The 55,337-nt window shown below is 37.4% G+C and carries 56 protein-coding genes, 2 tRNA genes and 2 rRNA genes; 59 read left to right on the top strand and 1 reads right to left on the bottom strand.

Annotation, left to right across the window (positions count from 1 at the left end):
• The 11 genes from rrf to rsmI form a co-directional block, all read left to right on the top strand.
• A 5S ribosomal RNA gene (rrf, locus tag F7888_RS19140) occupies positions 1-109 on the top strand; the annotation flags it as partial.
• A gap of 992 nt (positions 110-1,101) precedes the next feature.
• Entirely contained in the window at positions 1,102-1,305 is a 204-nt protein-coding gene (locus F7888_RS19135) for a sigma factor G inhibitor Gin (protein ID WP_225228896.1), read from the top strand.
• Between the two features lie 101 nt (positions 1,306-1,406).
• On the top strand, positions 1,407-2,837 hold the full coding sequence (locus F7888_RS19130) for an aminotransferase class I/II-fold pyridoxal phosphate-dependent enzyme (protein ID WP_191782381.1): 1,431 nt from the start codon (positions 1,407-1,409) through the stop codon (positions 2,835-2,837).
• Between the two features lie 22 nt (positions 2,838-2,859).
• The gene (gene tmk / locus F7888_RS19125; protein WP_191782346.1) at positions 2,860-3,480 is read left to right on the top strand and encodes a dTMP kinase; all 621 of its coding nucleotides are present in this window, start codon (positions 2,860-2,862) and stop codon (positions 3,478-3,480) included.
• Positions 3,481-3,758: 278 nt separating this feature from the next.
• The gene (locus F7888_RS19120; RefSeq protein ID WP_191782344.1) at positions 3,759-4,088 is read left to right on the top strand and encodes a cyclic-di-AMP receptor; all 330 of its coding nucleotides are present in this window, start codon (positions 3,759-3,761) and stop codon (positions 4,086-4,088) included.
• A gap of 24 nt (positions 4,089-4,112) precedes the next feature.
• Positions 4,113-4,553: a YaaR family protein gene (locus tag F7888_RS19115; RefSeq protein WP_191782342.1), complete on the top strand. Its 441-nt coding sequence runs from the start codon at positions 4,113-4,115 to the stop codon at positions 4,551-4,553.
• Positions 4,554-4,572: 19 nt separating this feature from the next.
• On the top strand, positions 4,573-5,571 hold the full coding sequence (gene holB / locus F7888_RS19110) for a DNA polymerase III subunit delta' (RefSeq protein WP_191782378.1): 999 nt from the start codon (positions 4,573-4,575) through the stop codon (positions 5,569-5,571).
• 3 nt (positions 5,572-5,574) lie between these two features.
• Positions 5,575-6,402 carry a competence/sporulation regulator complex protein RicT gene (gene ricT, locus F7888_RS19105; RefSeq protein ID WP_191782341.1) on the top strand — a complete coding sequence of 276 codons (828 nt, stop codon included), beginning with the start codon at positions 5,575-5,577 and terminating at the stop codon, positions 6,400-6,402.
• Between the two features lie 13 nt (positions 6,403-6,415).
• On the top strand, positions 6,416-6,775 hold the full coding sequence (gene yabA, locus F7888_RS19100) for a DNA replication initiation control protein YabA (RefSeq protein WP_191782339.1): 360 nt from the start codon (positions 6,416-6,418) through the stop codon (positions 6,773-6,775).
• 96 nt (positions 6,776-6,871) lie between these two features.
• Positions 6,872-7,615, top strand: coding sequence for a tRNA1(Val) (adenine(37)-N6)-methyltransferase (locus tag F7888_RS19095; protein ID WP_191782337.1), 744 nt, complete (start codon positions 6,872-6,874; stop codon positions 7,613-7,615).
• Positions 7,616-7,636: 21 nt separating this feature from the next.
• Positions 7,637-8,515 (top strand): 16S rRNA (cytidine(1402)-2'-O)-methyltransferase, encoded by an 879-nt coding sequence (gene rsmI / locus F7888_RS19090; RefSeq protein ID WP_191782334.1) that lies wholly within the window; start codon positions 7,637-7,639, stop codon positions 8,513-8,515.
• A gap of 61 nt (positions 8,516-8,576) precedes the next feature.
• On the opposite strand, the gene F7888_RS19085 is transcribed toward rsmI, so the two are convergent.
• Complete coding sequence (locus tag F7888_RS19085; RefSeq protein ID WP_191782331.1) at positions 8,577-8,864, bottom strand: AbrB/MazE/SpoVT family DNA-binding domain-containing protein; 288 nt, start codon at positions 8,862-8,864, stop codon at positions 8,577-8,579.
• A gap of 602 nt (positions 8,865-9,466) precedes the next feature.
• On the opposite strand from F7888_RS19085, the gene metG reads away from it, so the two are divergent.
• The 48 genes from metG to F7888_RS18845 form a co-directional block, all read left to right on the top strand.
• Positions 9,467-11,443, top strand: coding sequence for a methionine--tRNA ligase (metG, locus tag F7888_RS19080; RefSeq protein WP_191782329.1), 1,977 nt, complete (start codon positions 9,467-9,469; stop codon positions 11,441-11,443).
• Between the two features lie 77 nt (positions 11,444-11,520).
• The gene (locus F7888_RS19075; protein ID WP_191782326.1) at positions 11,521-12,288 is read left to right on the top strand and encodes a TatD family hydrolase; all 768 of its coding nucleotides are present in this window, start codon (positions 11,521-11,523) and stop codon (positions 12,286-12,288) included.
• A 225-nt stretch (positions 12,289-12,513) separates the two neighbouring features.
• Positions 12,514-13,710, top strand: a complete 1,197-nt coding sequence (locus F7888_RS19070) for a ubiquitin-like domain-containing protein (protein ID WP_318246323.1) — start codon at positions 12,514-12,516, stop codon at positions 13,708-13,710.
• A 119-nt stretch (positions 13,711-13,829) separates the two neighbouring features.
• Entirely contained in the window at positions 13,830-14,381 is a 552-nt protein-coding gene (gene rnmV / locus F7888_RS19065) for a ribonuclease M5 (RefSeq protein WP_191782324.1), read from the top strand.
• 5 nt (positions 14,382-14,386) lie between these two features.
• Complete coding sequence (rsmA, locus tag F7888_RS19060) at positions 14,387-15,262, top strand: 16S rRNA (adenine(1518)-N(6)/adenine(1519)-N(6))-dimethyltransferase RsmA (RefSeq protein WP_191782322.1); 876 nt, start codon at positions 14,387-14,389, stop codon at positions 15,260-15,262.
• A 159-nt stretch (positions 15,263-15,421) separates the two neighbouring features.
• Positions 15,422-16,306 carry a sporulation peptidase YabG gene (yabG, locus tag F7888_RS19055; protein WP_191782320.1) on the top strand — a complete coding sequence of 295 codons (885 nt, stop codon included), beginning with the start codon at positions 15,422-15,424 and terminating at the stop codon, positions 16,304-16,306.
• Between the two features lie 231 nt (positions 16,307-16,537).
• Entirely contained in the window at positions 16,538-16,807 is a 270-nt protein-coding gene (gene veg, locus F7888_RS19050; protein ID WP_090859560.1) for a biofilm formation stimulator Veg, read from the top strand.
• 126 nt (positions 16,808-16,933) lie between these two features.
• Complete coding sequence (locus F7888_RS19045; protein WP_191782317.1) at positions 16,934-17,122, top strand: small, acid-soluble spore protein, alpha/beta type; 189 nt, start codon at positions 16,934-16,936, stop codon at positions 17,120-17,122.
• Positions 17,123-17,343: 221 nt separating this feature from the next.
• The gene (gene ispE / locus F7888_RS19040) at positions 17,344-18,213 is read left to right on the top strand and encodes a 4-(cytidine 5'-diphospho)-2-C-methyl-D-erythritol kinase (RefSeq protein ID WP_191782316.1); all 870 of its coding nucleotides are present in this window, start codon (positions 17,344-17,346) and stop codon (positions 18,211-18,213) included.
• 61 nt (positions 18,214-18,274) lie between these two features.
• Complete coding sequence (gene purR / locus F7888_RS19035) at positions 18,275-19,150, top strand: pur operon repressor (protein ID WP_191782313.1); 876 nt, start codon at positions 18,275-18,277, stop codon at positions 19,148-19,150.
• A complete protein-coding gene (locus F7888_RS19030) occupies positions 19,147-19,521 on the top strand; it encodes a RidA family protein (protein ID WP_191782311.1) in 375 nt (124 codons plus the stop codon). The genes purR and F7888_RS19030 overlap by 4 nt, the downstream gene beginning before the upstream one ends.
• Before the next feature lie 146 nt (positions 19,522-19,667).
• Positions 19,668-19,958: a septation regulator SpoVG gene (gene spoVG, locus F7888_RS19025; RefSeq protein ID WP_026562422.1), complete on the top strand. Its 291-nt coding sequence runs from the start codon at positions 19,668-19,670 to the stop codon at positions 19,956-19,958.
• Positions 19,959-20,179: 221 nt separating this feature from the next.
• Complete coding sequence (gene glmU, locus F7888_RS19020) at positions 20,180-21,553, top strand: bifunctional UDP-N-acetylglucosamine diphosphorylase/glucosamine-1-phosphate N-acetyltransferase GlmU (RefSeq protein WP_191782308.1); 1,374 nt, start codon at positions 20,180-20,182, stop codon at positions 21,551-21,553.
• A 27-nt stretch (positions 21,554-21,580) separates the two neighbouring features.
• Entirely contained in the window at positions 21,581-22,534 is a 954-nt protein-coding gene (locus F7888_RS19015; protein WP_191782306.1) for a ribose-phosphate diphosphokinase, read from the top strand.
• A gap of 81 nt (positions 22,535-22,615) precedes the next feature.
• The gene (locus F7888_RS19010) at positions 22,616-23,251 is read left to right on the top strand and encodes a 50S ribosomal protein L25/general stress protein Ctc (protein ID WP_191782303.1); all 636 of its coding nucleotides are present in this window, start codon (positions 22,616-22,618) and stop codon (positions 23,249-23,251) included.
• Between the two features lie 103 nt (positions 23,252-23,354).
• On the top strand, positions 23,355-23,915 hold the full coding sequence (gene pth / locus F7888_RS19005; protein ID WP_191782301.1) for an aminoacyl-tRNA hydrolase: 561 nt from the start codon (positions 23,355-23,357) through the stop codon (positions 23,913-23,915).
• A gap of 143 nt (positions 23,916-24,058) precedes the next feature.
• Positions 24,059-24,289: an anti-sigma-F factor Fin family protein gene (locus F7888_RS19000; protein ID WP_191782298.1), complete on the top strand. Its 231-nt coding sequence runs from the start codon at positions 24,059-24,061 to the stop codon at positions 24,287-24,289.
• Between the two features lie 155 nt (positions 24,290-24,444).
• Positions 24,445-27,918, top strand: a complete 3,474-nt coding sequence (gene mfd / locus F7888_RS18995) for a transcription-repair coupling factor (protein ID WP_191782372.1) — start codon at positions 24,445-24,447, stop codon at positions 27,916-27,918.
• Positions 27,919-28,142: 224 nt separating this feature from the next.
• A complete protein-coding gene (gene spoVT, locus F7888_RS18990; RefSeq protein WP_191782295.1) occupies positions 28,143-28,679 on the top strand; it encodes a stage V sporulation protein T in 537 nt (178 codons plus the stop codon).
• Positions 28,680-28,765: 86 nt separating this feature from the next.
• On the top strand, positions 28,766-30,376 hold the full coding sequence (locus F7888_RS18985; protein ID WP_225228893.1) for a putative polysaccharide biosynthesis protein: 1,611 nt from the start codon (positions 28,766-28,768) through the stop codon (positions 30,374-30,376).
• A 10-nt stretch (positions 30,377-30,386) separates the two neighbouring features.
• Complete coding sequence (gene yabN, locus F7888_RS18980; protein WP_191782293.1) at positions 30,387-31,856, top strand: bifunctional methyltransferase/pyrophosphohydrolase YabN; 1,470 nt, start codon at positions 30,387-30,389, stop codon at positions 31,854-31,856.
• A 36-nt stretch (positions 31,857-31,892) separates the two neighbouring features.
• A complete protein-coding gene (locus tag F7888_RS18975; protein WP_191782291.1) occupies positions 31,893-32,153 on the top strand; it encodes an RNA-binding S4 domain-containing protein in 261 nt (86 codons plus the stop codon).
• 121 nt (positions 32,154-32,274) lie between these two features.
• A complete protein-coding gene (gene yabP, locus F7888_RS18970; RefSeq protein ID WP_191782288.1) occupies positions 32,275-32,580 on the top strand; it encodes a sporulation protein YabP in 306 nt (101 codons plus the stop codon).
• Positions 32,577-33,212 (top strand): spore cortex biosynthesis protein YabQ, encoded by a 636-nt coding sequence (yabQ, locus tag F7888_RS18965; protein WP_191782286.1) that lies wholly within the window; start codon positions 32,577-32,579, stop codon positions 33,210-33,212. Before yabP ends, yabQ begins: the two co-directional genes overlap by 4 nt.
• A gap of 15 nt (positions 33,213-33,227) precedes the next feature.
• Positions 33,228-33,611 carry an FtsB family cell division protein gene (locus F7888_RS18960; RefSeq protein WP_191782283.1) on the top strand — a complete coding sequence of 128 codons (384 nt, stop codon included), beginning with the start codon at positions 33,228-33,230 and terminating at the stop codon, positions 33,609-33,611.
• A 71-nt stretch (positions 33,612-33,682) separates the two neighbouring features.
• Positions 33,683-34,108: a S1 domain-containing RNA-binding protein gene (locus tag F7888_RS18955; protein WP_191782281.1), complete on the top strand. Its 426-nt coding sequence runs from the start codon at positions 33,683-33,685 to the stop codon at positions 34,106-34,108.
• A 380-nt stretch (positions 34,109-34,488) separates the two neighbouring features.
• Positions 34,489-34,565: transfer RNA gene (locus tag F7888_RS18950), tRNA-Met, on the top strand.
• A 21-nt stretch (positions 34,566-34,586) separates the two neighbouring features.
• Positions 34,587-34,658 (top strand) — tRNA-Glu (locus tag F7888_RS18945).
• Between the two features lie 278 nt (positions 34,659-34,936).
• Positions 34,937-37,414 carry a stage II sporulation protein E gene (gene spoIIE / locus F7888_RS18940; RefSeq protein WP_191782279.1) on the top strand — a complete coding sequence of 826 codons (2,478 nt, stop codon included), beginning with the start codon at positions 34,937-34,939 and terminating at the stop codon, positions 37,412-37,414.
• A gap of 91 nt (positions 37,415-37,505) precedes the next feature.
• Complete coding sequence (locus tag F7888_RS18935; RefSeq protein WP_191782277.1) at positions 37,506-38,243, top strand: VWA domain-containing protein; 738 nt, start codon at positions 37,506-37,508, stop codon at positions 38,241-38,243.
• Complete coding sequence (locus F7888_RS18930; protein WP_191782274.1) at positions 38,209-39,207, top strand: protein kinase domain-containing protein; 999 nt, start codon at positions 38,209-38,211, stop codon at positions 39,205-39,207. Before F7888_RS18935 ends, F7888_RS18930 begins: the two co-directional genes overlap by 35 nt.
• Positions 39,208-39,327: 120 nt before the next feature.
• Complete coding sequence (tilS, locus tag F7888_RS18925) at positions 39,328-40,737, top strand: tRNA lysidine(34) synthetase TilS (RefSeq protein ID WP_225228892.1); 1,410 nt, start codon at positions 39,328-39,330, stop codon at positions 40,735-40,737.
• The gene (hpt, locus tag F7888_RS18920; protein WP_191782363.1) at positions 40,737-41,279 is read left to right on the top strand and encodes a hypoxanthine phosphoribosyltransferase; all 543 of its coding nucleotides are present in this window, start codon (positions 40,737-40,739) and stop codon (positions 41,277-41,279) included. Before tilS ends, hpt begins: the two co-directional genes overlap by 1 nt.
• Before the next feature lie 117 nt (positions 41,280-41,396).
• Positions 41,397-43,343 carry an ATP-dependent zinc metalloprotease FtsH gene (gene ftsH, locus F7888_RS18915; RefSeq protein ID WP_191782271.1) on the top strand — a complete coding sequence of 649 codons (1,947 nt, stop codon included), beginning with the start codon at positions 41,397-41,399 and terminating at the stop codon, positions 43,341-43,343.
• Positions 43,344-43,450: 107 nt separating this feature from the next.
• Entirely contained in the window at positions 43,451-44,233 is a 783-nt protein-coding gene (locus F7888_RS18910; protein ID WP_191782269.1) for a type III pantothenate kinase, read from the top strand.
• Positions 44,234-44,278: 45 nt separating this feature from the next.
• Positions 44,279-45,157 (top strand): Hsp33 family molecular chaperone HslO, encoded by an 879-nt coding sequence (gene hslO, locus F7888_RS18905; protein ID WP_191782267.1) that lies wholly within the window; start codon positions 44,279-44,281, stop codon positions 45,155-45,157.
• Between the two features lie 21 nt (positions 45,158-45,178).
• Complete coding sequence (locus F7888_RS18900; protein WP_191782265.1) at positions 45,179-46,087, top strand: peptidyl-prolyl cis-trans isomerase; 909 nt, start codon at positions 45,179-45,181, stop codon at positions 46,085-46,087.
• 113 nt (positions 46,088-46,200) lie between these two features.
• Positions 46,201-47,127 (top strand): cysteine synthase A, encoded by a 927-nt coding sequence (cysK, locus tag F7888_RS18895; RefSeq protein ID WP_191782262.1) that lies wholly within the window; start codon positions 46,201-46,203, stop codon positions 47,125-47,127.
• Between the two features lie 161 nt (positions 47,128-47,288).
• Entirely contained in the window at positions 47,289-48,695 is a 1,407-nt protein-coding gene (gene trpE, locus F7888_RS18890; protein ID WP_191782260.1) for an anthranilate synthase component I, read from the top strand.
• Between the two features lie 35 nt (positions 48,696-48,730).
• The gene (gene pabA / locus F7888_RS18885; RefSeq protein WP_191782258.1) at positions 48,731-49,330 is read left to right on the top strand and encodes an aminodeoxychorismate/anthranilate synthase component II; all 600 of its coding nucleotides are present in this window, start codon (positions 48,731-48,733) and stop codon (positions 49,328-49,330) included.
• Entirely contained in the window at positions 49,315-50,193 is an 879-nt protein-coding gene (pabC, locus tag F7888_RS18880; RefSeq protein WP_191782257.1) for an aminodeoxychorismate lyase, read from the top strand. Before pabA ends, pabC begins: the two co-directional genes overlap by 16 nt.
• Positions 50,183-51,040: a dihydropteroate synthase gene (folP, locus tag F7888_RS18875; RefSeq protein WP_225228890.1), complete on the top strand. Its 858-nt coding sequence runs from the start codon at positions 50,183-50,185 to the stop codon at positions 51,038-51,040. The genes pabC and folP overlap by 11 nt, the downstream gene beginning before the upstream one ends.
• Complete coding sequence (gene folB, locus F7888_RS18870) at positions 51,033-51,392, top strand: dihydroneopterin aldolase (protein WP_191782359.1); 360 nt, start codon at positions 51,033-51,035, stop codon at positions 51,390-51,392. Before folP ends, folB begins: the two co-directional genes overlap by 8 nt.
• A gap of 2 nt (positions 51,393-51,394) precedes the next feature.
• On the top strand, positions 51,395-51,919 hold the full coding sequence (gene folK, locus F7888_RS18865) for a 2-amino-4-hydroxy-6-hydroxymethyldihydropteridine diphosphokinase (RefSeq protein ID WP_412096017.1): 525 nt from the start codon (positions 51,395-51,397) through the stop codon (positions 51,917-51,919).
• Positions 51,871-52,083: a helix-turn-helix domain-containing protein gene (locus tag F7888_RS18860; protein ID WP_191782253.1), complete on the top strand. Its 213-nt coding sequence runs from the start codon at positions 51,871-51,873 to the stop codon at positions 52,081-52,083. Before folK ends, F7888_RS18860 begins: the two co-directional genes overlap by 49 nt.
• Before the next feature lie 23 nt (positions 52,084-52,106).
• A complete protein-coding gene (dusB, locus tag F7888_RS18855; RefSeq protein ID WP_191782251.1) occupies positions 52,107-53,108 on the top strand; it encodes a tRNA dihydrouridine synthase DusB in 1,002 nt (333 codons plus the stop codon).
• A gap of 148 nt (positions 53,109-53,256) precedes the next feature.
• Complete coding sequence (lysS, locus tag F7888_RS18850; protein WP_191782249.1) at positions 53,257-54,741, top strand: lysine--tRNA ligase; 1,485 nt, start codon at positions 53,257-53,259, stop codon at positions 54,739-54,741.
• Positions 54,742-55,244: 503 nt separating this feature from the next.
• Positions 55,245-55,337, top strand: a 16S ribosomal RNA gene (locus F7888_RS18845); the annotation flags it as partial.

Here is a 55,337-nt window from a genome sequence, read left to right as displayed (position 1 = left end):
ATTTTGGCGAAGAGGTCACACCCGTTCCCATACCGAACACGGAAGTTAAGCTCTTCAGCGCCGATGGTAGTTGGGGGACTCCCCCTGTGAGAGTAGGACGTCGCTAGGCAAAATAAAAGATCAGTTCCTTTTGGAGCTGGTCTTTTTTGTGTTTTAGATTATTGTCATTTAAGGATATTAAAAGGACAAAACAAGTGCAAATCCCGAGCAAAGTGTCCTGTTAGTGCATCCAATGGGACAAAACAGGAGCAAAGACCAATTGAACTGTCCAATTAGAGCATCCAATAGGACAAAGCAAGTGCAAATCCTGAGCAAAGTGTCCTGTTAGTGCATCCAATGGGACAAAACTAGAATAAAGAACAGCTGAAGTGTCCTGTTGAGGCATCCAATAAGACAAAACAAGAGCAAACCCCGAGCGACCTGTCCTATTGGTCCATCCAATGGGACAAAACAAGAACAAAGACCAATTGAACTGTCCAATTAGAGCATCCAATAGGACAAAGCAAGTGCAAATCCTGAGCAAAGTGTCCTGTTAGTGCATCCAATAGGACAAAACAAGAAAAAAGAACAAGCAAAGTGTCCTGTTGAGACATCTAATAAGACAAAACAAGTGCAAAAGCCTGGCGAAGTGTCCTGTTGGGGCATCTAATAAGACATAACAAGAGAAAATTCCAATTGAAGTGTCCTGTTGACGCATCCAATAAGACAAAGCAAGAGCAAATCCCAAGGGAAGTGTCCTGTTAGGGCATCCAATAAGACAAAACAAGAGCAAATCCAATTGAACTGTCCTATTAGAGCATCCCATAGAACAAAACAAGAGCAAATTCCAATCGACCTGTCCTGTTAACACATCCAATAAGACAAAACACAACCACCCAGCCATCGACCTGTCCCTATTAGCTCACACAAAGTGTCAAAAATAGATTAACCACTCAAACGAAAGAAAAATTATAAAAAATAATAAACTAACATAAAAACAGGCTCAAATTCAACCGACTTATCATAGTTTAAAAGTGATACAAAAAAATAATTGTAGATTAAATTAGAAATTGTGTATACATTTGATACTTATGGGAATGCTGATAATGGAGGTGGAGGCAATTGAGTTCACTCATTACTGAAAGAAATATTGGGGAAACGTGTGTAATATGTGAAGAACAAAAGCAAAGAGGGATTCATTTATACACAAAATTTATTTGCACAGATTGCGAGAAAGATATGATTCAAACGGAAACAAATGACCCGAAATACCTTTATTATCTAAAGAAATTAAGAAGTGTAACGACACCTGAGATATATTCATAGAAATAGGGATCCTTTATAGGGTCCTATTTTTATAGAAAAAAAAGCATAACAATGGTAGATTAATGTTGTACTAACATAAAAAAACTAAGGGACAATCAATGATGAATCAAAAACAAACACCACTATATGATAAACTTATGACACACCAAAAAAGCAATCCAATGTCACTCCATGTCCCAGGGCATCACAATGGACAAGTCTTCCCTCAAGAGAAGACGAGCGGCTTTGAAGAGATATTAAAATTAGATGTAACTGAATTAACCGGAATGGATGATCTTCATGATCCAAGTGGGGTTATTAAAGAAGCCGAGCAATTAACGTCTGAACTCTATGGAGTTGAGAAGAGCTATTTTTTAGTAAACGGTTCAACTGTCGGCAATTTAGCGATGATCCTTGCTACTTGTGAAGAGAATGATGTTGTTTTAGTTCAAAGAAATTCACATAAATCCATTTTGCACGGATTGCAACTGGCATCTGTTAGACCAGTTTTCTTAAGTCCAGAATATGATGAAGTGGCACAAGTAGCTGTTGGCCTATCTATAGAAACTGTAAAATCAGCCATAGAAACACATCCTAATGCAAAAGCAATTATACTTACAAATCCTAATTACTATGGAATGACGATTGATTTAAAGGAAATTATTAAGCTTGCTCATTCTTTATCAATCCCCGTTTTGGTTGATGAAGCACATGGAGCTCATTTCATTCTTGAGAGTTTTCCAATTTCTGCAGTTGAAGCTGGTGCTGATATTGTGGTTAACTCAGCTCATAAGACGCTACCTGCGATGACAATGGGGGCTTATCTTCATTTTAATAGTAAATTAGTAGATCTAAGTCGATTAAACGTCTATCTTCAAATGCTCCAATCGAGTAGTCCATCTTATCCCATTATGGCATCCTTAGATATTGCAAGGTACTACTTAGCACTGATGCAGGAGACAGGGACGAGAGAATTACTCAATGAAATCAATTGGCTTAAAACATCATTAAATGAAATTCCACAAATTAATGTTGTACAAGCACATAAGAATTCAATTGATATTGATCCACTGAAGGTGACGATTCAATCCAACTTCGGTTTGAACGGATTTGAATTACAAGCTCTGTTAGAAAAACAAGGTCTTTTCACAGAAATGGCTGACCCAAATAATGTATTAATGGTTCTCCCTTTAATAAAGGATAGAATCTTTGGGGAAAATTTGATTACAAAGATTAGGGCGATAGTAGAACCATTACCTTGTGTGGACTCTTCACGGAGTTCGTCCTATATTGAAACGGATAAACTAACCGAATTGGGTCTATCTTATAAGCAAATAAAAGGTTACAATAAAAAAGCTGTGCCTTTAAATGAATCAATTGGCTACATGTCAGCTGAAATGATTATTCCCTACCCTCCAGGAATTCCTGTGTTAATGGCTGGAGAGTATATAACGGAAAAACATATGAATATCCTAACAACCTACATAGAAGCAGGTACTCGTTTTCAAGGTAATAAGTTAATTAATCGAACAATTCATATTATAGAATGTTAATACATACATGGGGGCTTTATACATGAAAAATCTTTTTATTGTATTTGAAGGAATTGATGGTTCTGGAACGTCAACGCAATCAAACCTACTTAGAAATTATTATTTGAAAAAGGGTGATCATGCTGTTTTAACATTTGAACCTTCAAGTGGACCAGTAGGACACTTAATTCGTGAAGGACTGAAGAAGCGTGTTGTTTTTAGTGAAAATGAAACACATTTTGATCAACAACTAGCTTATTTATTTGCGGCTGATCGACATGATCATTTGTATAATGATGTTGATGGAGTTTATAAGCTTTTGGGAGATAAGAAGCATGTGATATGTACGCGATATTACTTTTCTTCTCTTGCTTATCACTGCTCAACTGAAGAAGATTTTGCCTTTGTAGGGAATTTGAATTCGAAATTTCCAAATCCTGATTTAGTGATTTATATTGATAATCCGATTGAGATTTCTCTTGAACGCCTACAGCAAAGAACAGTTCAGGATGTGTATGAGAATAAAGAAAAGCTTCTTGCTGTTAAAGAGAATTATAAGAAGATTTTTTCTAAGTATCCGGATAAATTATTAGTTGTTAAAGGGGATAAGCCTGTAAAGGAAATTCACCAAGAAATCATAACGTATATAGAAGCAAATTTTTAAACTAGCTTGCTTATAAAAGCCGTAGTCTGAATACACTCCGCATCCTGTGGGGTAACCAGTGAGTCTCCTCATCCATCGATAGAGGAGATTTTTTTTGTTGTATGACCAAATTAGGTCTTTCGATGGCCGAAATGAAGCTATTTTTTTTGCGTTTTACTTTAAGCTGCTTTTTTTCTTGCTATAATAGAGAGTAAACACATCTCTTGATCTGGTATTTTCCAGAAAACGTAAAATGAAGTTTCCGAGAAAGAATGATAAAATATAAGGAGGCACATAGGATGAAACTAATTATGGCAGTTGTTCAGGACAAAGACAGTAATCGTTTATCCCAAGCATTAGTAGAGCATAACTTTCGAGCAACAAAGTTAGCAAGTACGGGAGGATTTCTACGTTCAGGTAATACAACATTTATGATTGGTGTTGAAGATATTCGTGTAGAGAAAGCCTTGCAAATAATTAATGATAATTGTAAGCACCGTGATCAATTAGTTGCACCTGTCTCTCCAATGGGAGGAAATGCAGACTCCTATGTCCCATATCCAGTAGAAGTAGAAGTGGGTGGGGCAACTGTATTTGTGCTTCCGATTGAACAGTTTCATCAATTTTAGTAAGATAAAAAGGACAGATGAGATATGAAGATAAGTCAAGATGTTAGAATGTCTGTCAATAACGATAGAAGTAACACAATTGTAAGATCTCAAAGCAGTCATTCATTTGGTGTGCAGTTTGCAAAGAATGAACAGAAGCTTCATATAGAACAATTAAATAAATTTATGTCTAATATTGAGAGTGCGGGTCAAAGGCTTGCAAAATCAAGGACATTTAAGGATCTAGCCACATATAAAAAGCTAGTAAAGGATTTTATTCATGAGGCTGTCGAATTTGGATTTGAATTAAAACAATCTCATGATTGGAATTATAATGGCAACTCTAGAACACTCCACCTGGTTGAGAAGGTTGATCAGGAGCTGTTAACTTTAACTAAGGATCTTGTTGACCAAGAAAAGGATTCAATAAATATATTAGATAAGATCGGAGAAATTAAGGGCTTGCTGATTGATTTATACAAGTAAGGTCGAAAGTGTGATTGATGTGCAAAAAACATGGGAAGAGTTATACCAGCAGCAACCAATTGTCATGAAGATGATTGAAAATAGTTTTCGAAAAAAGCGTGTGGCTCATGCGTACATCCTAGAAGGTGCAAAGGGTACTGGTAAGAAAGCAATAAGCCTAAGCTTTGCAAAAGCGTACTTTTGCTTGGAGCCTGAGGATGGTATTAGACCTTGTCTCATGTGTAATAATTGTCGTAGGATTGATTCTGGAAATCATCCTGATCTTCATTTGATTGAGCCAGATGGGTTATCCATTAAAAAAGGGCAAATTCAAGAGCTGCAGGAAGAGTTTTCTAAGACAGGTGTTGAGTCAAATCGAAAGCTCTACATTATTGAACATGCTGACAGAATGACGACTAATGCCGCAAATAGTTTGTTAAAGTTTTTAGAAGAACCAAATAGTCAAACGGTAGCACTCCTAATAACAGAGCAGGTGCACCGTATGCTTGATACCATTCAATCTAGGTGTCAATCACTTTCATTTAAGCCTTTATCTGCAAACATTGTTAAGAATTATTTGATAAAGGAAAAGGCCGTATCTGGCGGCCTAGCATCTATTGTATCTCAAGTGACCAATGATTTAGATGAGGCATACCAAATGAGTCAAGATGAATGGTTTGGACAGTCTAGGGCGATAGTGTTACAATTAAATGAAGTATTAAACACACGTCCAGTTGATGCACTTTTCCTTATTCAGGATAAGTGGCTGCCCCATTTTAAAGAAAAGGCACAATTAGACTTAGGATTAAGCTTATTATTACTTTTATATAGAGATTTAATACAGATCCAAATCGGTGATGAAGATAATGTTGTTTATACTGATCAAATAGATGTATTAAGACAACGCGCACTTCAAACCTCTTCTAGTCGTGTTAGTCAACAAATAGCATTCATTCTTGAGGCTAAGAAACGTCTAAACACCAACATGAATCCACACTTATTAATGGAACAACTGGTATTGAAATTACAGGAGGGGTAAAGCTTGTATGATGTAGTTGGTGTCCGCTTTAAAAAAGCTGGAAAAATCTATTATTTTGATCCAAATGGCTTAACCATTCCTGATGGAGAGTTTGTCATTGTTGAAACTGTTCGAGGGATTGAATTTGGTAAAGTTGTTATAAATAAGAAGCAGGTCGAAGAAAATGATATCGTGCTACCCTTGAAAAAGGTAGTTAGAATCGCAGAACAAAAGGATAAATTAATTGTAAGTGAGAATAAACAAGCAGCTAAGGAAGCGTATGATGTTTGTTTTCAAAAAGTAATAGAACACAATCTAGATATGAAGCTAGTTGATGTAGAATATACATTTGATCGAAACAAAGTCATTTTCTATTTCACAGCTGACGGAAGAGTAGATTTTAGAGAGTTAGTAAAGGATTTAGCAGCCATTTTCCGTACACGTATTGAATTAAGGCAAATAGGTGTAAGGGATGAAGCGAAGATGCTTGGCGGTATTGGCCCATGCGGAAGAATGCTATGCTGTTCAACATTCTTAGGTGATTTTGAGCCAGTTTCTATTAAAATGGCGAAGGATCAAAACCTTTCGTTAAATCCAACAAAAATTTCTGGTCTTTGTGGTCGTTTAATGTGCTGTCTGAAGTATGAGAATGATGAATATGAAACTGCGAAAGAACAATTACCTGATTTAGGTGAAATGCTTCAAACGCCAAGTGGACTTGGAAAAGTAGTAGGATTAAATATTCTAGAGAGAGTACTTCAAGTTGAGTTAGTGGATCGTGAACGTGTAATTGAATACACATGGGATGAGCTACTCAGAGAAGGAGCTGTTTCGATACAAGCCACAGATTAACGAGGTGGATATCGTGGACAAAAAGGACATATTTGAATCTGTTATAAGTATGGAAGAACAAATTGGCCATTTATATCGCCAATTAGGAGATTTAAAACAGCACCTAGGTGAATTGCTTGAAGAAAATCATAATTTAATGGTTGAGAATGATCATTTACGTCGTAGACTAGAAGAACCCATTGTCGAGACGAAGAAAAAAGAAAAGACAGATCATGGGACTAGTGATTCGAAGCAACAACTCGATATCGGTGAGGGCTATGATAATTTAGCCAGACTGTATCAAGAAGGATTTCATATTTGCAATGTGCACTATGGAAGTGTTCGAAAAGATGGAGATTGTTTATTTTGCTTATCCTTCTTAAATAAGAAGTAGGTCTTCCAGTTTTGGAGGACTTTTTTTTGTGTGTTAAGGTGTATACTAAAGAGAATAATACATCATTAAATGTTTGGAATAGAAAGGAATACTTATATGGTAGAAATACAAAATGGGGAGCGGCTAGATCATTTATTAGCTGAGGATCTCAAAATTATACAAAGCCCCTCCGTATTTGCTTTTTCGTTAGATACGGTATTATTAGCTAAGTTTGCATATGTTCCCATTCAAAAGGGAAAAGTGATTGATTTATGTACAGGAAATGGGGTCATCCCGTTATTATTAAGCCTGCGATCTAAGTCAGAGATTACTGGTGTTGAAATCCAAGAGAAAATCTATGATATGGCACAAAGGAGTGTTCAATATAATCAGTTAGAAGATCGCATTCAATTGATTCATGGAGATTTGAAGGACATGCCTTCTAGACTTGGACACGGGAAATTTGATGTGGTTACATGCAATCCTCCCTATTTTCAAACGCCAGGGAAGGATGAAATGAATAAGAACGAGCACTTAGCCATTGCAAGGCATGAAATCTATTGTACCTTAGAGGATGTCATTCGAGTGAGCAGTCAACTCGTGAAACAAGGTGGCAAGGTGGCACTTGTTCATCGACCAGGTCGACTATTAGATATTTTGACATTAATGAGAGCTCATCGCTTAGAGCCAAAACGGATGAGATTTGTTTATCCTAAAGAAGGTAAGGAAGCAAATACACTTTTAATTGAAGGAATTAAAGATGGAAAACCAGATTTAAAAATCCTCCCCCCACTGATTGTATATAATCAAAATAATGAATACACGGCAGAAGTAAATGACATTCTTTATGATGGCAAATAACGAAAGAGAGGAGAGATTTCGATGTGGCAACAGAAGAGTTTTCAAGGAAACGCTGACGTTGGTACCCTATATTTAGTACCAACACCAATAGGTAACTTAGATGATATGACGTTTCGTGCAATTAAGACATTAAAAGAAGCTGATATTATTGCAGCAGAGGATACAAGACATTCAAAAAAGCTCTGTAATTATTTCGAAATCACGACACCTATTATTAGTTACCATGATCATAATAAAGAAGTAAGTGGAGACAAGATTATTGGGTTATTAAAAGAAGGAAAGAACATTGCTCTGGTAAGTGATGCAGGTCTCCCAACCATTTCTGATCCAGGCTATGAGCTTGTCGTCCAGGCAGTATCAGAGAAATTATTTGTTGTTCCATTACCTGGAGCTAATGCAGCTTTAACAGCGATGATTGCATCAGGATTACGTACACAACCCTTCTATTTTTATGGCTTTTTAGATCGTCAAAAGAAAGAAAAAAAGCTACAATTGGAAGGTTTAAAACGAATTGAAGCAACTTTAATCTTTTATGAAGCACCACATCGCCTCAAAGAAACACTTCAGGTGATGAGAGAGATTCTAGGGAACCGTCAGATTTCAATTTCTAGAGAGCTTACAAAGAAATTTGAAGAATTTATACGTGGGGACTTAGACCGTGTTATAGAATGGTCAAAAAGTGATCAAATCAGAGGTGAATTTTGTCTGATTGTTGAAGGGGCCAATTCATCAGATTTAGAGGCTGAAGAAGATGAAAGCTGGTGGATTCAATTTTCAATCGAGGAGCATGTCAATCATTACATAACTAATAAGGAATTCTCTGTGAAGGATGCAATCAAGGAAGTATCGAAGGACCGTCAATTACCGAAGCGGGAAATCTATAATACTTATCATAAATAATGAACAATAAAAATGAGGCTATCTCCTAAATTGTTAGGTGATAGCCTCAAGTATATTTAAATTAGTTATTTACTTTTTCTAAGTTATTATTAAGCTCTTGAAGGATTTGTTCTGCACCTTCACGACTTAACACAATTTTACCACCAGCAAGTGTGATGTTTGAATCAGACACTTCACCAGTAATGTGGCAAGTCATATTTGGCTTGTATTTCTTTAAGATGATTTTTTCATCATCAACATAAATTTCAAGTGCATCTTTCTCTGCGATTCCTAATGTGCGTCGTAATTCGATTGGAATAACAACACGTCCTAATTCATCAACTTTACGTACAATACCAGTAGATTTCATTAAAAAGTTCCCCTCTCTCGACCTATAAACTATTTATTTTCATTTCATTCATTAATTCGTCATTATTCGACAAAAAACTTATAGATTAATAATAACAAGGTTTCCAATAAACGTCAATAACTAATTACAAATGTTTGAAGTTATATAAAAAACTGTATGTCTATATCCACAAAACGCTGTTATGACAATATTTTTTATATGATAAATCGCGAGAAATAATATATTAATATAATTTAAATTATAGTTGAATGCTATATGTAATTCGACAAATAGTGCACAATAATTCGACATGTGTACAATCTGAATTTATTACATATACATCCATATATAGAAATAACAGCTATTATTGTTAATAAACTGTTATGTAAACATAACAATGGTTCGTATGAAATCGTTATTTTTTAAGGGTCGTATCATTGCATATCTCCCTTTTTTTAGGTATATTTTGTTGGTAGAAGAGGAATAGATGAATTTGTGAAGAATTTATTTTATGATAGTTAAGGTACATATACTAAGATGATTTTTTTCATGCTGTAGAATAGCAGGTTTGATTTTTGATGCTTTTCTTCTATAGATATGAAGGTGAAAGAGGAGGTTTATGAATGGAAAATAAAACGTTTTATATTACAACACCGATTTATTATCCAAGTGGTAAATTACATATTGGACATGCGTATACTACTGTCGCAGGAGACGCGTTAGCTCGTTATAAGAGATTACGTGGTTATGATGTCATGTACTTAACTGGTACAGATGAACACGGACAAAAAATTCAACGTAAGGCTGAGGAACAAGGAATCACACCACAAAGCTATGTTGATGAGATCGTTGCTGGTATCCAAGAACTATGGTCGAAAATGGACATTTCGTATGATGATTTTATTCGTACAACAGAAGATCGACACAAGAATGTGGTCGAAAAGATCTTCAAGCAATTATTAGATCAAGGTGATATTTATTTAGATCAATATGAAGGCTGGTATTCTGTGCCAGACGAAACCTTCTATACCGAGCTTCAGTTAGTAGACGCAATTATGGAGAATGGAAAGATTGTTGGAGGTAAGAGCCCTGACAGTGGCCATCCAGTTGAATTGGTAAAAGAAGAGTCTTATTTCTTCAGAATGGGGAAATATGTAGACAGATTGCTACAGTATTATGAAGAAAATCCTGATTTCATTCAACCAGAATCTAGGAAGAATGAAATGATTAATAACTTTATCAAACCAGGGTTAGAGGATCTGGCAGTTTCAAGAACAACCTTCAATTGGGGAGTAAAGGTACCTGGAGATCCAAAGCATGTTATCTATGTATGGATTGATGCTCTTTCTAATTATATTACAGCTTTAGGATATGGATCAGATAATGATGCAGCTTATTTAAAATATTGGCCAGCAGATGTCCATCTTGTTGGGAAGGAAATTGTTCGTTTCCACACGATTTATTGGCCAATTATGTTGATGGCACTAGACATCCCATTACCTAAAAAAGTATTTGCACACGGCTGGCTTTTGATGAAGGATGGAAAAATGTCTAAGTCAAAAGGTAATGTTGTCGATCCTGTGACATTAATTGATCGTTATGGATTAGATGCTCTTCGCTATTATTTATTAAGAGAAGTTCCATTTGGTTCAGATGGTGTATTTACACCTGAAAGCTTTGTAGAGCGTATTAACTTTGATTTAGCAAATGATCTTGGGAATTTATTAAACCGTACGATTGCTATGATTGATAAGTATTTTGATGGTAAGGTTCCTACTTATAAGGGGGAAGTTACTGAGTTTGATCAATCATTAGTTTCTTTAATAAAGGATAGCCAAGATAAGTATGAGGAAGCTCTTGATAATCTTGAGTTTTCTGTTGCACTAACAGTCTTATGGCAAATGATAAGTAGAACGAACAAATACATTGATGAAACACAGCCTTGGGTTCTTGCAAAGGATGAGGCCAACAAAGATGCATTGGCATCAGTTATGTCTCATTTAGCTGAATCATTACGATTTGCGGCAGTGATGCTTCAACCGTTCTTAACAACAACGCCTGCTCAAATCTTTACACAATTAGGATTGACGGATGAATCTTATCAATCCTGGGATAGCTTGAAGGAATTCGGTTTGAAGGCAGAAGGAGTTACTGTATCAAAGGGTAATCCAATCTTCCCAAGATTAGAAATGGATGTAGAAATTGAGTTCATTAAATCGCAAATGCAGGGTTCAGCACCGAAGGAAGAGGAAAAAAAGGTTGAGGTTCCAACAGTAGATGAGATCTCCATCGATGAATTTATGAAAGTAGATTTACGAGTGGCAGAAGTTCTACATGCAGAGCCTGTGAAGAAAACCGACAAATTAATGAAAATTCAACTTGATTTAGGCTATGAAAAACGCCAGGTTGTATCAGGGATTGCTAAGTTTTATTCTCCAGAGGATTTAGTTGGTAGAAAAGTCATATGTGTGACAAATTTAAAGCCGGTTAAACTAAGAGGAGAGCTATCCCAAGGAATGATTCTAGCGGGTAGTGAAGATGGAATGTTATCACTTGCGACTGTGGATCAAAACCTTCCAAATGGGTCAAAGGTTAAATAAATAGTAGGAAAAGAAGAATGGGACAGAGGAATCTGTTCCTTTCTCTTTTATCGTTATAGAATATGAAGGAGGAAGCCATGTTAATCGATACACATGCACATTTAAATGCACTGCAGTATGAAGAAGATGTTGAAGAGGTAATTGAACGTGCTTTAGCTGAAGGGGTTTCACGAATTGTAGTTGTGGGATTTGATCGTGATACCATTACAAAAGCGATGGAGCTCATTGATCAATATGACTTTATTTATGCAACAATTGGATGGCATCCTGTTGATGCAATTGATATGACAGATGAAGATTTAGAATGGATTGAGAAGCTCTCAGAGCACCCGAAGGTTGTTGGAATTGGTGAAATGGGACTTGATTATTACTGGGATAAATCACCTAAGGATGTTCAGAAAGAAGTATTTAGGAAACAAATTGCGTTAGCGAAAAAAGTGAAATTACCCATTATTATTCATAATCGAGATGCAACTGCTGATATTGTGGAAATCCTAAAGGAGGAAAATGCAGCAGAAGTGGGAGGAATTATGCATTGCTTTACTGGTAGCTATGAGGTGGCTAAACAATGTATGGATATGAATTTCTATATTTCGTTTGGCGGACCAGTGACGTTTAAGAATGCTAAACAACCGAAAGAAGTGGCCAAGCAAATTCCACTAGATCGACTATTAATTGAAACAGATTGTCCTTATTTAACCCCTCATCCATTTAGAGGAAAACGAAATGAACCTGCTTATGTGAAGTACATTGCAGAGCAAATTGCAGAGTTGAAAGAGGTTACATTTGAGGAAATTGCCGAAAAAACATCCGACAATGCAAAGAAAATTTTCGACATTAGCTGATAAATTTTTTTGTTAAATCTTGGAGAAACTTGTCCGATAGGTGAAAATTAGAAAATGTTCTACAAACCTCTTCTCATACATATATTTCTTTGTCGACAAGTTCTCCTTTCTTTTTTTAAAGAAGGTTTGCATAATTAGGATTACGGTCCAGGGTGAAGAGGAGGGGTTGACAGCGAGAAGGAATGTTTATATAATCTCTCCGAGGAGAAGGAGGCGTTTTTCATCGTGTTAAAAAACATGAAAAAGCTGTTATCCGAGTCAATGAAAAAGAAGAGATTCATAGTCTCAGTTAGTAGTTTACTAGCATTTGCAGCTGCAGGCACGGCCTATGGCGCATATGAAGTATCAAAAGAAACCGTAAAGGTATCATTGGATGGAGAAGAACAGGTAATAAGGACGCACGCAAAAACGGTTCAAGAGGTTCTAAATGAATTTAACGTTGAACTGCGTGAAGAAGACCATTTATCCCATGAACTAGAAGATAAAATTAAGCAGGACATGACCATTGTTTGGGAAGCAGCTGTTCCAGTGACCATTGAAATTGGTGAAGATGAGGAACGGGTATGGACAACATTGGATACAGTTCAAGAGTTGCTTGCATTTAAAGAAATCGAGCTTAATGAGCACGACATCATTTCACCTGAAGTAGACACAGATATAACGAAGGATTTAACTGTATCTATTGAGAAAGCATTTGAGTTAACAATGGATGTTGGCGGAGAAGAAAAAAAGGTTTGGTCCACTTCGACTACGGTCGCTGACTTTTTAAAAAATCAAAATATCACACTTGGAAAATTGGATCGTGTAGAACCAGAAATGGATCAAGAGATTGCAGAAGATAGTGTAGTAAAAGTCATTCGTGTAGAAAAAGTCACCGATGTAGTGGAAGAACCAATCTCCTACGCAGTTGTAACGAAGAAAGACGATTCTCTTGAAAAAGGGAAGCAACAGGTGGTTAATGCTGGTAAAGAAGGTAAGCTTGAAAAGCATTATGAAGTAGTTCTTGAGAACGGTAAGGAAGTTTCAAGAGAATTACTTAAGAAAGAAACAGTCTCAGAAAGCGTGAACCGCGTTGTAGCTGTTGGCACAAAAGTGATCCAAAAGCAAGTATCAAGAAGCAATGACTCTGTTTCTAAAGAGTTCTATGTATCTTCTACTGCCTATACAGCCAATTGTACGGGGTGTTCAGGTACGACTAGTACTGGAATAAATCTAAAGGCAAATCCGAATTCAAAGGTTATTGCTGTTGACCCTAGTGTGATTCCTTTAGGAACGAAGGTATATGTAGAAGGCTACGGATATGCAATAGCAGGTGACACGGGTTCAAGTATTAAAGGCAATAAGATTGATGTATTCTTTGCTGATAAATCCCAAGCCTATCGTTGGGGTACAAAAAAGGTGAAAATTAAAATCTTAAACTAGAATGACGATACAGGAGATTTTTATCTCCTGTTTTTTTACGTTATAATAAAGGGAAATTTTGCTTCTATACTAATAGACGTATTCACCTGGTTAAAAGTTTCACTTTATTGGAGGAAAAAATGTTAATTAAAGAGATAATTGTTGTAGAAGGAAAAGATGATACAGTAGCTATAAAAAGAGCTGTGAATGCAGATACGATAGAAACAAATGGTTCAGCTGTTAATCAGGAAACACTTGAGAAGATTAAATTAGCGATGCAGGTGAGAGGTGTTATTATATTCACAGACCCAGATTATCCTGGAGAGAGAATTCGACATATTGTTTCTGAAGCCGTACCAGGTTGTAAGCATGCATTCTTACCCAAATCAGAAGCCATCCCGAAAAAAGGAAAAGGACTTGGTGTGGAGCATGCGTCTGTAGAAGCGATTAGAGAGGCATTGAAATCGGTCCAGCAGGAAATGGAGGAAATCTCAACTGAAATCAGTTTTGAGGATCTTGTTGATGCTGGATTAATTGGTGGTCCACAAGCAAAAGAGCGAAGAGAAAAACTCGGACTGCTTTTGAAAATTGGATATACTAATGGAAAACAACTACATAAACGATTAAAAATGTTTAAAATATCTAGAGAATCATTTGCAGCAGCAATAAAAGAAGTGATACAGGGGGATTAATAGAAGTGAATAAGGATATAGCTACACCACTACGAACAAAAGCAATATTAGAGAAATATGGATTTTCTTTTAAGAAGAGCTTAGGACAAAATTTTCTAATTGATACAAATATATTAAATCGGATTGTTGATCATGCTGAGTTAACAGAAGCATCGGGTGCAATTGAAATCGGACCAGGAATTGGTGCCTTAACCGAACAAATTGCAAAAAGAGCAAAAAAAGTTGTAGCTTTTGAAATTGATCAAAGACTCTTACCAATCCTAAAGGATACCTTATCACCTTATCCTCATGTTGAAGTCATTCACCAGGATATCTTAAAAGCTGATGTCTCAACTGTAGTAAATGAAACAATGGACGGTATAGAAGATATTATGGTTGTTGCGAATTTACCTTATTACGTGACTACACCGATTATTATGAAGTTGTTAGAAGAGCAGCTACCGATTCGTGGGATGGTCGTTATGCTTCAGAAGGAGGTAGCTGAGCGTATATCAGCTAAACCGGGAACAAAGGACTACGGATCACTTTCAATTGCCGTACAGTATTATACAAAGGCTGAGGTTGTAATGATTGTTCCAAGAACAGTATTTGTTCCACAGCCAAACGTCGATTCTGCTGTTATTCGTTTGCTTAGAAGACCAGAACCTGCAGTGAAAGTGAAAAATGAAGAGTTTTTCTTTGATATTGTACGAGCTTCATTTGCCCAAAGAAGAAAAACGATTCTTAACAACCTAATTAGCGGGATCCCTGATGGGAAAGAGAAAAAATCTGTGATTGAGAAATGTCTAGCAGATGCAGAAATTGATCCAAGAAGACGAGGAGAGACACTATCAATCGAAGAATTTGGTCGATTAAGTGATCTTTTGCTTGATTCTCTATAAGAATGTAAAAAGCTTATTTCAGGAGAGTTCCTTGAGATAAGCTTTTTTTATGACCAATGATTGCTCATATCGGCTTTCACCCATTGTCTGAAGCATGCATAAGCTAGGGTAAGGTTTATGCCTTGGATAAATAATGATCACTACTATGGAGTGAAGAGAATGGAAGTTAAAGTGGGGGACATTGTGAGTCGTAAATCCTACAAAGGGGATTTATTATTCCGTGTGATTGATATTAAAGTAGAGCGAGGCAATCAAAAGGTTGCGATTTTATATGGAGAAGACGTTCGATTAATGGCAGATGCACCTTATCAGGATTTGCTTTTAATTACAGAAACGGAAAAACAAGAAAGAAAACATGCTGAAGATAAAATGATTGAGCATTCATATCATCTTTTTCGACAAGATTATCAATTGATCAGACAAAAGAATGAGTATAATGCCACAGGTGGATATACAAACGAACAAGACTATTTTCAAATGCCTGGACGTGTTCTTCATATTGATGGAGATCCAGTATATTTAAAGAAATGCTTAGCTCTTTATGAAAAACTAGGTGTACCAGTCTATGGTGTTCATAGTGATGAGAAGGAAATGCCAGAGAAAGTAGGCGGATTAATTGATCGCTTTCGTCCCGATATTCTTGTCATTACTGGACATGATGCCTACTCTAAATCTAAGGGAAAGATGTCAGAGTTAAAAGCGTACCGACACTCCATGTATTTTGCTCAAACGGTTAGACAGGCAAGGAAGAAAGTGCCTCATCTAGATCAGCTTGTCATCTTTGCAGGTGCCTGTCAATCTCATTTTGAATCACTGATTCGCGCTGGAGCGAATTTTGCTAGCTCTCCATCGCGAGTCAATATCCATGCACTTGATCCTGTCTATATTGTTGCCAAGATTAGCTTTACTCCTTTTGTGGAGAGAGTAAATGTGTGGGATATATTGAGAAATACATTAACAGGAGAGAAAGGGCTTGGTGGTGTTGAGACAAAAGGGTTACTACGAACTGGTATGCCTTTTAGATCCTATAATGATCAATCCTAATCCTAAAAGCTAGCCTCAAACCTACTTATTTGAGGTAGCTTTTGGGTTCGTTTAAAAATTTTTAAAATTGCTTACATATTTCAGGAAATCTCGTACACAATATTGGTAGTAAGGTGAAAATTTTGTTGTAAAATAATGATTGACAATCAAATTGTTTCACTGTTATAATTTAAATTTTGTTTGACAAAATTTTGTTCGGTGTGTTATACTACATATAGTGAGGTGGAGTGAATGGGTAAAACGTTGCTAGATATTAAAAAGAATTTAGACTTTAATCTTGGCAAGCGACTTACATTAAAAGCTAATGGTGGTCGTAGAAAAACGATAGAGCGCTCTGGAGTGCTTGCGGAAACATATCCCTCAGTGTTTGTAATAGAACTTGATCAGGATGAGAATTCATTTGAGAGAGTATCTTATAGCTATGCAGACGTATTAACTGAAACCGTTCAACTTACATTTTTTGATGAGACAACTGGGAATTTAGCGATAAGTGGGCAGTAGACATTGGTTTGCTGCTTTTTGTTTACCAAAAAATCAAAAAGTATACATAATATAGGCACAACCCTTCAAATACTAATGAAAGTAACTAGCTTTTATTTGGTGAGATGAAAAGGAGCTGTCTTTCGTATGAGTAGGCGAAAAGGGTTAATGTCAAACCAATTTAAAGAAGAATTAGCAAAGGATTTAGGCTTTTATAACAGGGTCCACGATGAAGGATGGGGAGCTATTAAGGCAACAGAAGCTGGTAATATGGTCAAAAGGGCCATTGAAATTGCCCAAAACCAATTAGCTTCGAATGGAAAGTCGAAATCCTAATCATTTGATATTCATCACATAACTTAACAGCCGGAGCTTTCGCTTCGGCTTTTTTTGCAATAAAATACACGCGTGTCGAATGTAGCATTTTTCTAATTTATTTTGTGGTACAATATCGGTAATAACATGAAATTGAGTGGAGAAATGTACATATTAATCAATGCTTTTGAGACGTTAGCCAAGCAATTTTTATGAAGTGAATGACGAAGTAGGTGGATTTAGTGAAATTATTAGTAAAAGCTCCGGCGAAAATCAACTTGGCGCTTGATGTCCTAGGAAAGCGGTCTGATGGTTTTCATGAGGTAAAAATGATCATGACAACCATTGATCTTGCAGACCGAATTGAGCTAGTGAAATTACAAGAGGATAAAATTAAGATTATCTCTCATAGCCGATATGTGCCAGACGATAATCGAAATCTTGCATTTCAGGCAGCCAATCTGTTGAAAAAACGATATAACGTTAAGAGTGGTGTATCTATTACGATTATGAAGGCGATTCCTGTAGCTGCAGGTTTGGCTGGAGGAAGTAGCGATGCAGCTGCTACATTAAGAGGATTGAATAAGCTTTGGAACTTGCAGTTAAGTTTGGACGAGCTTGCAGAAATCGGAGCGGAAATTGGATCGGATGTTTCTTTTTGCGTGTATGGAGGAACGGCCATTGCTACAGGTCGAGGAGAGAAGATTGAACATATTGAATCACCGCCACATTGTTGGGTGATTCTTGCTAAACCTTCAATTGGAGTATCGACAGCGGATGTCTACAAAAATCTTTCATTAGACACGATTAACCATCCTAATGTAGATGGAATGGTTAAGGCAATTAAGAATCAAAGCTACCAGGATATTTGCAGTCTAGTTGGAAATGTATTAGAAGATGTTACGTTAAAGATGCATCCTGAAGTAGCGAACATTAAGGACCAAATGAAGAAATTTGGAGCAGATGCGGTTTTAATGAGCGGAAGTGGCCCCACTGTCTTTGGATTAGTTCAGCATGATTCGAGAATGCAGAGGATCTATAATGGGTTGCGAGGCTTCTGTGATCAAGTATATGCTGTACGATTAATAGGAGAGCGAAATACGCTTGATTAAATCCGTATATTAATGGTATATTTACTATTAAATATTCGGATTTTGTGGAGGTATTATAAAAATGAAATTTCGTCGCAGCAGTAGACTGGTAGATATGACGAATTACTTGCTGGAGCATCCGCAGCATTTAGTATCTCTGTCTTATTTTGCAGATCGATATGATTCAGCAAAATCTTCAATCAGTGAAGATTTAACCATCATTAAGCAAACATTTGAGCAGCAAGGGATTGGTACGCTTTTAACGGTAGCAGGAGCAGCGGGTGGTGTTCGATTTATTCCGCATATCGGTGTAAGTGAAGCAAAAGCATTTATTGATCATCTTTGTGAACAAATTGCTAAACCAGAACGAATCTTACCAGGTGGTTATTTATACTTAACGGATCTCCTTGGGAATCCAAAGCTTGTGAATCAAATTGGAAAGTTATATGCTTCTGTATATAGTGGCCGCGAAATCGATGTTGTCATGACGGTTGCCACAAAGGGGATTCCCCTTGCTTATGCAGTAGCCAATTATTTAAATGTTCCTGTTGTCATTGTTAGACGTGATAGCAAGGTAACTGAAGGATCAACAGTAAGTATCAATTATGTTTCAGGTTCTTCAAAGCGCATTCAAACGATGGGACTAGCGAAGCGAAGTCTTCAGGAAGGCTCTAATGTTCTAATTATTGATGACTTCATGAAGGCTGGTGGTACCATCAATGGAATGATTAATATCCTTGAAGAATTCAATGCCAATGTAGCAGGTATTGGTGTACTGGTTGAATCTGAGGATATTGAAGAGCGTTTAGTTGATGAGTATATTTCCTTGGTCAAATTGACTCGTGTAGATGTAAAAGAAAAGCAAATTCAACTTGAACTTGGGAATTATTTTAATTTTTTAAAGGATATTCAAGAGATTGATCATTCAAATGAAATTGAAATGGAGGAAGAGAAATGAAAATTGTTCAAACAAATGATGCACCACAAGCCATCGGACCATATTCACAAGGAATTGTCGTAAACAATATGTTTTATAGTTCAGGGCAAATTCCTCTAACAGCTGAAGGGCAGTTAGTTGAAGGTGGAATTAAAGAACAAGCAGAACAAGTCTTTCAAAATTTAGCTGCCGTATTAAAAGCAGCAGGAGCTTCGTTTGAGTCGGTTGTGAAAGCGACTGTTTTTATCAAAAACATGGATGACTTTGCTGATTTAAATGAGGTCTATGGAACTTATTTCTCGTCTCATAAGCCAGCTCGTTCTTGTGTAGAGGTAGCTCGCCTGCCAAAAGATGTCCTAGTAGAAATTGAATTAATTGCGCTTGTTAAGTAAGTTTCGTTAAAAATTCCATCTGTTCACCAAATTTTGAAAAAAATTAAAAATTTTTTCTGTTTATGCAGGAGATTAAGAATTTTAGTTGAATAATATAACTAAGTTTTATCTTTGTTTATTATCAACGGAAAAAGGTGGTGAACAGAATGGAAGTAACTGACGTAAGATTACGCCGTGTGAATACCGAAGGCCGTATGAGAGCGATTGCTTCGATTACATTAGATCATGAATTTGTTGTTCATGATATTCGAGTGATTGATGGAAACAATGGTTTGTTTGTTGCAATGCCAAGTAAGCGTACTCCTGATGGAGAGTTTAGAGATATTGCGCATCCAATTAATTCAAGTACACGTGGAAAGATTCAAGATGCTGTACTAGCTGAGTATCACCGTCTAGGTGAATTAGAAGTTGAGTTTGAAGAAGCTGGAGCATCGTAACATTTAAATAAAACATCGAAGAGCCTACATCAAGTATAGGCTCTTTTTTTCTACTAATTAAATCTCTTAAAAATCCTTCGCACCATTCTCCTAATTCCCTCATCATAATGATAATCCTTCACTTATTTTTAACTTAATCATAGAGTTTTGTATGTTTCCTTGAAATAGTACGGTTTTTAAGATATATTCGTAATGGATAAAAAGGTTATTGGAGGCCTAAAATGACAAATCGGTTTGCGGTGATTTTAGCAGCAGGTCAAGGAACAAGAATGAAGTCTAAATTATATAAAGTGCTACACCCAGTTTGTGGTAAACCAATGGTTCAACATGTCGTTGATCAAGTGGCTGCACTACAGACACAGAAGTTAGTGACGATAATTGGCCATGGAGCTGAGTTAGTGAAGTCACAGCTAGGGGAGAGTAGTGAATATGCTTTACAAGAGGAACAGCTAGGGACTGCACATGCTGTGATGCAAGCTGCTCCGCTTTTAGAAGGGCAAGAAGGCGTCACATTAGTTGTATGTGGTGATACACCATTAATTACTTCTACGACGATGGAAGAATTGTTAAAGCACCATGAGCAAGTCGGTGCTAAGGCGACGATTCTTACTGCTCATGCAGAGGATCCAACAGGTTACGGTCGTATTATTCGAGACGAGAATGGGAATGTCGAGAAGATTGTCGAACATAAGGATGCTAGTGAGCAAGAGCGCTCTGTCCGAGAAATCAATACAGGTACGTATTGCTTTGATAATCAATTATTATTCGATGCTCTAAAGAACGTTTCAAATCACAATGTACAAGGTGAATATTATTTACCAGATGTCATTGAAATCTTGAAAAATCAAGGGCATATCGTTTCAGCCTATCAGACAATGAGTTTCGCTGAAACATTAGGGGTCAATGATCGATATGCATTAAGTCAGGCAGAAAAAACGATGAAGCTCCGCATTAACAAACAGCATATGCTTAATGGGGTTACTATCATTGATCCTGACAATACGTATATTGGTGCAGATGTATCTATTGGTCAGGATACTGTGATTCTTCCAGGAACGATTATTTCAGGGTCTTCGAGCATTGCATCAAATTGTGAAATTGGTCCACATACTGAAATTAGAGAGTGTAAGATTGGAGAAAGAACGGTTATAAGACAATCAGTTGCACATAATAGCAGTATTGGAAATGATGTAAATATTGGGCCATTCGCACATATTAGACCAGATTCTATGATTGATGATGAAGTAAAAGTAGGTAACTTTGTTGAACTTAAGAAAGCTGTGTTTGGGAAGGGAAGTAAGGCTTCTCATCTAAGCTATATTGGCGATGCTGAAGTTGGCGCAGATGTGAATATCGGCTGTGGTACCATTACTGTTAATTATGATGGTAAGAATAAGTATCTGACAAAAATAGAAGATGGTGTATTCGTCGGTTGTAATTCGAATCTAATTGCACCTGTTACAATTGGGAAGGATGCATATATTGCCGCAGGGTCAACGATCAATCAAGATGTCCCAAGCAAAGCATTATCGATTGCCCGAGCAAGACAGGTAAATAAGGAAAACTATATAGATAAATTAAATAAAAATGAATAATAATTCCTAATGGAGGCTTTAATTAACATGTCGAAACAATATTTAAATTCTAGTTTGAAAATCTTTTCGTTAAATTCCAATCGCGGGTTAGCTGAGGAAATTGCTAAAGAAGTAGGAATAGAGCTTGGAAAATGTTCTGTAGATCGTTTTAGTGATGGTGAAATTCAGATCAATATCGAAGAAAGTATTCGAGGTTGTGATGTTTTTGTGATTCAGTCGACAAGCGGACCTGTTAATGAACACATTATGGAATTATTAATTATGATTGATGCACTAAAACGTGCGGCTGCAAAAACAATCACAATTGTAATGCCTTACTATGGCTATGCACGTCAAGACCGTAAAGCACGTGCTAGAGAGCCAATTACAGCTAAGCTGATTGCTAATCTATTAGAAACGGCTGGCGCAACTCGTGTCATCACATTAGATTTACATGCTCCTCAGATTCAAGGGTTTTTCGATATCTTAATTGATCATCTAATGGGTGTACCAATTTTAGCTGATTATTTCAAGAATAAAAACCTTAACGATATTGTCATTGTTTCTCCTGACCATGGCGGTGTGACAAGAACACGTAAGCTTGCTGACAGATTAAAAGCTCCGATTGCTATTATTGATAAGCGCAGACCACGACCAAATGTGGCTGAAATTATGAATATTGTTGGGCATATTGAAGGGAAAACGGCCATTCTTATTGATGATATCATTGATACAGCAGGTACGATTACCCTTGCAGCTAATGCATTGATCGAAAATGGTGCAACTGAGGTATACGCATGCTGTACTCACCCAGTCTTATCAGGACCTGCTATTGAAAGAATTCAAAATTCAAAAATCAAAGAATTAGTTGTAACAAATACAATTGAATTACCAGAGGAAAAGAAAATTGATAAGATCGTTGAACTTTCAGTTGCTAAGCTAATTAGTGAAGCGATTATTAGAGTGTACGAGGATCAATCAGTAAGTACTCTTTTTGATTGATTTTTATAAACATGTTGTTTAGACCTTCCAAGTTTAGGATATTTTATAGATATCACGATAAATATTAGGAGGGTTTACAACATGGCAGTTCGTTTAGAAGCAATGCCTCGAACAGGGGAAAAACACTCGAGTATACGAAAAATTAGACAAGAAGGAAATATACCAGCGATTTTAAATGGAGCTAATAAAAGTGAGCCTATTTACATTAATAGTATTGAATTCTTGAAAACCATTCGTGAAGCAGGTAGAAATGGAATTATCAATCTTTCTGTTAATCAGGAACAGCATCCTGTCATGATTCACGAAATTCAAAAGGATTCGATTAAAGGTGATGTTCTTCATGCAGATTTCCAGATTGTTAATATGTCTGAGAAGGTGGAAGTAGAAGTAGGGATTCACTTAGTTGGAGATGCAATAGGAGTGAAGGATGGTGGCGTACTTCAGCAGCCTCTGCATCAACTCTTAATTAAGTCATTACCTTCTGATATTCCACAATCAATCGAGGTTGATATAAGCAGCTTAGAAGTAGGGGCAACACTTGTTGTAGGTGATCTTCCAGCTACAGGTGCTTATGAAATTCTTCAAGACAAAGAACAGGTAGTTGCTTCAATACTCGCTCCACGTCAGGAAGAAGAGATTAGTACTGGTGAAGAGCAAGAAGAAGGAATCCCTGAATCAGTAGAAGGACGCGAAGAAGAACCACCAGCTGGTGAATAAAATGTAGGCTGACCGCTAGTGTCTTGTATCACGTATAGGTGATTTGAGATACTTTCCATATGGTCAGCTTTTTTTACACTTCAAGGTCTAAGGGGGGACTATAATGAAATGTATCGTTGGGCTGGGTAATCCAGGAAAACAATATGAAGAAACAAGACATAATGTTGGCTTTAAAGTCATTGATGAGCTTTCAAACCGATTAAATATTCCGTTAGATCAATCTAAGCATAAAGGAATATACGGAATAGGGAATATTTTTGGTCAAAGAGTTCTAATTTTGAAGCCTCTTACATATATGAATTTATCGGGCGAATCGATTAGAGCCGTTCTAGATTACTATGACATAGAGGTTGAGGACCTAGTTGTGATTTATGATGATCTTGACCTTCCTGTTGGGAAAATCCGAATCCGCACAAAGGGGAGTGCAGGTGGGCATAATGGAATTAAGTCAACCATCGCCCATTTAGGAACACAGGAATTTAATCGTATCCGAATTGGAATTGACCGTCCAAAAAATGGAATGAAGGTGCCTGACTATGTATTGGGACGATTCTTGGAGGAAGAAGTTCAAGAGGTTCAAGAGTCCGTAAAGAAATCAGCAAGTGCATGTGAGAAGTGGTTAACCACACCTTTTTTGCAGGTCATGAATGAGTTCAATCAATAAGGTGCGATTTTTTAAGAGTACATGAAGTTAAATTAGACGGTTATCATAAAATAGTGGTACGATGAATAAAGCACCACTTAACTGTTCATAATAGAAAAAAATAGACTTTCTATTGCTATGTTCAGTTAGGAGGAATTTAGATTATGGCACTCCATTACTTTTGTCGCCATTGTGGGGTCAAGGTTGGAAGTATAGACCAGATGTCTTTATATACTGATAGTTTAGGCTTTCATCAACTGACAGATGATGAAAGACAAGATATGATTACATACGAATCAACGGGTGATATTCATGTTAAGACGATTTGTGAAGACTGTCAGGAAGCGTTAGAACGGAATCCAGATTTACATCAATATGAACGTTTTATTCAATAGTTATTCGCTTTGGCAAACAACCAAAGCATTTTTCTGTTTTATTATTTAATTTTTGAAACCCTATCGAATGTCATAGGGAGGAGGGGTTTAGCTTGTTAGCGGGAATACAAAAATATTTTATCGAAAATGATGAAATTAAATCAATCTTAAACGGAATGGATGGTGGATTAAGGGAGCAGCTGGTTGCTGGTCTATCTGGTTCGGCACGAACAGTCTTAATCGCCTCAATATATAAAGAAACGAAGCGTCCGTTGCTTGTAGTTACACATAATCTCTTTCAAGCGCAAAAGCTCTATGAGGACTTAACGACATTGGTGACTGAGGATGAAGTATTTCTATATCCTGTTAATGAACTAATTGCATCTGAGATTGCTGTCTCTAGTCCAGAGCTGAAGGGGCAGAGAATTGAAGCGCTTAATTATTGGAGTGCTTCTAAACGAGGGATTGTGATCGCTCCTGTTGCAGGGATGAAGAGATATCTTCCTCATAAGTCACAATGGCTCCAAAGTCAGCTTGAACTAAAAGTAGGAGAAGATATAGATTTAGATCATCTTCTAGAGAAGCTAATTAAAATGGGGTATGAGAGAACCTCCATGGTTGCAACACCTGGTGAATTTAGCCTGCGTGGTGGGATCTTTGATATCTATCCGTTAACTGAAGAGAATCCTTTGCGGATTGAATTGTTTGATACTGAGATAGATTCTATAAGAACGTTTTCTATTGATGATCAACGTTCGATGGGAAAACTAAGCTCCGTGATGATTGGACCAGCAACTGAGATACTACTTGATCAAGGGCAAATTGAAGAGGGAATTGAATTATTAGAAGCGGGTCTTTCAAAAAGCTTAAAGAAGATTAAGAACGAAAGTAGTAAGGAACGATTAGTAGAGAATATTAATCATGAATTGGAATTACTTAAGAGTGGTCAGCAGTTTGGACAAATCTTCAAATACATTTCACTCTTCTACAAAAAGCCTGCTAGTTTGCTAGACTATTTACCAGCTAATGGTGCAGTCATTCTTGATGAGATTAGTAGGGTCTTTGAAATGTCTGATCATTTGGATAAGGAAGAAGCTGAATGGTATACGAACCTCCTTGAAGATGGTGAGATTATTCAAGGAATGAAGTTTTCTCATGAAATGACGGGCTTTATTCAAAAATCAACACAGCCGTTTATTTACTTTTCACTATTTTTACGACATGTACCACATACAAATCCACAAAACATCTTAAATTTATCCTGTAAACAAATGCAAAATTTCCATGGTCAGATGAATGTGTTAAAGACCGAGATTGAACGGTGGAAGAAAGGGAATCATGCGGTAGTCCTTTTAGGCTCTAATGAGGATCGAGTGAAGAAGCTAGAAGCTGTACTGGATGATTATGAGATAGAGGGAATCACGGTTGGCTCTGACACAGAGCTTACTCATGGGAAGGTTCATATCGTGCTAGGTGATTTAAATGATGGATTTGAATTGCCACTTCAAAAGCTAGCTGTCATTACTGAGGAAGAGCTCTTTAAGAAACGATTAAAAAAGAGTAAAAGAAAGCAAAAGCTATCTAATGCAGAACGAATTAAAAGCTATTCTGAGCTTCAAATTGGCGATCATGTTGTTCATGTAAATCATGGGATTGGTAAGTATTTAGGAATCGAGACGTTAGAAATTAACGGTGTTCATAAGGATTACTTAAATATCAGGTATCAAGGAACGGATCAGCTCTATGTCCCTGTTGATCAGATTGACCAGGTTCAGAAGTACGTAGGTTCTGAAGGCAAAGAACCAAAGATTTATAAGCTTGGTGGAAGCGATTGGAAACGCGTGAAGAAAAAGGTTGAATCGTCTGTTCAGGATATTGCGGATGATTTGATTAAATTATATGCAGAACGTGAAGCGAGTAAAGGATATGCCTATTCGCCTGATGGCGATATGCAACGTGAGTTTGAAACGGCGTTTGCTTATCAGGAAACAGAGGATCAATTACGCTCTATTCAAGAAATTAAGAAGGATATGGAAAGTGAACGACCAATGGATCGCTTATTATGTGGTGATGTTGGATATGGAAAGACAGAGGTAGCAATCAGAGCTGCATTTAAGGCAATAATGGATGGAAAGCAGGTTGCTTTCTTAGTTCCAACCACGATTTTGGCCCAACAGCATTATGAAACCATTCGAGAACGATTTCAGGATTTCCCGATATCCATTGGCTTGCTAAGTCGATTCCGTTCTAGAAAACAACAGAATGAAGTAATCAAAGGGTTAGGTACATCAGCCGTTGATATCGTTGTCGGAACACATCGGATTCTATCTAAGGATATTACGTTTAGAGATCTTGGGCTATTAATTATCGATGAAGAACAAAGATTTGGTGTAACTCATAAAGAGAAGATTAAGCAATTAAAAGCAAATATTGATGTGCTGACATTAACAGCAACTCCAATTCCACGAACGCTGCATATGTCTATGCTCGGAGTGCGGGACTTATCTGTCATTGAAACGCCACCTGAGAACAGATATCCAGTACAAACGTATGTCGTAGAATACAATGGTGCACTAATTCGTGAAGCGATTGAGAGAGAGTTGGCAAGAGATGGTCAAGTCTATTTCCTCTATAATCGGGTAGAGGATATTGAACGAAAAGCAGAGGAAATATCGATGCTGGTTCCTGATGCAAGAGTTGCCTATGCTCATGGAAAAATGACTGAGAATGAATTAGAATCTGTCATTCTTAATTTCTTAGATGGTCAATATGATGTGTTAGTTACAACCACAATTATTGAAACAGGTGTAGATATTCCCAATGTAAATACATTGATTGTACATGATGCAGACCGTATGGGACTTTCGCAACTGTATCAATTACGTGGGCGAGTTGGGCGTTCAAACCGAATTGCTTATGCATATTTCACTCATCGAAAAGATAAAGTGCTAACTGAAGTAGCTGAAAGAAGGTTACAGGCAATTAAAGAATTTACGGAGCTAGGTTCAGGCTTTAAGATTGCGATGCGTGACTTGTCAATAAGAGGTGCAGGAAATATTCTTGGAGCACAACAGCATGGCTTTATAGATTCTGTCGGATTTGATCTCTACTCGCAAATGCTAAAGGAAGCAATCGAAGAGAAACGTGGAAATGGAAATGTCGAAAAGAAAATCAATGTTGAGATTGATTTAGAAATCGATGCGTATATTCCAGATGCCTATCTTTCAGACGGTCATCAGAAAATTGAAATGTATAAGCGTTTTAGAACAATTAGTTCAATTGAAGATGTAGAGGAATTGAAGGAAGAAATGGTGGATCGTTTTGGTGATTATCCAAGAGAAGTCGAACTACTATTTATGATTGCTGAAATGAAAGTGTATGCAGCGCGAGAACAAGTCGAGTCGATTAAGCAGAATAAACAAGAGATCACGATTCTTATCTCTGAGCAAGCAAGCCAACTAATTGATGGACAGAAGTTATTCCAGTTAAGTAATGAGTTTGGTCGAATGATCAGTCTTGGTATGGAAGGAAGTCGCCTTAAGATTGTGCTTCATACGAAGAATGTGAGTGTCGATAAATGGTTAGATATTTCACAAAAGATGATAAAAGGACTTGCTAATGTAAAAAAAGAAAATGTAAGCACAAGATAGTATGAAAAAATAATTTTAATGGGTATGATTATTTATCCTTTTGGCTATTCTTAAATTGGGGTTTTTTCACTTATAAAGAAAAAAAAGCTTTCATGATGAATATAAGTTTGCTTGTGTAGGATACTAAACTTATCACAGCAAATGGTGATTTATTGAAATGTAGGTCAATTATACAAATCACCTCAAAATTTTTAATCATCAGATGAAAGTGAGGCAACTTAAGAATGAAAGCAACTGGAATTGTTCGTCGAATTGATGATTTAGGTCGAGTAGTCATCCCGAAGGAAATCCGTAGAACCTTGCGTATTAGAGAAGGTGACCCACTAGAGATATTTGTAGACAGAGATGGTGAAGTCATTCTAAAGAAATACTCACCAATCAGTGAATTGAGTGACTTTGCAAAAGAATATGCGGAAGCATTATATGATAGTTTGGGTCAAACGATTCTCATTTGTGACCGAGATGCCTTCATAGCAGTGGCTGGTGGATCTAAAAAAGAATACTTAAGCAAAAATATTAGTGATGTGATTGAGAAGTCGATGGAAGATCGAAGCTCATTACTTGAAACAAGTGAGCGTCAGATTGAAATCGTTGATGGGCAGGAAGAAACAATATCTTCGTATACGGTTGGACCAATCATTGCAAATGGTGATCCAATTGGGGCTGTCGTGATTTTATCAAAGGAAAAGACACTTGGTGAAGTTGAACAAAAAGCAGTTGAAACGGCAGCAGGATTCTTAGCACGTCAAATGGAGCAATAATATATTAATGAACATTAGGTAGCAGTAATGCTACCTTTTTATTATGGTATAATACTTTTTGAATCTAAGGGTGAAAGGAGATGACTATGGAGGATAAAATGACTCAACATGTGAAAATAAGAGTATGGGAAGGCGCATTTATCCTAACGATAGCAGGACTTTTCATGAAGGTTCTTAGCGCGTTTTATCGAATCCCCTATCAAAATATAGCAGGAGACATCGGCTTTTATATTTATCAGCAAGTCTACCCAATAGGTGGCATCGCTCTGGCGTTATCTACATACGGATTTCCTGTAGTCATCTCCAAGCTAATTGCTGAGAAGGATGAACTTCAGGATGATGCTGGGATGAACAAAATTTTATACACATCTCTTTATATGCTATCTATTATTGGAATTTTGTTATTTAGCTTTCTATATATAGGAGCTGACTGGATTGCTGGAATTATGGGAGATCTGGAGTTAGTTCTTTTAATTAAAGTGGTGTCCTTTTCTTTTCTATTGCTTCCTATCACATCGATTTTGCGTGGATATTTCCAAGGAAGAAAAACAATGACACCAACTGCCCTATCGCAGGTAACAGAGCAAACAATCAGAGTTTGTACAATTCTTATCCTGTCTTATTTGTTAATAAGTCATGATTATGATATTTATTTCGCTGGAGCGGGTGCGGTATTTGGATCAATTACGGGTGCGATTGCAGCAATTGGCATCTTACTTTATTTTGCACTTAGGCAGAAAAAAGGAACACAAAAGAAACAGCAAAGATCGACAATCTCTAGTGTTGAGGTCATAAAGGCTGTCCTTGGACAAGGAATTACGATTTGTATCAGTGGACTAATCCTCATTCTTATTCAACTAATGGATTCCTTTTCACTGTATTCGTTATTGTTACAAAGTGGATTGGAGGAAACAACGGCAAAGGAAATGAAGGGTGTATATGATCGGGGCCAGCCTTTAATTCAACTTGGGACCGTAGTTGCTACCTCCTTATCATTAGCGCTTGTTCCGTTAATCGCCAGTGCAAAAAAGAGAGAAGATCTGCCATTTATACATACGAAAATTAGCTTGTCTCTCCGTTTGAGCTTAATGGTGGGGATTGGAGCGACAATCGGTCTTGCATGCATTATAAAACCGACGAACATTATGCTATTCCAGAATCAGTCAGGCTCTCAGGTCTTATGGTTATTATCATTTTCAATTTTATTTACGTCACTTGCTCTCACTCTTGCCCCTATTTTACAAGGCTTAGGGCATCCTGGAATCTCAGCACTCGTTGTTTTAGCTGGGATCGGGTTAAAATGGTGGCTAAATCAGCTCCTTATTCCGTCCTATCAGCTTATTGGAGCTGCTGTTGCAACTGTTATCGCCTTTGTCTTTATTGCTTTAGTACAATGGCTGATATTAAAAAAGAAGGTTCAAGGTGTCTTTGTATCAACTCATTCCTTGAGCAAAATGGTCTTATCAGCCTTCATTATGTTCATAACAATAAGAGGATATTATTTTGTGCTATCGCTAATGATTGATCCTGCTGGTGATTCACGCTTATTGGCTACTTTTAGTTCGTTAACAGGAGTTGTGCTTGGAGGAGTTGTGTATATCATTTGCATTATAAAAGGACAAGTCTTTACAGATGAAGAATTATCGCTAGTCCCTATGGGGGATAAGCTAACGAATATTAGAAGAAAAATAAGCTAGGGAGGCATATATGAAGCATACAATCACAATTGTTGGGCTAGGTGCAGGGGATTTGAATCAAATGCCCGTGGGACTCTATAAAATAATTACAAAAGCAGAGCATTTGTATTTACGAACGAAAGAACATCCAGTCATTACGGAGTTAGAGAAGGAAGGTCTTGTCTATCAGTCGTTTGATGAAATCTATGAAGGACATGAGCAATTTCAAGATGTTTATGAGGAAATTGCCCACCGGTTAGTAGAGGAAGCAAGAACGAAGGATGTCATTTATGCAGTACCTGGGCATCCACTAGTAGCTGAAAAAACAGTCCAGCTCCTCCTCGAACCAAAAGAGGACACTCATTATCAGGTCGAAGTAGCGGGTGGACAAAGCTTCTTAGACCCATTATTTGCAGCTCTTCAAATCGATCCGATTGAAGGCTTTCAATTTCTTGATGGTCTTACATTTGAAGAAGATGAATTACAGCTTTCTCAACATATTATTATTTGTCAGGTCTATGATGCGATGGTTGCTTCCCACGTGAAATTAACGTTAATGGAACAATTGCGAGATGATTATGAGGTTTTTATTGTCACTGCAGTTGGAAGCAGGGAAGAAGTCATTCAAAAGGTGCCTTTATATGAACTAGACAGAGGAGTAGAGCTTAGTAATTTAACAAGTATCTATGTTCCGCCAGTTAAAGATTCTCATGCGTTATCCCATGACTTTAGAACATTCAAGCGAGTCATTGCTGCATTAAGAGGTCCTGGTGGTTGTCCATGGGATCAAAAGCAAACCCATCAATCACTGAAGAAGTATCTTTTAGAAGAAGCGTATGAATTATTAGAAGCGATTGATAATGAAGATGATTTACATATGGTTGAAGAGCTTGGTGATGTCTTATTACAGGTGGTACTTCATGCTCAAATTGGAGAGGATGAAGGGTACTTCTCAATGAAGGATATTATTAAAGGCGTTACAGAAAAAATGATTCGCAGACATCCCCATGTATTTGGTGATGCGCAAGCAGATAGTGCTGAAGAAGTAGTGAGAAATTGGGACGAAATCAAACGTTCAGAAAAAGGAGAAACCAAGGAAGAATCCATCCTTGATGATGTCCCGAAAAGCTATACTGGTTTAATGAAAGCATACAAGTATCAGCATAAAGCTGGAAAAGTAGGGTTTGATTGGCAGGAAATCGAACCGATGTGGGCGAAAGTAAAAGAGGAGATTCAAGAATTCACGGAGATTGCAGATGAAAAGCAGGATTCAACGAAACAAATGATCTCAGAATTAGGAGATATCTTATTTGCATTAGTGAATGTTGCTAGATTCTATAAAATCGACCCAGAAGAAGCAATCAATATGACGAATGCAAAATTCTATCGAAGATTCTCTCATATTGAGAATGAAGTACGTAACATGGGTAAAGAAATGGAACAACTGAGTCTTGAGGAGCTCGATGCCATTTGGGAAGAAGCGAAGAAAAAGGGTCTGTGAAAAAATATAATGTTGTAGGAAATGGAAGTGATCAATATGAGATTAGATAAATTTCTAAAGGTTTCACGATTAATAAAACGACGTACACTTGCAAAAGAGGTTGCTGATCAAGGAAGAATCGCCATTAATGGATTAGCTGCTAAAGCAAGCTCAACTGTAAAAGTCGGAGATGAATTATCGATTCGATTTGGTCAAAAAATCGTGTTCGCCAAAATCAATGAGTTAAAGGAATCAACAAAAAAAGAAGACGCACAAAACATGTTTACCATCCTTAAAGAAGAAAAAGTCGAAGAGTAAAGGCTTGTTCTAAAAAATTCATCACCCACATAGATATATACTAAACCTGAGTGAAAGGGTGTCCTAAAAGGAATGAGGATGCCTTCCATTGCTACTCATAAAAGATATGTGGGGGATGTATATGAGTCAGTACTATGAAACAGGACCTACAAATAAAGGGACTGTACAAGAACATGATGTTGTCATGAGAAGTAGAAGAGTCTTAGATATTACGGGTGTGAAACAAGTAGAAAGCTTTGATAATGAAGAGTTTCTACTTGAAACGGTGATGGGTTTTTTAGCGATTCGAGGACAGAATCTACAAATGAAGAACCTAGATGTGGAAAAAGGAATCGTATCCATTAAAGGAAAAGTCTATGACATTAGCTATCTAGATGAACAGCACGGGGAGAAGGCTAAAGGATTCTTTAGCAAGTTGTTTAAATGAGTTTAACTACCCAGTTCTATACGATGATGGCAATGATAGGTATGGGTAGCTGGTTAGGTGCTGCGCTTGACACGTATGGCCGCTTTTTAAAGCGGCCAACACGTGCCCATTGGGTAGTCTTTATAAACGACCTATTATTTTGGCTATTCCAAGGACTTATCATTTTTTATACGTTATTATTAGTTAATGAGGGAGAGCTGCGATTTTATGTGTTCATTGCCCTACTTTGTGGCTATGCGGCATATCAAAGTATCTTAAAAGAGTGGTATAATAAAGGACTAGAAGTATTTATTCAATTTATCATTGGAACATACAGATTCCTAGCGAAGGCGTTTCATTTATTCATTATTAGACCGATTATGGCTATTTTTCAAGCGATTCTTGTTCTGCTACTTGGGATCTATAACTTTGTGCTAATCCTTTTGAACATGATCTTGAAAATAGTACTAGTTCTATTGAAAATAGTCTTTACTCCAGTAAAATGGATCGGGCTTCTAATCTGGAATTTTGTACCAAAGAAAATAAAAAGATTCTGTGAAAAATATTTTTATAAATTAGCAGGATTTTTTCAACATGCACAGAATATCAAACATATCATATATAAATTATGGAAGAAGATAAAAAAGTCTTAAGGAGGCAATCGCTTGATGAGTGCAGCTAAAAAAGGGAATCTCGCACAACTACAATCAACATACATAAATGCACATAACAAACAGGAAGAAGCAATTGCTAGAAAACGCCGTGGCTTATATCGTCGCCTCATCGCTTTTACCGTCCTTGGCTTGCTGATCACGTATGGATTTGTTTCAACGTTAATATCTCAATATAACAAGATACAAGAACAAGCACAAACGAGAATTGAGCTAGAGCAAGAAGCTACAGAACTGAAGAAACAGCAAGTCTTATTAGAAGAGGAAATTGTCAAGCTAGATGATGATGATTATATTGCAAAAATTGCGAGAAGAGATTACTTTCTTTCTGAAGAAGGAGAAATCATTTTTAAGATTTCAGGCAGTTCTTCGTCTTATTGACACTCGTTTTTGCGTTTATGTATAATGTAATAAAGTGATTTTTTTATATCTTAAGGAGGAGCATTTTTTTTATGTCAATTGAAGTAGGCAGCAAGTTACAGGGTAAAGTAACAGGTATTACTAATTTCGGAGCGTTTGTAGAATTGCCAGAAGGTTCAACAGGGCTTGTCCATATTAGTGAGGTTGCTGATAATTACGTGAAGGACATTAATGAGCACCTAAAAGTTGGAGATCAAGTTGAAGTGAAGGTTATAAATGTTGAAAAGGATGGCAAAATTGGTCTGTCTATTAAAAAGGCAAAAGAAACACAACAACAACAACGTCCGCAAAGAAACAATAATCCTCGAAACAATAACAGAAATCATCAAGATCAACGACCAAAGGAAAACTTTGAACAAAAGATGAATCGTTTCCTGAAGGATAGTGAAGAACGATTATCTTCCCTTAAGCGTCATACCGAATCAAAACGAGGTGGACGAGGAGCCAGAAGAGGTTAACTTGCTGCTATTACATTTTTAATAAAGGCTGTTTTCTCAAAGTTTGTTGTTTTTTGATGTGAATTAGTTGAGAATAGATTTCTAGCAGACTGAATACACGGAGACTCCCGTGGGACTAGTAGCCAAAGTGAGACCCCGCAGGAGCACAAGCGACGAGGAGGCTCACCGGTTACCCACAGGACGCGGAGTGTATTCAGGCTGCGGTATCAAAAGCAACAATATATACGAAAACAGCCTTAATAAATGATACAAAGCACTCCGTTTGGGTGCTTTTTTTATAGTTGATATAATTTAATAATTCTGTGATTAAAAGAATGTATTGACGGATAATTTATCTGATTGTATGATAGTTTTTGTGATTTCTCTTCATTAATCAATTTGGCGGTGTAGCTCAGCTGGCTAGAGCGTACGGTTCATACCCGTGAGGTCGTGGGTTCGACTCCCTCCGCCGCTACCAAATTCATTAATCACATAGTCTGGCCCGTTGGTCAAGCGGTTAAGACACCGCCCTTTCACGGCGGTAACACGGGTTCGAATCCCGTACGGGTCATCTCAAAAAAAGAGGTATTTCTTATTGTAGAAAAAACAATAGGAAATACCTCTTTTTGTATCTAGTCGTAAATTTCTACATCTTTTTTTCATGATTCTACTTTTTTTGAATAGATTTGGCATGAAAAACTTAAAAAATCAACTAAGTCTCTTTGATTTTGTAAGATTTCTTGTAATACAGTCGAATGATTTCTAAGAGTTGTTCTGTTGTTTTGACAAATTATTGAAACAATTGTCTGTATAATTACAATCAACTATCTAAAACGGGGAGTGTTTACGATGGAAAGACTAGAGAGGAATCTGATTGATCCAATATCAGAGGTTGACATAGGGGAGACTCAAAGTAACTTATCTCAATGGACGCGACGACTTCAGGTTAAAATAGAAAATGTATTAATGCATAAAGGACTCTTACTAATCTTAGTAGGCTTTTTGCTTGGACGAGCAATTATTCTAGCGAACATTACTCCTTTTGCACTACCATTTTTTGCTACTGTGTATTTAATGAAAAAAGATAGAATTGGATTTGCCTTTCTATCGGTATTAGCAGGTGCCATGACTGTATCTGTGAATATTACAATATACACATTTATCAGCATTGTCTTATTTGTGATTTCGCAGCAGCTAATCAAAAGGCTAAAGGCTGATCCACTCAAATGGTTACCAACCATGGTATTAGGTTCAGCATTAGTTACTAAACTAGCAATTACTTTTGTTACAACAGGTGACCTTACTTTTTATGATGGAATGATGGCTGGAGTAGAATCGGGGTTAAGTTTTATTTTGACATTAATCTTTCTACAGAGTATTCCTCTATTAACTTTAAAAAAACCAAGACATTCATTAAAAACAGAAGAAGTTATATGTATGATTATATTAACTGCCTCCGTATTAACCGGAACCATTGGTTGGTCAATGTATGATTTAGCATTAGAAAATATTATGTCTAGATATCTAGTGTTATTATTTGCATTTGTTGCGGGTGCGACGATGGGTTCGACAGTAGGTGTGGTGACGGGATTAATATTAAGTCTTGCTAATGTGACAAGCCTTTCTCAAATGAGTCTGCTTGCTTTCTCCGGTTTACTAGGTGGATTACTTAAGGAAGGTAAGAAAATAGGCGTGTCAATGGGTCTATTAATAAGTTCATTATTATTGGGCTTGTACGGTGAGGGATCGACACAAATTTTATCAACGATGTATGAATCATTACTAGCCATTGGGTTGTTTTTAATTACACCTGCAGCTTTAACATCAAAGCTAGCAAAAATGATTCCAGGAACAGCTGAATATTCCGCTGAACAGCAGCAATACTTAAGAAAGATTAGAGATGTAACTGCAAACCGTGTTGAGCAGTTTTCATCTGTATTTCAAGCGCTGTCAAATAGCTTTTCCCAATTTGGCACACCGCCACAAACAGAGGATGAGGACCGTGAAATTGATTATTTCCTCAGTAATGTGACTGAGAAAACCTGCCAAACCTGCTTCAAGAAGGAAGTGTGCTGGGCAAAGAACTTTAATACAACATATGATCATATGAAAGATATTATGCATGAATTAGATAGTGATTCTTTACAATACAATTACACTCTTACTAGGGAATGGGACAAGCATTGTGTGAAATCAAAGAAGGTTATTGAAGCAATTGATCAAGAGCTCACTCATTTTCAAGCCAATCAGAAATTAAAAAGGCAGGTACAGGAAAGTAGAAAGCTAGTGGCAGATCAATTACTAGGTGTCTCTCAAGTGATGGAGAATTTCGCAAAAGAAATTCAGCGTGAACGAGAAAACCATCACATGCAGGAAGAGCAAATACTTGAGGCTTTGCACTCATTCGGAATAGAGATTGGACATGTTGAAATCTATAGTTTAGAACAAGGCAATATTGATATAGAGATGAGTATTCCATACTGCAATGGAAGCGGTGAATGTGAAAAACTAGTAGCTCCAATGCTATCGAATATCCTGAACGAAACAATTGTAGTTAAGCAGGAGGATTGTGCCTCTTACCCTAATGGATATTGCCACGTATCATTTGGATCAACGAAAGCGTTTGTCATTGATACAGGTGTAGCTCATGCTGCAAAAGGAGGAGGACTTGTTTCTGGAGACAGCTTCTCGACGATTGAACTGGGTGTTGGAAAGTATGCTGTTGCTATTAGCGATGGAATGGGTAATGGTGTTCGTGCACATCATGAAAGCAATGAGACGTTGAAGCTTTTACAAAAAATCCTCCAGACCGGAATTGAGGAAAAAGTAGCCATTAAATCGGTGAATTCTATTCTATCGTTACGTACAACAGATGAAATTTTCTCAACACTAGACTTAGCTGTCATAGATTTACAGGATGCTAGTGCAAAATTCTTAAAAATTGGTTCAACACCAAGCTATATCAAGAGAGGGGAACGTATTAATCGAGTACAAGCAAGTAATCTACCAATGGGAATTATAGAAGACTTCGAGGTAGATGTTGTAAGTGAGCAACTAAAGGCTGGTGACATCCTAATTATGATGAGTGATGGCATCTTTGAAGGACCAAAGCATGTTGAAAATTATGATTTATGGATGAAGCGTAAAATTAAAGAGCTAGAAACAACTGATCCACAGGAAATTGCTGATTTAATTATGGAAGAAGTGATCCGTACACGCTCAGGTAGTATAGAGGATGACATGACTATTGTTGTAACAAAAATAAAAAGAAACATTCCTAAATGGGCAGCCATTCCAGTCTATCCATCACAGAAAAAGGCTCAATGATATTTTGCTAGAAAAAGAATAGAATGAGAGGTTTAAATTTATCCTTTCCCGTCAATGATGATAATACAAAATCACCAGGAGGGGATAAACGGTGCAAAAAGGTTCACTGAAGCAAATCTTATTAATTACAGATGGTTGTTCAAATCAAGGGGAAGATCCACTAGCAATGGCAGCTCTTGCAAAAGAGCAAGGAGTAACAGTAAATGTAATAGGTGTTCTAGAAGAAGATACGATAGATGAAAAAGGACTTCAAGAAATAGAAGGCATTGCACTTGCGAGTGGTGGGGTTAGTCAGGTAGTTTATTCTTCACAGCTATCCCACACGGTTCAAATGGTCACAAAAAAAGCGATGACACAAACTCTGCAAGGTGTAGTAAACAAAGAACTACAACAAATATTAGGTTCGAAAGCATCGATGGAGGATCTTCCACCTGAAAAACGTGGGGAGGTCATGGAGGTTGTCGATGAATTAGGAGAAACTGTCGAATTAGAGGTTCTTGTATTAGTAGATACAAGTGCTAGTATGAAACATAAATTACCGACAGTTAAAGAAGCATTACTTGATTTATCCTTAAGTCTCAATGCTCGAATGGGTGATAATCAATTTTCTGTCTTTATATTTCCTGGGAAAAGGAAAGATGTCGAAAAAGTGCTGGATTGGACACCAAACCTTCATGCGGTGTCGAGTATTTTCCCGAAGCTGACTACAGGAGGGATTACACCAACAGGGCCAGCGATTCGAGAAGCACTCACTTCCTTCAAGAAAAAACGTTCGTTAAGGAGTTTGATTTCTCGTGATGAACAATACTACGAAGAGTCAGGTATGTAATGTTAGATCAGGTACAATCATTACAGGGAAATGGCATAAAAAATCATATAGAATCGTGAAGCCATTAGGGTATGGAGCCAACGGTGTCGTTTATTTAGCTGAATCATCTGAGGGATCTGTAGCATTGAAAATCAGTGAAAATAGTATGTCGATTACTTCAGAAGTGAATGTGTTAAAACACTTTTCTAAGGTCCAGGGCTCTGCCCTAGGACCTTCTTTGCTAGATGTCGATGATTGGTACCGAGCGGATATACGTCAAACCGTTCCATTTTATGTGATGGAATATATAAAAGGAGACACCTTTTTAACATTTATTGAAAAGCGGGGAATAGAATGGACAGGGATTTTGTGCTTGCAACTATTAACTGATTTAGAGCGACTACATCAGAATGGATGGGTGTTTGGAGACCTTAAGCCAGACAATTTAATTGTATCGGGTCATCCTCCTAGAATTAGATGTATAGATGTGGGAGGGACAACGGTTCAAGGGAGAGCGATAAAGGAATTTACTGAGTTCTATGATCGTGGATATTGGGGAGTCGGATCACGAAAAGCAGAGCCGTCCTATGATCTATTTGCGGTAGCAATGATTATTATGAACGCAGTCTATCCAAAACGATTTCCAAGGTCCAGTAGTCAGGAAGGTCGAGAACAATTAAAACAAAAAATTGACTCCAAACAAGAACTAAAGAAATTTGAAACAGTTTTATTAAACGCCATTGATGGCAAATACCAACAAGCTAATGAAATGAGAAGAGATTTAGTTCAGTCACTTAGTCGTACTAATATCCATAATAAAGATAAGAAAAAAGTTATTAAGCAACAGCCGGTGAAAAACGGGTCACGATCAACGATACGGAAACATCGTCCACCTTCAAAAAAACAAGGGTTTGTAGAAACCTGTTTGATTGTCATGCTAGTCTTTCTTGGATATATCCTCTATATATATGGTCAGCTGCTCTAGCAACCAAATGAATGAAAAGTCATATCTTCTTTGCAGAACATTCATGAGTGGTGGTAGGATAAGTAGGAAAGATGATTTGATAAAGCCTTTAGAATAGTTAAAGGTTAAAGGATTGATGATATGAAGCTCGGGCAAGTTGACGAATTTATTAAGAAACAGAAGTTATCGCTGGATCGCTCAATCATCCTAGTGGGAGTCTCTGGTGGGCCTGATTCATTGGCGTTGCTTCATTATCTATGGAAGAATTACAGCAAGAACAGCAGTCGCATAATTGCTATCCATGTTGATCATATGTTTAGAGGGATTGAGTCAGAAAATGATCGGCTCTTTGTTGAAGAGTTCTGTCATACTAGGGGGATTCCTATTGAATCAACTAGCATCAATGTAAGTGCACATCAACAAAAATATGGCAAAAGCGCACAGGTTGCAGCCAGAGACTGTCGGTATAAATTCTTCGAAGAGATGATGGAAAAGCATAAAGGAGACTATCTTGCGCTAGGGCATCATGGGGATGATCAGGTTGAAACCATGTTAATGAGATTAGCTAGAGGAGGAACCACTACAAGTAATGCTGGGATAAGAGTGAAAAGGAAATTTGCAACAGGCTATATTCTTCGACCATTTCTAAGCTTGACTAAAGAGGATATTAGTGAGTACTGTGTATATCATCATTTAACTCCCAGGCACGACCCAAGTAATGATCAGGATAAGTATACAAGGAATCGTTTTAGGCATCATGTCCTTCCATTCTTAAAGCAGGAGAATCCACAGGTTCACCTTCGTTTTCAACAATTTAGCGAGCAACTTCTTGAAGATGAGGAATTATTACAGGAATTAACTTTGCAAAAAATGAATACAGTTATAAAAAGGAATGACCAAGACCACATAACCATTTCAGTTAGTAAGTTCAAAGAAGTGCCTAAACCTTTACAAAGAAGAGCGATTCAACTAATATTAAACTATCTTTATAAAGACACTTCTCCAGATCTCAACTCAATACATATTGATAATTTATTATCCTTTTTAGTGAAAGAGCATCCTTCAGGTGAGCAACACTTTCCATTAGGATTACGAATTGTCCGTTCTTATGATGATTGTCATTTTCGCTTTCTTGAAAAAAAGGCCGAGCCATATTCATTTATTCTTGGAGAGGAATCCACGATTCAATGTTCAAATGGATATGAATTGGTTACACAAAGAAGAGAAGTATACCCTAAAGGATTAAATGGTAATGATGTATTTATTATCGATCCAGAAAGAATAGAACTTCCTTTATATGTGCGTACAAGAAAAACTGGAGACAAAATGACACAAAAAGGCATGAAGGGAACAAAAAAGGTAAAAGATATTTTTATCGACCAAAAAGTAGACCGAGCTCTAAGAGATCTTTGGCCTATTGTTACTGATTCAAAAGGAAGAATACTCTGGATCCCTTTGTTAAAGAAATCATCATTTGAAGCAAGTGACCTATCAAAAGATAAGTACATCATCTTAAAGTACAAAGCAACGAATTCTAGGGGGCAATCATAATTATGAAGCAAGATATCGAAAAAATTCTCTATTCAGAAGAAGAACTTCAAGAAAAAGTAGCAGAATTAGGGAAAGCATTATCTGAAGAATATCAAGACCGTTTTCCATTAGCAATAGGTATATTAAAGGGCGCAATGCCATTTATGGGCGATTTATTAAAACGTATCGATACTTATTTAGAAATGGATTTCATGGATGTTTCAAGCTATGGAAATGCGATGGTTTCATCAGGTGAAGTCAAAATTCTTAAGGATTTGGATACGTCAGTTGAAGGAAGAGACATCTTAATCATTGAAGATATTATTGATAGCGGACTAACATTAAGCTATATTGTTGAGCTATTTAGATATCGAAAAGCGAAATCAATTAAAATTGTTACATTATTAGATAAGCCAACAGGTAGAAAAGCACCAATTGAGGCTGACTATGTTGGATTCATCGTTCCTGATGAATTTGTTGTTGGTTATGGTCTTGATTATGCTGAGAAATATCGAAACCTACCATACATAGGAATCCTTAAACCTGAGGTATATAGTAAGTAATTGTCGAAAGTTGAATTTTTTCATAATACGGTGAAAACCACAGTATATTGTTTGATTTGACTTAATTTTCTATGATACTATTTAATATAGTTTGTTCATCGTGGGAGGAGGTAAGGGATGAATCGGATTTTCCGTAATACAATATTTTATTTACTAATCTTTTTAGTGATTATTGGTGTAGTAAGCTTTTTCCAAGGAAATAACACACCTACAACGGAATTGAAGTATAATCAATTTATTTCAAACCTTGAAAAGGGTGAGGTAAAGAGTTTCACTCTACAGCCTGAACGTGGGGTCTATGTAGTGAGAGGGCAGCTTAAAGGTGCTGCTGATGATGAGTTTTTCCAAACATTCGTTGTAAATAGTGATAATGTGATGGATCGAATTGATGCGGCAGCTGCTACTGGTGGAGTCGATGTCGGTATTCTTCAAGCGAAAGAAACTAGTGGATGGGTAACATTCTTCACATCCATCATTCCATTCGTTATTATCTTTATTCTATTCTTCTTCCTATTAAACCAAGCTCAAGGTGGCGGAAGCCGTGTCATGAACTTTGGTAAAAGTAAAGCAAAGCTTTACAGTGAAGAAAAGAAAAAGGTTAAATTTAAAGATGTTGCTGGGGCCGATGAGGAAAAGCAAGAGCTTGTTGAGGTTGTTGAGTTCCTTAAAGACCCAAGAAAGTTTGCAGAGTTAGGTGCTCGTATACCAAAGGGTGTTCTATTAAATGGACCTCCAGGTACAGGTAAAACATTACTTGCACGTGCAGTTGCTGGGGAAGCGGGAGTACCATTCTTCTCAATCAGTGGTTCTGACTTTGTTGAAATGTTTGTTGGGGTCGGAGCATCTCGTGTGCGTGATCTCTTTGAAAATGCAAAAAAGAATGCACCATGTATTATCTTCATTGACGAGATTGATGCAGTAGGTCGTCAGCGTGGAGCAGGTCTTGGTGGTGGACACGATGAGCGTGAGCAAACACTTAACCAATTACTTGTTGAGATGGATGGTTTTGGAGCAAATGAAGGGATCATCATCATTGCTGCTACAAACAGACCTGACATTCTTGACCCAGCGCTATTACGTCCAGGACGTTTTGACCGTCAAATTACAGTAGATCGACCAGATGTAAATGGAAGAGAAGCTGTGTTAAAGGTTCATTTAAATAATAAGCCATTAGATGAATCTGTTAATTTAAGAGCGATTGCGATGAGAACACCAGGATTCTCTGGTGCAGATCTTGAAAACTTATTAAATGAAGCTGCACTAGTTGCAGCACGTCAAAATAAGAAAACGATCGAAATGGAAGATATCGATGAAGCAACAGACCGAGTAATTGCAGGTCCTGCAAAGAAAACAAGGGTTATTTCAAAGAAAGAGCGAAATATTGTTGCATATCATGAAGCAGGGCATGTTATTATCGGTGTGGTGTTAGATGAGGCTGACATGGTACATAAGGTGACAATCGTCCCTCGTGGTCAAGCTGGTGGATACGCGGTGATGTTACCGAAGGAAGATCGCTACTTCATGACAAAGCCTGAATTACTTGATAAGATTACAGGATTACTTGGTGGTCGTGTGGCAGAGGAACTTATTTTTGGTGAAGTAAGTACCGGTGCACATAATGACTTCCAACGTGCAACAGGTATTGCTCGTAAGATGGTAACTGAATATGGAATGAGTGAAAAGCTCGGACCACTCCAATTTGGTCAGGCACAAGGTGGCCAGGTATTCCTTGGCAGAGACCTTCATAATGAGCAAAATTATAGTGATGCCATTGCGCATGAGATTGACATGGAGATTCAACGCTTTATTAAAGAAAGCTATGAAAGAGCCCGTCAAATTCTAACTGAGAACCGCGAAAAGTTAGAACTAATTGCGCAAACATTACTAGAAGTTGAAACATTGGATGCGGAGCAAATCAAGAATCTTGTTGATAAAGGGACATTGCCAGAGCGTCCTGTAAGTTCAAATTCAACGGAAACTTCAGGGAAGACGTCGGATGATGTGAAAGTAAACATCAATACGAAGAAGGATGAAAATCCAGGAACTGAAGACAATAATAAATAACCATTTCCAGCGATTTGGCCTAAGTGGTCAAATCGCTTTTTTATGTCATTAAGGGCCTGTTATGATATGATAAATTCAAAAATTAGAACTCAAAGTGGTGATTATATATGATTTTTGTTTTAGATGTGGGAAATACAAATACCGTTCTAGGTGTTTATGAACAAGACACACTTAAGTATCATTGGAGAATTGAAACTAGTCGCAATAAAACAGAAGATGAATATGGAATGATTGTTAAATCATTATTAGATCATGTTAAATTATCCTTTAACGATTTCAAGGGGATAATTATTTCATCTGTGGTACCGCCAATTATGTTCTCTCTGGAAAGAATGTGTGAGAAATATTTCAAAATCAAACCGATGGTTGTTGGACCTGGCATCAAAACCGGTTTAAATATTAAATATGATAATCCGAAAGAGGTCGGAGCTGACAGAATTGTCAATGCGGTAGCAGGTATTCATTTGTATGGAAGTCCTCTTATTATTGTTGATTTTGGAACTGCAACAACCTATTGCTATATTAATGAGCAAGGTCAGTACATGGGAGGTGCGATTGCCCCTGGTATCGGCATCTCAACAGAAGCGCTATATTCACGTGCTTCGAAACTGCCAAGGATAGAAATTGCCAGACCGGATGATGTGATTGGCAAAAATACGGTTAGTGCTATGCAGTCTGGGATATTATACGGGTATGTAGGTCAAGTTGAAGGAATTGTTAATCGTATTAAATCGCAAGCTACAATTGAGCCTAAAGTAATTGCTACGGGAGGATTAGCTTCACTGATTTCAAAAGAATCAAATGTAATTGATATTATCGATCCTTTCCTTACATTAAAAGGATTACAGCTTATCTATGAAAGAAATATTGATCATCGGGTTAGAGGGTAGAAATCAATTTTGATGATGACACGTAAATGAAAAGGAGTTTTAGATATGAGTGATTATTTAATAAAAGCACTTGCCTTTGATGGACAAGTTAGAGCATATGCTCTGCGAACAACAGAAACGGTTGCAGAAGCACAAAGAAGACATCAAACCTGGGCAACAGCATCTGCTGCACTTGGAAGATCAATGACAGCTGGGGTCATGTTAGGTGCTACGTTAAAAGGGGAGGATAAAATAACCATCAAGGTCGAAGGTGGTGGACCAATTGGTGTCATCCTCGTTGATGCTAATGCAAAAGGAGAAGTCAGAGGATATGTGACGAATCCACAAGTCAATTTTGAATTAAATGCCCATGGCAAATTAGATGTGAGAAGAGCGGTTGGTACAGAAGGAACATTAACAGTCGTTAAGGATTTAGGGATGAGAGAACAATTCTCAGGACAGGTTCCTATCGTCTCAGGTGAACTTGGGGATGATTTCACCTATTATTTAGTATCCTCAGAACAGGTTCCTTCATCGGTTGGAGTGGGTGTACTTGTAAATCCAGATGAGTCAATCCTGGCTGCAGGAGGTTTCTTAATTCAATTACTACCAGGTACAAAAGAGGAAACCATCACAGAAATCGAGAATAAATTAAAGACAATCCCAGCTATCTCAAAACTCATTGAGAAAGGGTTAACCCCAGAGGAAATCCTATATGAGATTCTTGGGAAAGACAATGTAAAAATCATTGACCGTATGGATGTAGAATTTAAATGTCCATGTTCAAGAGAACGTATCGAGAATGCCCTTATTAGTTTAGGTAATCAAGAACTTCAAGAAATGATTGAAGAGGATGGAAAAGCTGATGCTCAGTGTCATTTCTGCAACGAGAATTATCATTTTACGAAAGAACAGCTTATTGAATTGAAAGAACAGACAAAGTAGTTAATGCTGGGGGAGGGCTACATGAATTCGAAAACACAATGGGGAATAATTGGTTTTTTAGTTTTGCTTAACTGTCTAACTGTCGCTTACTTTCTGACAAACAGCCAAGGTAGTGTCAAACAGGTTGCAACAAATGCAGTTTTAGATAGTGTTACTGAGGAATCTGTAGGGAAAATTGGGGATACTGTCATTACAAGACAGCAATGGTTAATTGAATTAGAAAATCGTTATGGAAAACAAACATTAGAGGATATGATTAATGAAAAAGTCATCAAACAAATGGCAGATAAATATGATATCCAAATTTCTAAAGAAGCAATCGACCGAGAAGTAACAATGATCAAATCAATGTATAACCCACTTGATCATGAGGAAATTAATGATGAACAGTGGAGAGAACAAATCGAAATGAGCCTTTTGCTCGAAGAACTAGTAACAAAGGATGCTGTCATCTCTGATGAAGAGTTACAGCAATTCTTTGAAAAAAACAAAGATTTATATGATATACCAACAACATACCATCTTTCTCATATCGTTGTAAAAGACCAAGAGGAAGCAAATCAGGTGATAAAAGAGCTTGAGAATGGCTCTAGCTTCTCTGCTCTAGCTATGGAGAGATCATTAGATGTATTTTCTGCAAATCAGGGTGGAGAATTAGGATTTGTATCCGAAGAAAGTGGCTATGTTCCTGAACAATATATTGAGATTGCAAGTGAATTAGATGTAGACAAATGGAGTGAGCCTATAAAGGTTGAAGAAGGATATGCAATCATCAATCTGAAAGAAGTAATCCAAGGGGTTACTTATGGATTCGATGAAGTCAAGGATCAAATAAGAAGACAAATTGCGATTGATCAAGTTCAAGGGGCTCTTTCAACCCAGTCATTCTGGGAAGAAGCAGGTGTTTCTTGGTTCTATGGAAAAGAATAAATTGTCACAAATTTATTTGAAAAAATAAGTCTAAATGATTGACAATTTCGATAACAATTGGTAAATTGTATACAAAACCAATAAAAATACTAGGGATTAAGAGGTGTATTGATATGGTACGTGTAGCAAATTCGATTCATGAGTTAGTAGGTCAAACTCCGATTGTAAAATTAAATAGACTTGTAGACGAAAACAGTGCAGATGTTTACTTGAAATTAGAATTTATGAACCCTGGGAGTAGTGTTAAGGACCGTATTGCTCTAGCGATGATTGAAGCAGCAGAAAAAAGCGGTGAACTAAAAGCAGGTGACACAATTGTTGAACCAACTAGTGGTAACACTGGGATTGGATTAGCGATGGTTGCGGCTGCTAAAGGGATCAAAGCAGTTCTTGTTATGCCAGAAACAATGAGTTTAGAAAGACGTAATCTATTACGTGCATATGGTGCTGAGCTTGTTCTTACACCAGGACCAGAAGGAATGGGTGGAGCGATTCGTAAGGCGGAAGAGCTTGCGAAGGAGCACGGTTACTTCATGCCACAGCAATTCAAGAACGAAGCCAATCCAGAAATTCACCGTAACACAACTGGTAAAGAAATCGTTGAGCAAATGAGCGATGGTGTAGACGCGTTTATTTCAGGTATTGGAACTGGAGGAACAATAACAGGTGTTGGGCAAGTATTAAAAGAAAACTTCCCAGGAGTTAAGATTGTAGCTGTTGAACCAGCAGACTCACCTGTCCTTTCAGGTGGTAAGCCAGGTCCTCACAAAATCCAAGGAATTGGTGCAGGTTTTGTACCAGCTATTCTTGATACAGATGTATATGATGAAATCATCACAGTGAAGAACGAAGAAGCATTCGAGTATGCGCGTAGAGCTGCTCGTGAAGAAGGTCTCCTTGGTGGAATTTCATCAGGTGCTGCAATTTTTGCTGCATTAAAAGTAGCAAAAGAACTTGGAAAAGGCAAGAAAGTAGTAGCTGTTATTCCAAGTAATGGTGAGAGATACTTAAGTACACCTCTTTACCAATTTGAAGAGTAATCACCAATAATAAATATGAGGGCTTTCCGATAAGTTAGTGTGTGTAACTACATCTAGCTTAGGAGAGCCTTTTTTATTTTTTTAGCCCCTTCTCAAAATGATGAACACAACACAAGAATCGTGTACAATAGCGTTAAGAGAGTACAAGGAGAGTGGGAGCTGTGCAACAACGAAGGACACCTCTAGCGAAGAAAATAAATTATCAGAACAGAAGCTGGTTTAAACAATATAAGCAGCTGTCTAAAAATGAAGAGTATCATGTTCTACTCGAAAGTGGACGCGGTGGAAAATATAGTATCATCGGTTTTTCTCCTTTTGCTGTGTTAAAAGGGAAGAATTATGAATTAACGATTACAACAATGAGCGATAATTGTCAGGAAATTCTTCATGGTGATCCTCTGGAAAATATGAAAAAGTGGATGTCGACTTATAAGACGATTCAAAATCCGTTATATCCAGACTTTCAAGGTGGAGCGATTGGCTTTGTAAGTTATGATTATGCTCGATATATAGAATCATTGCCAGAACAATCGGAAGATGACTTAGATACTCCAGATCTTTATTTTATGATTTATAATGATGTCGTTGTTTTTGACCACGAGGAAGAAGCACTTTGGGTGATTACTCATTATCAAGAGGACAAATCAGCTGCTGAGCGGAGATTAGACGAATTAGAGCAATTGTGGACGAGTGATCTTGACGAGTCGACTTATCCTAGAATAAATCATGAAGAACAAAGCTTCCAACATGTATCATTTAAGGAGGAGGATTTCCATCATGCGGTAGAGAAGATTAAAGACTATATAGCTGATGGTGATATTTTTCAAGTCAATTTGTCAGTAAGGCAGTCTCAGCGATTAAATACTCATCCGCTTAAAATCTATGAAAAGTTAAGAGAGATTAATCCTTCTCCATATATGGCATATGTGCAAGTGCCAGAGTTTCAGTTAATAAGTGGGTCACCTGAGCTACTTGTTAAGAAGAAGGGTGCTGAAGTAAGCACAAGACCGATTGCGGGCACGCGTTCAAGAGGAGCGAATGAAGAGGAAGATCTTGCGTTAGCCAATGAATTAATTACTAATGAAAAGGAACGAGCGGAGCATGTCATGCTTGTAGATCTTGAAAGAAATGACTTAGGTCGAGTATGTTCCTTTGGCACTGTAGAAGTGAATGAATTTATGGTGATTGAAAAGTACTCACATGTAATGCATATTGTCTCAAATGTGCGAGGTTTGCTATCAGAGGAAAAGGATGCTTATGATCTGTTGCGTGCAACTTTTCCTGGAGGAACAATTACGGGAGCTCCTAAGGTAAGAACGATGGAAATTATTGAAGAGCTTGAGCCAGTACGAAGGGGGGTATATACTGGTTCTATAGGGTGGTTTGGTTTCTCAGGAGAAATGGAAATGAATATAACCATTCGCACAATGATTGCACAAAATGGAATCGCCCATGTTCAAGCTGGGGCGGGGATCGTAATTGATTCTAATCCAAAGCATGAATACAAGGAATCATTAAAGAAAGCAAAAGCATTGTGGAAAGCAAAGGAATTAAGCGAAGCTGAGTAGAAGTCTAGACAAAAAATGAGGTTGAGGTGAGCAGAATGATATTAATGATTGATAACTATGATTCTTTTACTTTTAATTTAGTGCAGTATTTGGGTGAATTAGGACAAGAATTAGTGGTTAAACGAAATGATGAAATATCAATCAAAGAGATAGAGGAGCTTAATCCTGAGTTTCTAATGATATCTCCAGGGCCATGTAGTCCAAATGAAGCGGGGATTAGTCTTGAAGCCATTGAATATTTCGCTGGGAAGATTCCAATCTTTGGTGTTTGCTTAGGGCATCAGTCGATTGGTCAAGTGTTCGGGGGAGAGGTTGTTCGTGCAGAACGCTTAATGCACGGGAAAACATCACAAATCCATCATAACAATGAAACTATTTTTGCTGGCTTAGAAAATCCGTTAACAGCTACTAGATACCATTCTCTTATAGTGAAGAGAGAAACGCTACCAGAATGTCTTGAAATCACAGCTTGGACGGACGAGCAGGAAATTATGGCCATTCGCCATAAAACATTACCGATTGAAGGGGTACAGTTCCATCCAGAATCAATCATGACCTCTTTCGGTAAAGAAATGCTTCAAAATTTTATCACTAAATACAAGAGGACTGAGCAACCTTCATGTTCATCTATATAAATGGGAAAATTGTAAAACAAGAAGAAGCGCAAATATCACCATTTGACCATGGATATCTCTATGGTCTTGGTGTGTTTGAAACCTTTAGAGTCTATGATGGTCATCCTTTTTTAATCGATGACCATCTTATGCGTTTGAGGGTGGGATTAAAAGAGTTAAATATCTTATTTGAATACAAACGAGATGAGATATTAGACATAATTGACCGCATTCTTGAAGCTAACGGGTTGAGGGATGCCTATATTCGATTCAATGTGTCTGCTGGGCAAGGTGAGATTGGATTGCAGACGGAGGAATATAGTCAGCCAACTGTGATTGCTTTTGCAAAACCAGTTCCGAAGTTGGTCAAACAAAAGCAAGCCGTTATCCTTAAGACGCCTCGTAATACTCCAGAAGGTCCATTTCGTTTAAAGTCACATCATTTTCTAAATTCCATCTATGCAAAACGTGAACTTGGAAATGATCCTGCAAAGGAAGGGATTTTACTTACAAGTGAAGGATATCTCTCTGAAGGAATTACATCAAATCTCTTTTGGGTGAAGGATAACAGCTTCTATACACCTTCACTTGATACAGGGATATTGAACGGTATTACTAGATTGTACATAAAAGAGGTTATCAATCAATTAGGATTTTCATTGTATGAGTCCCGATATACAGTGAGTGAGTTAGACAAAAGTGATGAGATATTTATCACAAATTCAATCCAAGAGATAATTCCTATTTCTAGGTTAAACGAGACAGCTTTACCAGGGGCTAATGGCCCTCTGACAACAAGACTACAAAAAATCTATAACATTCATCGAACGAAATTGTGGAGTAGGGATGATTTGAAAGAGAGGGAAGGTTTCATTGAAATATAAGATACATACAAAGTATCCGCATCTTTCTTGTGGACCATATCAATTTGCATTTTCTGACAAAACCTATATGATGGGGATCTTAAATATCACTCCCGATTCATTCTCTGATGGGGGTAAGTATAATCAAATGGAGCTTGCAGTCAAACGTGCTGAGGAAATGGTCGGAGAAGGCGCTGATATTATAGATGTTGGCGGGGAATCCACGAGACCAGGTCATCAACCGGTTTCTATAGAAGATGAAATAAAGAGAGTGGTGCCTATCATTAAGGCTATTGCCTCTTCGATCGACGTTCCGATTTCGATTGATACATATAAGGCTGAGGTAGCTGAACAAGCTATAAAAGCAGGCGCTCATCTTATTAATGATGTTTGGGGAGCAAAAGCAGACCCGCAAATGGCTCATGTTGCTGCCAAGTATGATGTGCCGATCATTCTCATGCATAACAGAGACAATATGGATTATACAAATCTCATTGAAGACATGATTCTGGATTTGCAGGAGAGCATCGACATTGTTAAAGCTGCCGGAGTAAAGGACGAGAAGATCATCATTGATCCAGGGATTGGTTTTGCGAAGGAATTCGAACATAATATTGAGGTGCTCCAACAGCTTGAACAGTTCAATCGCTTAGGGTATCCTATTCTTTTGGGAACATCAAGAAAACGATTTATAGGTCATGTGCTAGATCTTCCTCCAGAACAAAGGGATGAAGGGACAGGAGCAACAACATGTCTTGGTATTGAAAAAGGTTGTTCGTTTGTTCGAGTACACAATGTGCAATTAAATAAAAGAATAGCAAGTATGATGGATGTACTTGTAGGTAAAGGTGGGGAATACCATCGATAAGATCTATGTAAATCAGATGGACTTTTACGGGTACCACGGTGTCCTTCCTGAAGAAACACGTTTAGGGCAACGATTTTTTGTTGATTTAGTCGTTGAGGCTGACTTAAAGCAAGCAGGAGAAACGGATGAGCTACAGTATACAATAAACTATGCAGAGTTATACAAGAGCTGTAAGGAAATTGTTGAGGGTGAGCCATACCAATTAATCGAGGCGGTAGCAGAGAAAATTGCGTCTGTCATTCTTAGAGAATTTCCATCTATAAAAACCTGTCATGTCAAAATGATTAAACCTAATCCTCCGATTCAAGGGCACTATCATTCAGTAGCCGTTGAAATTAAAAGGAGTCGATGAACATGAATACAGCTTATATTTCACTAGGATCTAATATAGGAGATCGTTCTCACTATTTAGATGAAGCGGTGAAGTTTTTGCAATTTGAGGAACACATTGAAGTAGTTGAGGTGTCTTCAATCTATGAAACAGCTCCAGTAGGATATGTGGAACAAGACTCCTTTTTAAATATGGTAATTAAAGTTAACACATCTTTGACACCTCTTGATTTATTAAAAGTAATTCAAGAAATAGAGAATGAACTTGGTAGAAAAAGGGAGATTCGTTGGGGTCCGAGAACAATTGACCTTGACATTTTACTATATAATAACGAAAATATTGAAACAGAGAAGTTAATTATTCCTCATCCAAGAATGAAGGAACGAGCCTTTGTGCTAGTTCCACTCATGGAAATAGATGAATCAATTGTGATTCCCAATATAAAGATGCCAATATCTTTTTTCATAAAAGAACTACAAGATAGAGAAGAGGTACAACTATGGAAGCGGAAAAGTGGGGAAGGCGTATCCGAGCTTTTCGGAAGTTAAAGGGCTACACACAAGAGAGCTTCGCGAAGGACCTTGGTGTTTCGGTATCTGTACTAGGCGAAATTGAGCGAGGTAATCGTGTACCGACTGAAAGTTTTATTAAGAATGTAGCAGATATTCTCAATATAACAATTACAGAATTAACTCCAAAAAATACAAATTAAATTAAACAAAAAGGGGGGACATTATGTTAAAAATCGGAGATATTCAAATGAAAAACCAAGTCGTTTTAGCGCCGATGGCTGGGGTCTGTAATTCAGCTTTCCGTCTAACTGTCAAAGAGTTCGGTGCCGGTTTAGTTTGTGCAGAGATGGTAAGTGATAAAGCAATCCTATACAATAATGCTAAAACAATGGGAATGCTCTATATAGATGAACAAGAAAAACCATTAAGCCTACAGATTTTTGGTGGGGAAAAAGATACACTAGTTGAAGCAGCCAAGTTTGTAGATAAAAATACAACAGCTGATATTATTGATATCAATATGGGGTGTCCAGTACCTAAGATCACTAAATGTGATGCAGGGGCAAAATGGCTTCTAGATCCAAACAAAATTTATGAAATGGTATCAGCTGTTGTAGATGCAGTTGATAAACCAGTTACTGTAAAAATGCGAATGGGTTGGGATGAAGACCATATTTTTGCGATTCAAAATGCTCAAGCAATTGAACGAGCAGGAGGAAAAGCGGTTGCGCTTCACGGAAGAACTCGTGTTCAAATGTATGAAGGGCATGCAAATTGGGATATCATTAAGGATGTAAAGCAAGCTGTTTCCATTCCAGTCATTGGAAATGGTGATGTGAAAACGCCACAGGATGCAAAGCGTATGCTTGATGAAACAGGTGTTGACGGTGTGATGATCGGAAGAGCGGCATTAGGTAATCCATGGATGATTTATCAAACGGTTAAATACCTTGAAACAGGTGAATTGATTCCTGAGCCTAGTGTCAAAGAAAAAATTGATGTATGTGTACTCCATTTAGATCGATTAATAGATTTAAAGGATGAATTCATTGCGGTAAGAGAAATGAGAAAGCATGCAGCCTGGTATCTAAAGGGTATAAGAGGGCATGCAACCGTTCGTAATTCGGTAAATCAATGTAACACAAGACGAGAGCTTGTCACATTATTATATGACTTTGTTGAAGAGATTGAACAAAAGCAACAAAGCAATACTCAGGTGGTTTAAACGTAGTCGTTATACACATTATTACTACTGCCAGTTGCTTACTGGCAGTTTTTCTGATTAGATAGTTATTGAGTGTAGGAGTATACTTACATACAAGCGGGTTTAAAAGAAGATATAACATACTTTTAATAGATAGTGGAGTGATCTTATGAGTCAAGAAGAATTAAATGACCAGTTTTTAGTGAGAAGGGAAAAGTTAAATACTTTACGTGATAAAGGGTTAGACCCGTTCGGAAAGCGATTTGACAGAACGCATACATCAAAAGAACTTATCGATTTATATGATGGAATGACAAAAGAAGAGCTAGATGAAAAAGAGATAACAGTCACAATCGCAGGTCGAATCAAAACAAAGCGTGGAAAAGGGAAAGCGGGCTTCACCCATATCCAAGACCTTACAGGCCAAATTCAATTGTATATTCGTCAAGATGCAGTTGGAGAAGAGCAATATGATGTATTTAACTCTGCGGACTTAGGTGATATTGTCGGAGTAACAGGGAATATATTCAAAACAAAGGTTGGAGAACTTTCAATCAAAGTAGAATCATTCGAATTATTATCAAAATCACTAAGACCTCTTCCGGAGAAGTTTCACGGGTTGAAGGATGTTGAACAACGTTACCGTCAACGCTACTTAGACTTAATTATGAACCCAGAGAGCAAGGATACATTTATTCTACGAAGCAAAATTATCCGTTCTATGCGTAGATATTTAGATGATCATGGTTACTTAGAGGTTGAAACACCAATGATGCATTCTATTCCTGGTGGAGCATCGGCTAGACCGTTTGTTACACACCATAATGCATTAGACATCCCCCTTTATATGAGAATCGCAATTGAGCTTCACTTAAAGCGTCTTATTGTAGGTGGGTTGGAAAAGGTATACGAAATTGGACGTGTATTCAGAAACGAAGGTGTTTCAACAAGGCATAACCCAGAATTCACAATGATTGAACTATACGAAGCGTACGCGGATTATAAGGATATTATGAGCCTAACTGAAAACCTAATTGCTCATATTGCTAAAGAAGTACTTGGTACTACAACGGTACAATACGGTGAATATGAAGTGAATTTAGAGCCAGAGTGGACAAGACTTCACATGGTTGATGCAATTAAAGAGCACACTGGTGTAGACTTCTGGAAGCACATGGATGTAGAAGAAGCTAGACAACTAGCAAAAGAACATGGGGTTGAAATCAACAACAATATGCAATACGGGCATATTGTAAATGAATTCTTTGAGCAAAAGGTTGAGGAAAAACTAATTCAACCAACATTTATCTATGGTCATCCAGTAGAAATCTCACCTTTAGCTAAGAAAAATCCTGATGACGAACGATTCACAGATCGTTTTGAATTATTTATTGTTGCGCGTGAACATGCAAATGCATTTACAGAATTAAATGATCCAATTGATCAACGTCAGCGATTCGAAGCACAGCTACAGGAGAGAGAACAAGGTAATGATGAAGCTCATATGATGGACGATGACTTCATTGAGGCATTAGAATACGGTATGCCTCCAACTGGTGGACTAGGAATTGGTATTGATCGTCTTGTTATGCTACTAACTAATGCACCGTCAATCAGAGACGTATTATTATTCCCGCAAATGCGTAATAAATAATATGTGGAACAATGATGAAGGGCGTCCCAAGAGGCGCCCTTTTTCGTTAATTAACTAAGATAGAATAATAAAAGATGGCTGTTTTCTCAAAGTTTGTTGTTTTTTGAGGTGAATTAATTGAGAATAGAATTCTAGCAGACTGAATACACGGAGACTCCCGTGGGACTAGTAGGCTCCCACAGGACGCGGAGTGTATTCAGGCTGCGGTATCAAAAGCAACAATATATATGAAAACAGCCTAAAAGATAAAGATTTAAATAAAAAACAAAAAAAGTATTGCATTGATATTATTATAGTGATATATTATTAAACGTCGCTTCTGACGAAAAACACTTTTGAAAAAGAAATTAAAAAAGGTGTTGACTTCGAAAACAGAAGGTGATAATATAATAAAGCTGCTCCGATAAAGCGGCGGAAAAGTAAGACAAGTTCTTTGAAAACTGAACACAATAAACAAGCGTCAACGTTTTATCAAGTAACAAATTATTGAGCAATCAATACTCTTTTTGGAGAGTTTGATCCTGGCTCAGGATGAACGCTGGCGGCGTGCCTAATACATGCAAGTCGAGCGGATCTTTGGGAGCTTGCTCCCAAAG

The organism is Litchfieldia stipae, from assembly GCF_014837155.1.
Classification (GTDB): Bacteria; Bacillota; Bacilli; order Bacillales; family Bacillaceae_L; genus Litchfieldia.
This window is presented reverse-complemented; position numbering and strand designations above follow the sequence as displayed.

Bases quoted from the DNA above. Each gene is read 5' to 3' on its own strand.
- F7888_RS19130 (WP_191782381.1), top strand. From the start codon at position 1,407: ATGAATCAAAAACAAACACCACTATATGATAAACTTATGACACACCAA.
- tmk (WP_191782346.1), top strand. From the start codon at position 2,860: ATGAAAAATCTTTTTATTGTATTTGAAGGAATTGATGGTTCTGGAACG.
- F7888_RS19120 (WP_191782344.1), top strand. From the start codon at position 3,759: ATGAAACTAATTATGGCAGTTGTTCAGGACAAAGACAGTAATCGTTTA.
- F7888_RS19115 (WP_191782342.1), top strand. From the start codon at position 4,113: ATGAAGATAAGTCAAGATGTTAGAATGTCTGTCAATAACGATAGAAGT.
- F7888_RS19095 (WP_191782337.1), top strand. From the start codon at position 6,872: ATGGTAGAAATACAAAATGGGGAGCGGCTAGATCATTTATTAGCTGAG.
- rsmI (WP_191782334.1), top strand. From the start codon at position 7,637: ATGTGGCAACAGAAGAGTTTTCAAGGAAACGCTGACGTTGGTACCCTA.
- F7888_RS19085 (WP_191782331.1), bottom strand. From the start codon at position 8,864: ATGAAATCTACTGGTATTGTACGTAAAGTTGATGAATTAGGACGTGTT.
- metG (WP_191782329.1), top strand. From the start codon at position 9,467: ATGGAAAATAAAACGTTTTATATTACAACACCGATTTATTATCCAAGT.
- F7888_RS19075 (WP_191782326.1), top strand. From the start codon at position 11,521: ATGTTAATCGATACACATGCACATTTAAATGCACTGCAGTATGAAGAA.
- rnmV (WP_191782324.1), top strand. From the start codon at position 13,830: ATGTTAATTAAAGAGATAATTGTTGTAGAAGGAAAAGATGATACAGTA.
- yabG (WP_191782320.1), top strand. From the start codon at position 15,422: ATGGAAGTTAAAGTGGGGGACATTGTGAGTCGTAAATCCTACAAAGGG.
- veg (WP_090859560.1), top strand. From the start codon at position 16,538: ATGGGTAAAACGTTGCTAGATATTAAAAAGAATTTAGACTTTAATCTT.
- F7888_RS19045 (WP_191782317.1), top strand. From the start codon at position 16,934: ATGAGTAGGCGAAAAGGGTTAATGTCAAACCAATTTAAAGAAGAATTA.
- purR (WP_191782313.1), top strand. From the start codon at position 18,275: ATGAAATTTCGTCGCAGCAGTAGACTGGTAGATATGACGAATTACTTG.
- F7888_RS19030 (WP_191782311.1), top strand. From the start codon at position 19,147: ATGAAAATTGTTCAAACAAATGATGCACCACAAGCCATCGGACCATAT.
- spoVG (WP_026562422.1), top strand. From the start codon at position 19,668: ATGGAAGTAACTGACGTAAGATTACGCCGTGTGAATACCGAAGGCCGT.
- glmU (WP_191782308.1), top strand. From the start codon at position 20,180: ATGACAAATCGGTTTGCGGTGATTTTAGCAGCAGGTCAAGGAACAAGA.
- F7888_RS19015 (WP_191782306.1), top strand. From the start codon at position 21,581: ATGTCGAAACAATATTTAAATTCTAGTTTGAAAATCTTTTCGTTAAAT.
- F7888_RS19010 (WP_191782303.1), top strand. From the start codon at position 22,616: ATGGCAGTTCGTTTAGAAGCAATGCCTCGAACAGGGGAAAAACACTCG.
- pth (WP_191782301.1), top strand. From the start codon at position 23,355: ATGAAATGTATCGTTGGGCTGGGTAATCCAGGAAAACAATATGAAGAA.
- F7888_RS19000 (WP_191782298.1), top strand. From the start codon at position 24,059: ATGGCACTCCATTACTTTTGTCGCCATTGTGGGGTCAAGGTTGGAAGT.
- mfd (WP_191782372.1), top strand. From the start codon at position 24,445: ATGGATGGTGGATTAAGGGAGCAGCTGGTTGCTGGTCTATCTGGTTCG.
- spoVT (WP_191782295.1), top strand. From the start codon at position 28,143: ATGAAAGCAACTGGAATTGTTCGTCGAATTGATGATTTAGGTCGAGTA.
- F7888_RS18985 (WP_225228893.1), top strand. From the start codon at position 28,766: ATGGAGGATAAAATGACTCAACATGTGAAAATAAGAGTATGGGAAGGC.
- yabN (WP_191782293.1), top strand. From the start codon at position 30,387: ATGAAGCATACAATCACAATTGTTGGGCTAGGTGCAGGGGATTTGAAT.
- F7888_RS18975 (WP_191782291.1), top strand. From the start codon at position 31,893: ATGAGATTAGATAAATTTCTAAAGGTTTCACGATTAATAAAACGACGT.
- yabP (WP_191782288.1), top strand. From the start codon at position 32,275: ATGAGTCAGTACTATGAAACAGGACCTACAAATAAAGGGACTGTACAA.
- yabQ (WP_191782286.1), top strand. From the start codon at position 32,577: ATGAGTTTAACTACCCAGTTCTATACGATGATGGCAATGATAGGTATG.
- F7888_RS18960 (WP_191782283.1), top strand. From the start codon at position 33,228: ATGAGTGCAGCTAAAAAAGGGAATCTCGCACAACTACAATCAACATAC.
- F7888_RS18955 (WP_191782281.1), top strand. From the start codon at position 33,683: ATGTCAATTGAAGTAGGCAGCAAGTTACAGGGTAAAGTAACAGGTATT.
- spoIIE (WP_191782279.1), top strand. From the start codon at position 34,937: ATGGAAAGACTAGAGAGGAATCTGATTGATCCAATATCAGAGGTTGAC.
- tilS (WP_225228892.1), top strand. From the start codon at position 39,328: ATGAAGCTCGGGCAAGTTGACGAATTTATTAAGAAACAGAAGTTATCG.
- ftsH (WP_191782271.1), top strand. From the start codon at position 41,397: ATGAATCGGATTTTCCGTAATACAATATTTTATTTACTAATCTTTTTA.
- F7888_RS18910 (WP_191782269.1), top strand. From the start codon at position 43,451: ATGATTTTTGTTTTAGATGTGGGAAATACAAATACCGTTCTAGGTGTT.
- hslO (WP_191782267.1), top strand. From the start codon at position 44,279: ATGAGTGATTATTTAATAAAAGCACTTGCCTTTGATGGACAAGTTAGA.
- F7888_RS18900 (WP_191782265.1), top strand. From the start codon at position 45,179: ATGAATTCGAAAACACAATGGGGAATAATTGGTTTTTTAGTTTTGCTT.
- cysK (WP_191782262.1), top strand. From the start codon at position 46,201: ATGGTACGTGTAGCAAATTCGATTCATGAGTTAGTAGGTCAAACTCCG.
- pabA (WP_191782258.1), top strand. From the start codon at position 48,731: ATGATATTAATGATTGATAACTATGATTCTTTTACTTTTAATTTAGTG.
- pabC (WP_191782257.1), top strand. From the start codon at position 49,315: ATGTTCATCTATATAAATGGGAAAATTGTAAAACAAGAAGAAGCGCAA.
- folK (WP_412096017.1), top strand. From the start codon at position 51,395: ATGAATACAGCTTATATTTCACTAGGATCTAATATAGGAGATCGTTCT.
- F7888_RS18860 (WP_191782253.1), top strand. From the start codon at position 51,871: ATGGAAGCGGAAAAGTGGGGAAGGCGTATCCGAGCTTTTCGGAAGTTA.
- dusB (WP_191782251.1), top strand. From the start codon at position 52,107: ATGTTAAAAATCGGAGATATTCAAATGAAAAACCAAGTCGTTTTAGCG.
- lysS (WP_191782249.1), top strand. From the start codon at position 53,257: ATGAGTCAAGAAGAATTAAATGACCAGTTTTTAGTGAGAAGGGAAAAG.